At 39.4% G+C, this 57671-nt stretch carries 62 protein-coding genes (1 of these 62 running past the window's edge); 38 read left to right on the top strand and 24 right to left on the bottom strand.

The genetic code is table 11. From position 1 onward, the window contains the following. Together ACIQCO_RS25695 and ACIQCO_RS25690 are read left to right on the top strand one after the other, a co-directional pair. Positions 1-165: the end of an NADH:flavin oxidoreductase/NADH oxidase gene (locus ACIQCO_RS25695; RefSeq protein WP_400434680.1), read on the top strand. The gene continues 882 nt to the left of window position 1, outside the view; 165 of the gene's 1047 nt are visible here — the last part of the coding sequence; the start codon falls outside the window, past its left edge; the stop codon is at positions 163-165. 39 nt (positions 166-204) lie between these two features. Beyond that, complete coding sequence (locus ACIQCO_RS25690; protein ID WP_400434678.1) at positions 205-624, top strand: MarR family winged helix-turn-helix transcriptional regulator; 420 nt, start codon at positions 205-207, stop codon at positions 622-624. A gap of 466 nt (positions 625-1090) precedes the next feature. Here the strand turns inward: ACIQCO_RS25690 and ACIQCO_RS25685 are convergent, their stop codons facing one another. The 3 genes from ACIQCO_RS25685 to ACIQCO_RS25675 form a co-directional block, all read right to left on the bottom strand. Next, a complete protein-coding gene (locus ACIQCO_RS25685; protein ID WP_400434677.1) occupies positions 1091-1198 on the bottom strand; it encodes a YjcZ family sporulation protein in 108 nt (35 codons plus the stop codon). 63 nt (positions 1199-1261) lie between these two features. Continuing rightward, entirely contained in the window at positions 1262-1384 is a 123-nt protein-coding gene (locus tag ACIQCO_RS25680; protein ID WP_400434673.1) for a YjcZ family sporulation protein, read from the bottom strand. A gap of 479 nt (positions 1385-1863) precedes the next feature. Continuing rightward, complete coding sequence (locus tag ACIQCO_RS25675; protein WP_400434670.1) at positions 1864-2211, bottom strand: VOC family protein; 348 nt, start codon at positions 2209-2211, stop codon at positions 1864-1866. Between the two features lie 342 nt (positions 2212-2553). Here ACIQCO_RS25675 and ACIQCO_RS25670 point away from each other — a divergent pair, with 342 nt between their 5' ends. Both ACIQCO_RS25670 and ACIQCO_RS25665 read left to right on the top strand, forming a co-directional pair. Beyond that, positions 2554-3054, top strand: coding sequence for an RNA polymerase sigma factor (locus ACIQCO_RS25670; protein WP_400434666.1), 501 nt, complete (start codon positions 2554-2556; stop codon positions 3052-3054). Next, on the top strand, positions 3054-3821 hold the full coding sequence (locus tag ACIQCO_RS25665; protein WP_400434664.1) for a hypothetical protein: 768 nt from the start codon (positions 3054-3056) through the stop codon (positions 3819-3821). Before ACIQCO_RS25670 ends, ACIQCO_RS25665 begins: the two co-directional genes overlap by 1 nt. 665 nt (positions 3822-4486) lie before the next feature. Here the strand turns inward: ACIQCO_RS25665 and ACIQCO_RS25660 are convergent. The 3 genes from ACIQCO_RS25660 to ACIQCO_RS25650 all read right to left on the bottom strand — a co-directional run bounded on the left by ACIQCO_RS25660 (position 4487) and on the right by ACIQCO_RS25650 (position 6000). Beyond that, positions 4487-4906: a GNAT family N-acetyltransferase gene (locus ACIQCO_RS25660; RefSeq protein ID WP_400434662.1), complete on the bottom strand. Its 420-nt coding sequence runs from the start codon at positions 4904-4906 to the stop codon at positions 4487-4489. 44 nt (positions 4907-4950) lie between these two features. Then, positions 4951-5493, bottom strand: a complete 543-nt coding sequence (locus ACIQCO_RS25655) for a hypothetical protein (protein WP_400434660.1) — start codon at positions 5491-5493, stop codon at positions 4951-4953. A gap of 246 nt (positions 5494-5739) precedes the next feature. Next, positions 5740-6000 carry a hypothetical protein gene (locus ACIQCO_RS25650; RefSeq protein ID WP_400434658.1) on the bottom strand — a complete coding sequence of 87 codons (261 nt, stop codon included), beginning with the start codon at positions 5998-6000 and terminating at the stop codon, positions 5740-5742. Positions 6001-6251: 251 nt separating this feature from the next. Between ACIQCO_RS25650 and ACIQCO_RS25645 the strand changes: the two genes are divergently transcribed. Both ACIQCO_RS25645 and ACIQCO_RS25640 read left to right on the top strand, forming a co-directional pair. Continuing rightward, positions 6252-7052: an alpha/beta fold hydrolase gene (locus ACIQCO_RS25645; protein WP_400434656.1), complete on the top strand. Its 801-nt coding sequence runs from the start codon at positions 6252-6254 to the stop codon at positions 7050-7052. Between the two features lie 21 nt (positions 7053-7073). Further along, complete coding sequence (locus ACIQCO_RS25640; protein WP_400434654.1) at positions 7074-8054, top strand: sensor domain-containing diguanylate cyclase; 981 nt, start codon at positions 7074-7076, stop codon at positions 8052-8054. A 286-nt stretch (positions 8055-8340) separates the two neighbouring features. On the opposite strand, the gene brnQ is transcribed toward ACIQCO_RS25640, so the two are convergent. Further along, positions 8341-9693, bottom strand: coding sequence for a branched-chain amino acid transport system II carrier protein (gene brnQ / locus ACIQCO_RS25635; protein ID WP_400434652.1), 1353 nt, complete (start codon positions 9691-9693; stop codon positions 8341-8343). 328 nt (positions 9694-10021) lie between these two features. Between brnQ and ACIQCO_RS25630 the strand changes: the two genes are divergently transcribed. From ACIQCO_RS25630 to ACIQCO_RS25615, 4 genes are all read left to right on the top strand, one after another. Continuing rightward, entirely contained in the window at positions 10022-11047 is a 1026-nt protein-coding gene (locus ACIQCO_RS25630) for a DUF3231 family protein (protein WP_400434650.1), read from the top strand. 161 nt (positions 11048-11208) lie between these two features. Further along, positions 11209-11787 (top strand): biotin transporter BioY, encoded by a 579-nt coding sequence (locus ACIQCO_RS25625; RefSeq protein ID WP_400434648.1) that lies wholly within the window; start codon positions 11209-11211, stop codon positions 11785-11787. 46 nt (positions 11788-11833) lie between these two features. After that, positions 11834-13300, top strand: coding sequence for an AMP-binding protein (locus tag ACIQCO_RS25620; protein WP_400434646.1), 1467 nt, complete (start codon positions 11834-11836; stop codon positions 13298-13300). Beyond that, positions 13296-14390: an acetyl-CoA C-acyltransferase gene (locus ACIQCO_RS25615; RefSeq protein WP_400434688.1), complete on the top strand. Its 1095-nt coding sequence runs from the start codon at positions 13296-13298 to the stop codon at positions 14388-14390. The genes ACIQCO_RS25620 and ACIQCO_RS25615 overlap by 5 nt, the downstream gene beginning before the upstream one ends. Positions 14391-14436: 46 nt before the next feature. Here ACIQCO_RS25615 and ACIQCO_RS25610 read toward each other — a convergent pair whose 3' ends face one another. From ACIQCO_RS25610 to ACIQCO_RS25600, 3 genes are read right to left on the bottom strand one after another with little or no spacing between them, the layout of a single operon-like run. Beyond that, positions 14437-14751: a DMT family transporter gene (locus ACIQCO_RS25610; RefSeq protein WP_400434644.1), complete on the bottom strand. Its 315-nt coding sequence runs from the start codon at positions 14749-14751 to the stop codon at positions 14437-14439. Then, a complete protein-coding gene (locus tag ACIQCO_RS25605) occupies positions 14752-15093 on the bottom strand; it encodes a DMT family transporter (protein WP_400434642.1) in 342 nt (113 codons plus the stop codon). Between the two features lie 21 nt (positions 15094-15114). After that, positions 15115-15696 carry a TetR/AcrR family transcriptional regulator gene (locus tag ACIQCO_RS25600; protein WP_400434640.1) on the bottom strand — a complete coding sequence of 194 codons (582 nt, stop codon included), beginning with the start codon at positions 15694-15696 and terminating at the stop codon, positions 15115-15117. A gap of 223 nt (positions 15697-15919) precedes the next feature. Here ACIQCO_RS25600 and ACIQCO_RS25595 point away from each other — a divergent pair, with 223 nt between their 5' ends. From ACIQCO_RS25595 to ACIQCO_RS25570, 6 genes are all read left to right on the top strand, one after another. Next, complete coding sequence (locus tag ACIQCO_RS25595; RefSeq protein WP_400434638.1) at positions 15920-17398, top strand: FTR1 family iron permease; 1479 nt, start codon at positions 15920-15922, stop codon at positions 17396-17398. Between the two features lie 21 nt (positions 17399-17419). Beyond that, the gene (locus tag ACIQCO_RS25590; RefSeq protein ID WP_400434636.1) at positions 17420-17794 is read left to right on the top strand and encodes a hypothetical protein; all 375 of its coding nucleotides are present in this window, start codon (positions 17420-17422) and stop codon (positions 17792-17794) included. 333 nt (positions 17795-18127) lie between these two features. Next, complete coding sequence (locus tag ACIQCO_RS25585) at positions 18128-18898, top strand: IclR family transcriptional regulator (protein ID WP_400434634.1); 771 nt, start codon at positions 18128-18130, stop codon at positions 18896-18898. Between the two features lie 38 nt (positions 18899-18936). Continuing rightward, on the top strand, positions 18937-19824 hold the full coding sequence (locus ACIQCO_RS25580) for an acetaldehyde dehydrogenase (acetylating) (protein ID WP_400434632.1): 888 nt from the start codon (positions 18937-18939) through the stop codon (positions 19822-19824). A 23-nt stretch (positions 19825-19847) separates the two neighbouring features. Next, entirely contained in the window at positions 19848-20876 is a 1029-nt protein-coding gene (gene dmpG / locus ACIQCO_RS25575; protein ID WP_400434630.1) for a 4-hydroxy-2-oxovalerate aldolase, read from the top strand. 146 nt (positions 20877-21022) lie between these two features. Further along, the gene (locus ACIQCO_RS25570; protein ID WP_400434628.1) at positions 21023-22432 is read left to right on the top strand and encodes a GntP family permease; all 1410 of its coding nucleotides are present in this window, start codon (positions 21023-21025) and stop codon (positions 22430-22432) included. Between the two features lie 461 nt (positions 22433-22893). Here ACIQCO_RS25570 and abaF read toward each other — a convergent pair whose 3' ends face one another. The 3 genes from abaF to dapA form a co-directional block, all read right to left on the bottom strand. Next, positions 22894-24201, bottom strand: a complete 1308-nt coding sequence (gene abaF / locus ACIQCO_RS25565) for a fosfomycin efflux MFS transporter AbaF (protein ID WP_400434626.1) — start codon at positions 24199-24201, stop codon at positions 22894-22896. A gap of 70 nt (positions 24202-24271) precedes the next feature. Further along, the gene (locus ACIQCO_RS25560; protein ID WP_400434624.1) at positions 24272-25753 is read right to left on the bottom strand and encodes an aldehyde dehydrogenase; all 1482 of its coding nucleotides are present in this window, start codon (positions 25751-25753) and stop codon (positions 24272-24274) included. 271 nt (positions 25754-26024) lie between these two features. Beyond that, positions 26025-26888 carry a 4-hydroxy-tetrahydrodipicolinate synthase gene (gene dapA / locus ACIQCO_RS25555; protein WP_400434622.1) on the bottom strand — a complete coding sequence of 288 codons (864 nt, stop codon included), beginning with the start codon at positions 26886-26888 and terminating at the stop codon, positions 26025-26027. 281 nt (positions 26889-27169) lie between these two features. Here dapA and ACIQCO_RS25550 point away from each other — a divergent pair, with 281 nt between their 5' ends. From ACIQCO_RS25550 to ACIQCO_RS25540, 3 genes are all read left to right on the top strand, one after another. Further along, positions 27170-27715, top strand: a complete 546-nt coding sequence (locus ACIQCO_RS25550; RefSeq protein ID WP_400434620.1) for a helix-turn-helix domain-containing protein — start codon at positions 27170-27172, stop codon at positions 27713-27715. 82 nt (positions 27716-27797) lie between these two features. Further along, entirely contained in the window at positions 27798-28025 is a 228-nt protein-coding gene (locus ACIQCO_RS25545) for a hypothetical protein (RefSeq protein WP_400434618.1), read from the top strand. Between the two features lie 478 nt (positions 28026-28503). Beyond that, complete coding sequence (locus ACIQCO_RS25540) at positions 28504-29391, top strand: hypothetical protein (protein WP_400434616.1); 888 nt, start codon at positions 28504-28506, stop codon at positions 29389-29391. Between the two features lie 409 nt (positions 29392-29800). Here ACIQCO_RS25540 and ACIQCO_RS25535 read toward each other — a convergent pair whose 3' ends face one another. From ACIQCO_RS25535 to ACIQCO_RS25515, 5 genes are read right to left on the bottom strand one after another with little or no spacing between them, the layout of a single operon-like run. After that, positions 29801-30241 carry a DUF5085 family protein gene (locus tag ACIQCO_RS25535; protein WP_400434614.1) on the bottom strand — a complete coding sequence of 147 codons (441 nt, stop codon included), beginning with the start codon at positions 30239-30241 and terminating at the stop codon, positions 29801-29803. Then, positions 30234-30692 carry a DUF5085 domain-containing protein gene (locus tag ACIQCO_RS25530; RefSeq protein WP_400434612.1) on the bottom strand — a complete coding sequence of 153 codons (459 nt, stop codon included), beginning with the start codon at positions 30690-30692 and terminating at the stop codon, positions 30234-30236. The genes ACIQCO_RS25535 and ACIQCO_RS25530 overlap by 8 nt, the downstream gene beginning before the upstream one ends. Further along, entirely contained in the window at positions 30689-31441 is a 753-nt protein-coding gene (locus ACIQCO_RS25525; protein WP_400434610.1) for a hypothetical protein, read from the bottom strand. The genes ACIQCO_RS25530 and ACIQCO_RS25525 overlap by 4 nt, the downstream gene beginning before the upstream one ends. Before the next feature lie 9 nt (positions 31442-31450). Further along, a complete protein-coding gene (locus ACIQCO_RS25520; protein ID WP_400434608.1) occupies positions 31451-32578 on the bottom strand; it encodes a hypothetical protein in 1128 nt (375 codons plus the stop codon). A 28-nt stretch (positions 32579-32606) separates the two neighbouring features. Beyond that, a complete protein-coding gene (locus ACIQCO_RS25515) occupies positions 32607-32981 on the bottom strand; it encodes a hypothetical protein (RefSeq protein WP_400434606.1) in 375 nt (124 codons plus the stop codon). Between the two features lie 378 nt (positions 32982-33359). Between ACIQCO_RS25515 and ACIQCO_RS25510 the strand changes: the two genes are divergently transcribed. Next, entirely contained in the window at positions 33360-33839 is a 480-nt protein-coding gene (locus ACIQCO_RS25510; protein WP_400434604.1) for a hypothetical protein, read from the top strand. Between the two features lie 104 nt (positions 33840-33943). Continuing rightward, positions 33944-34102: a hypothetical protein gene (locus ACIQCO_RS25505; protein WP_400434602.1), complete on the top strand. Its 159-nt coding sequence runs from the start codon at positions 33944-33946 to the stop codon at positions 34100-34102. Positions 34103-34132: 30 nt separating this feature from the next. Here the strand turns inward: ACIQCO_RS25505 and ACIQCO_RS25500 are convergent, their stop codons facing one another. Continuing rightward, the gene (locus ACIQCO_RS25500) at positions 34133-34750 is read right to left on the bottom strand and encodes an FMN-binding negative transcriptional regulator (protein WP_400434686.1); all 618 of its coding nucleotides are present in this window, start codon (positions 34748-34750) and stop codon (positions 34133-34135) included. Between the two features lie 575 nt (positions 34751-35325). Between ACIQCO_RS25500 and ACIQCO_RS25495 the strand changes: the two genes are divergently transcribed. From ACIQCO_RS25495 to ACIQCO_RS25460, 8 genes are all read left to right on the top strand, one after another. Next, positions 35326-36984 (top strand): PucR family transcriptional regulator, encoded by a 1659-nt coding sequence (locus ACIQCO_RS25495; protein ID WP_400434600.1) that lies wholly within the window; start codon positions 35326-35328, stop codon positions 36982-36984. A gap of 199 nt (positions 36985-37183) precedes the next feature. After that, on the top strand, positions 37184-37930 hold the full coding sequence (locus ACIQCO_RS25490) for a hypothetical protein (RefSeq protein WP_400434598.1): 747 nt from the start codon (positions 37184-37186) through the stop codon (positions 37928-37930). Positions 37931-37954: 24 nt separating this feature from the next. After that, entirely contained in the window at positions 37955-38833 is an 879-nt protein-coding gene (locus ACIQCO_RS25485; RefSeq protein WP_400434596.1) for an energy-coupling factor ABC transporter ATP-binding protein, read from the top strand. After that, a complete protein-coding gene (locus tag ACIQCO_RS25480) occupies positions 38830-39693 on the top strand; it encodes an energy-coupling factor ABC transporter ATP-binding protein (RefSeq protein WP_400434594.1) in 864 nt (287 codons plus the stop codon). Before ACIQCO_RS25485 ends, ACIQCO_RS25480 begins: the two co-directional genes overlap by 4 nt. Before the next feature lie 3 nt (positions 39694-39696). After that, entirely contained in the window at positions 39697-40500 is an 804-nt protein-coding gene (locus tag ACIQCO_RS25475) for an energy-coupling factor transporter transmembrane component T family protein (RefSeq protein ID WP_400434592.1), read from the top strand. Positions 40501-40515: 15 nt separating this feature from the next. Continuing rightward, the gene (locus tag ACIQCO_RS25470) at positions 40516-41463 is read left to right on the top strand and encodes a carbohydrate kinase family protein (protein WP_400434590.1); all 948 of its coding nucleotides are present in this window, start codon (positions 40516-40518) and stop codon (positions 41461-41463) included. 16 nt (positions 41464-41479) lie between these two features. After that, complete coding sequence (locus ACIQCO_RS25465) at positions 41480-42634, top strand: SIS domain-containing protein (RefSeq protein ID WP_400434588.1); 1155 nt, start codon at positions 41480-41482, stop codon at positions 42632-42634. A 15-nt stretch (positions 42635-42649) separates the two neighbouring features. Then, positions 42650-43465 (top strand): BtpA/SgcQ family protein, encoded by an 816-nt coding sequence (locus tag ACIQCO_RS25460; protein WP_400434586.1) that lies wholly within the window; start codon positions 42650-42652, stop codon positions 43463-43465. 285 nt (positions 43466-43750) lie between these two features. On the opposite strand, the gene htpX is transcribed toward ACIQCO_RS25460, so the two are convergent. Both htpX and ACIQCO_RS25450 read right to left on the bottom strand, forming a co-directional pair. Continuing rightward, the gene (gene htpX / locus ACIQCO_RS25455; RefSeq protein WP_400434584.1) at positions 43751-44632 is read right to left on the bottom strand and encodes a protease HtpX; all 882 of its coding nucleotides are present in this window, start codon (positions 44630-44632) and stop codon (positions 43751-43753) included. Positions 44633-44784: 152 nt separating this feature from the next. Further along, positions 44785-46830, bottom strand: a complete 2046-nt coding sequence (locus tag ACIQCO_RS25450) for a sigma-54 interaction domain-containing protein (RefSeq protein WP_483874178.1) — start codon at positions 46828-46830, stop codon at positions 44785-44787. 171 nt (positions 46831-47001) lie between these two features. Here ACIQCO_RS25450 and ACIQCO_RS25445 point away from each other — a divergent pair, with 171 nt between their 5' ends. The 3 genes from ACIQCO_RS25445 to ACIQCO_RS25435 are packed head-to-tail and all read left to right on the top strand — an operon-like array spanning position 47002 to position 51012. Beyond that, positions 47002-48420 carry a YfcC family protein gene (locus ACIQCO_RS25445; RefSeq protein WP_400434582.1) on the top strand — a complete coding sequence of 473 codons (1419 nt, stop codon included), beginning with the start codon at positions 47002-47004 and terminating at the stop codon, positions 48418-48420. A gap of 43 nt (positions 48421-48463) precedes the next feature. Next, entirely contained in the window at positions 48464-49636 is a 1173-nt protein-coding gene (gene iadA / locus ACIQCO_RS25440) for a beta-aspartyl-peptidase (RefSeq protein ID WP_400434580.1), read from the top strand. A gap of 59 nt (positions 49637-49695) precedes the next feature. Then, the gene (locus ACIQCO_RS25435) at positions 49696-51012 is read left to right on the top strand and encodes a cyanophycinase (protein WP_400434578.1); all 1317 of its coding nucleotides are present in this window, start codon (positions 49696-49698) and stop codon (positions 51010-51012) included. Between the two features lie 339 nt (positions 51013-51351). Here the strand turns inward: ACIQCO_RS25435 and ACIQCO_RS25430 are convergent, their stop codons facing one another. From ACIQCO_RS25430 to ACIQCO_RS25420, 3 genes are all read right to left on the bottom strand, one after another. Beyond that, positions 51352-51747, bottom strand: a complete 396-nt coding sequence (locus ACIQCO_RS25430; protein ID WP_400434576.1) for a hypothetical protein — start codon at positions 51745-51747, stop codon at positions 51352-51354. 1 nt (position 51748) lies between these two features. Next, the gene (locus ACIQCO_RS25425; RefSeq protein ID WP_400434574.1) at positions 51749-51952 is read right to left on the bottom strand and encodes a helix-turn-helix transcriptional regulator; all 204 of its coding nucleotides are present in this window, start codon (positions 51950-51952) and stop codon (positions 51749-51751) included. A 290-nt stretch (positions 51953-52242) separates the two neighbouring features. Beyond that, entirely contained in the window at positions 52243-52668 is a 426-nt protein-coding gene (locus tag ACIQCO_RS25420) for an SRPBCC family protein (RefSeq protein WP_400434572.1), read from the bottom strand. Between the two features lie 306 nt (positions 52669-52974). Here ACIQCO_RS25420 and ACIQCO_RS25415 point away from each other — a divergent pair, with 306 nt between their 5' ends. The 6 genes from ACIQCO_RS25415 to ACIQCO_RS25390 all read left to right on the top strand — a co-directional run bounded on the left by ACIQCO_RS25415 (position 52975) and on the right by ACIQCO_RS25390 (position 56389). Then, on the top strand, positions 52975-53520 hold the full coding sequence (locus ACIQCO_RS25415) for a DUF1697 domain-containing protein (RefSeq protein ID WP_400434570.1): 546 nt from the start codon (positions 52975-52977) through the stop codon (positions 53518-53520). A gap of 108 nt (positions 53521-53628) precedes the next feature. After that, positions 53629-53955 (top strand): antibiotic biosynthesis monooxygenase family protein, encoded by a 327-nt coding sequence (locus ACIQCO_RS25410; RefSeq protein WP_400434568.1) that lies wholly within the window; start codon positions 53629-53631, stop codon positions 53953-53955. A 118-nt stretch (positions 53956-54073) separates the two neighbouring features. After that, positions 54074-54268, top strand: coding sequence for a cysteine-rich CWC family protein (locus ACIQCO_RS25405; RefSeq protein ID WP_400434566.1), 195 nt, complete (start codon positions 54074-54076; stop codon positions 54266-54268). A gap of 195 nt (positions 54269-54463) precedes the next feature. Next, a complete protein-coding gene (locus tag ACIQCO_RS25400; protein ID WP_400434564.1) occupies positions 54464-54979 on the top strand; it encodes a DinB family protein in 516 nt (171 codons plus the stop codon). Between the two features lie 493 nt (positions 54980-55472). After that, a complete protein-coding gene (locus ACIQCO_RS25395) occupies positions 55473-55673 on the top strand; it encodes a cold-shock protein (RefSeq protein ID WP_400434562.1) in 201 nt (66 codons plus the stop codon). A 239-nt stretch (positions 55674-55912) separates the two neighbouring features. Next, a complete protein-coding gene (locus ACIQCO_RS25390) occupies positions 55913-56389 on the top strand; it encodes a GNAT family N-acetyltransferase (RefSeq protein WP_400434560.1) in 477 nt (158 codons plus the stop codon). The last annotated feature ends 1282 nt before the right edge of the window (positions 56390-57671 follow it).

The raw sequence follows: 57671 nt of genomic DNA, 5'->3' as shown, positions 1-57671 counted from the left end.
TTAGATAATCCGCAAGTAGCTGAGGCAACCTTATCAAATCATGATGCCGATTTAATTGCGGTTGCCAGAGGAATGTTAAATGATCCATATTGGAGTTTACATGCCATTAAAGAAGTCACACGGAATGTATCCCCGCCATTTCAATATAGCAGAGGAATTCGATAACAGGGAATGATATAATTGGGCTAGTATTTTTGAAAGGTGATGGCTATGAATCAACCTGAACAATTAATCCATACTTGGGTAAACTTTTCAAAATTCCATAATAGAATTACGCAATCATTAGATTATTTACTTCAACAAAAATACCATTTGGGTTTGAATGAGTTTTATTTATTGATGTTTCTGAATGAAAACAGCGAAAAGAAACTCCGGTTATCGCAGCTTCAGAATATGATTGGTCTTAGCCAAAGTGCTTTATCCCGTTTGGTTTCAAGACTTGAGCAACACCACCTTCAACCAGTGGAACGAGCTGGTTATGCTGAGGATAAACGTAGTGTTTATGTCGTACTGACTCCGAGTGGCAGGCAGCATATAAGTGATATATTGAGTGAGGTAAATATGATCTTACAACAGTCTCTTTCAGAAAAGGATATTTGCAACATAAGTTTATTTGCTGAATAGAACCCCACACAAAATGCATTACCTAAGTCGCTCCTAAGAAGTGACTTTAGTAATGCGTTTTTTAAAAGACGTTGGTCTCTTGAACGCCGTTAGTTTAATAAAAAAAGGCCGCCAATTATAGCAGCCTAATCTTAAAGTAAAAAATGCCTTATGTTTAATAACTTTCAATTTGTTCAATAAAAACAGCTGCTTATGATGACAACTTTTCTTTTACGCAGGCTCCTGGAAATACTGTTTAAATCTTGTGCTTAAAAGAATCTGCGTCGTCTTCTTTCGAATTCAAACCGTCTTCTTCTCTCAAATTCGATTTCAATGGGAAAAAACCGTCTTCTTCTAAAACCGTCACGAAAAAACATGTCTCTTCGACCAAATCCAAAAAATGGCATTTGCTTATTCCTCCTTTCATTTCAGGAGTCTATATGACAAAGGGACAGATTAACTTAACCTGCCCTTTGTTCCGTAGAAATTAGTAGCCGCCCATCATAAAAGAAGCTCCTACAATGATGAGTAGAATGAACAACACAACGATTAAAGCAAAAGGGTTTTCTCTACGTTCGTGTCTAAATTCTTCCATGTATATCACCTCCATAATAGGATTTTACTTCGCCACAAATCATACCGTTTAGTTTATTAAACATTAAACGAAACTAGCTAGTACGATAATCAACAGAATGAACAATACAACGATTAATACAAAGCTGCTACCCCCATAACCACCGCCGTAGCCATAACCACCATATCCGCCGTATCCATAGCACATATTTGTCACCACCTTTTGAATTGATGCGAAGAGAGAATACATCTTCTATGTATATATATTTTTGGGGGATAAAGGTGGCTTGGACAATCATCATATAGTATGAAAAAATCAGCGATTTTCCTAAAAATTTTTCTTAAAAAGAAATAGAACGTCTGCAATACATGCAAACGTTCCATTGGAGGTGCTACTATGTGTCTGAACGTGTAGCATCGGTGGGTAATAATAACATATGCATTTAGAATAAAAGTGAATGGACAAGTGTTGATTAAAAATAAAATAGGCACGAAGTTGCAACTTTGCAGATTCTAACATTAATAAAGTAATGATTCAAAAAGTATAGGTTAGATTAAGTCTATCTCTGCTTTTTATTATGCAGCTAAAGAACGCCGTTAGTTACATAATAAAAAGCCGCCAATTAAGGCAGCCTGATCTTAAAGTGAAGCACTTCGATAGCGCAATAGCAAATAAATTCCAACCCGCTATTTCTCCCAAAGCTCGACCAGTCGACCATCAGGATCTTCAATCCAAACAAACTGTCCAAACTCACTAACCTCTTTTTCCTTAACAAGAGGTACACCAATTTGTTCGAGATGTGTAATCGTCTCGTCTAGATTATGTACTTGAAAATTTATCATCACTTGTTGTTCTGTAGGAAAATAACTGTCATCCTCGGCAAAGAAAGAAAAGATCGTCTCATTTCCTGATTGGGGTTTAATCATAGTCCCATTCCAATTGTTTATTTCAATCTTCAACACTTCACTGTACCATTTTTTTGTAACATCAAGATTCTTAGTTCTCCAAAATATTCCGCCGAAACCTTTTATCATCGTAAACAACTCCTGACTTCTTTAAATTCTTAGTTTTTCGATTACATTAGATATTCGAGATTTAATGCTAAATTCCTTCTTCAACTGCCAGTTACTTGAAGAAGAAAATGGCATTACCTCATAATTGAAGTAACGCCCATACAAGAAAAAAACGCCAATTAAGGCAGCCTGAAATTAAAGTAGGTCACTTGTTATTTTACCAAGTATTGCTCAACCACATATAAATGATAAAGAGTGGTCAGGCTATCCTCATTTTTATTTTTGCTAAAATGAATAAGAAGTGAAACATATGAGCGAGTTGTTCGACTAATGAGTAGTTATAGAAGTGGGGAGTTTAGAACAATGTCCAACAGCAGGATTAGTGATTGGTTTTATCAATACAGCAATGATGTCTATCAGTTTTTGATTTATTACTTGGGCTCAGTTGATGTGGAGGATTTGGTCCAGGAGGTTTTTATCAGGGCCATAAAAAATGAAGATTCCTTTCAGGAACACTCCACCCCAAAAACTTGGCTTTTTAGTATCGCTAGGAATTTGGCTATTGATGAAATTCGAAGAAAACAAAGAGGAAGAATCAAACATCTGCTTTTAAAAGAAAAACAACGACCGTTTGACGATCAAACTCCCGAAAAGGTTCTCGAACTTAATGAGACAAATCAACAATTGTTCCAAGCTATTCAGAAATTAAATAGAAATTATCGTGATGTGATTGTTCTACGTGGAATAAAAGAACTGTCAATCAAGGAAACAGCTGCGATTTTAAACTGGAAAGAAGAGAAGGTCAGGCTCACCTACCACCGGGCAATAAAGGCTTTACAAAATGATAAAGGGAGGTTTATGTAATGTCGGAGAAAATCCACGCAGTCATCCAACAACAGTTAAAAGAGCTCCCCCAACCCGTCCTGACAGCTGAAAAACAAGAACAAATGCTTGATCACATTCATATAGCCGCAAATAAATACCATAAACGAAAAAAGTGGGAGAATGCGATGAAAAGAGTATATTTAGGTGCAGCAGCCATTGCGGCACTAATCATTCTATCTGTTCTGGGCTTTAATCAATTTGCTAATGAGAATTCTAGGTCTGAGAGTATACCAGAACACAGTACTCCATCAGAACCAGGTACAGTATCTAACTATATCGATCCTCCGGGTTTAACTGTTCACCAGGTGGCTCTAAACGATCTTTATGTGGAGATTCCCTATCAAAAACAAGATGTAAAAATCACGAAGAGAACAACAGACAAGTATATCTTTGTTGACATCAAGGACAAAGAAACCGGGAAAGCACTGTACACTTACGGTGAATCAGTAGGTCACGATAAGGAAAAGCTAGTTTTCCGTGAAATTCAAACAAAAAAGACTAAGGTTCGCCTCCAAATGTTTGTAGAAATTGACCCTATTAAAGGTTTCATTTCCAAAGTCAATAAAACGGAAGCAGGATATGATCCGCAGCCAAATAAAATTGAAGCGGAAGTGATTAATTCCGGTTCGAGGTCAGGGAAGTTTCCAGCTGGAAACGTTGAGCTACTGGCGAGTGTTGGTCTTAATTGGGGAAATGATATTCAACATCTGTATGAAGGCTATGTAATAGGTGTAATCAAAAACTGAGGGTTCAAAGCGGAAGATTGTGCGGTTGTCTTCCGCTATTTTGTTATTCTAATGGGAAGTTATGGGTGTTTTACTGAATGATTTGGACAATAATAATCGACTTTCTGCAAGTGCTCGTCCTTTAATAATCACAGAAACTACACAGTTTTTTTTGCAGAATCGAGAAGTCATTAATGAATATTTTTCCGAGTCAACTCTTGCATATGTTAATTTAGCAAAATCAAATCCACTTAACAAACCAACTTAATTTTAAATCTAAATGATTATTCCACTAGCTCAGAATAAGTTTGCCATTATTTCTCGATCAGATCTCCCTTCATGGCCCGAGCGAGAAGCTTTTTGCCATTTTCGGGCCATGAAACCGACTTTCATGGCTCGAGCGAGCAACATTTTGCCATTTTCGGGCCATGAAACCGACTTTCATGGCTCGAGCGAGCAACATTTTGCCATTTTCGGGTCATGAAACTGACTTTCATGGCCCGGGTGAGCAACATTTTGTCAATTTCGGGTCATGAAACCGACCTTCATGGCCCGGGTGAGCAACTTTTTGTCATTTTCGGGTCATGAAACCGACTTTCATGGCCCGGGTGAGCAACTTTTTGCCATTATCGGTCCATGAGACCTCTATTCTGAGTAAAAGGTATACTCATTTAAATCTATTATGTCTACTTTCTTGAAATTACAGTAAACATCCCTGTCATATTGGGTGAGAAGTCTTTAAAATCATATCTCTCATAGAACGATTCTTTGCCTTGTGATGCAAACAAACCAACAAACGCCTTATCTGGGGCATTTGTATATAAGTATTCAACCAAAAGATTCATTATTTCATTTCCAATACCATTTTTCTGATAATCTGGATGAACCACTATATCTTGGATATAGAAATAAATAGCCCCATCTCCAACAATTCTTCCCATACCCACAATTTGTTCATTATCCTTGACTGTGATGCAGTGAATAGAATTCCTTAGTGATGTTTCCACTACTTCAAAATTCATATAATTGGTCCATCCCACAGACTCACACAAATATTTGTATTCTTCCAATGTGGGAATATTATTTTCAATCTTATATTCTTTCAAAATGTTTCCTCCAATGCTTCAAATTTCACCAATAAATATGTATTCTACATCGTTTTAATTACTCCTCTTCCTTTGCTAACCTGCCCAGTTCTTTTGTTCCAAGGTCTTCTAAACAAATAAAACAATATAGAACCAATAATTGTAATTGTATAAACTAAAGATAAAGACGAGGTGTCAGATGTAAAACCGCCACCATCAATTATTAAAATTATTGTTCCGTAAGTTACACCCAAAAAACCAAACAAAATTACACCTGTTATGATTTTTTTTGATTTTACATATTTGTTATAAAGCAACTCTCCTAATAAGCATCCTGGTATGATTAGGTACGAACCAAAAAAAATAATGGCTGTTAAATCAGAAATAAAACTTTTAACTCCTAAATAGAAGTGCTGTAAGGATTGAGTGTTGTATGAACCTAAGCAATTATTGATAAAAAAATAAATAACTACAGTTAGATATGCTGCCAAACACCCCTTAAAAAACCTCATTCCTTTAACCTCTCTGTCTTTAAAATTATATGTAGTTATGTTTGCACTAACTTGAACTGATAGTTTAATATCCAACGTTTTCATTTCTACAATCATGGCAATAATTCCTCTAATATAATAGATAAATCTTCGACAGGATAAGGATCTAGCTATTTAAGGGGTTCCCTCATCGGCTGCCTTTTTTTGAGCAACCGTTGTTTAAGGAATGCAACCAGTTAGTTGTATAAGAAGGGTATTGAACCGTTTTCGCTGGCTCTTCTTACTGCAGCCTGCCAAAATATAAAAAAATTGCCGAGAAAAATACCCTTTCTCGACAATCTGAGGAGAGTATTTCTCTCCTTGTTACTGATGCTCATGTACGTTAATAGGCGAACCAGTTGAAGTATGTTCATTTACCCAATCAAGAGATACCTTCGAAACGGCTGACCAATTAGGGATTTGGTTGTTATGCTGCTCTACCCAACTCATACAATATTGTGGGTCTATGCTCTTTTCTAGGCATTGTGCTAAGAAAGACTGAATGTTATCCTCCGTACAGTTTTCCCATGAACCACACGTTTCAGCCCAAATACGTTCCATTTCCTGTTTGCTATCGTTTACCATATTTACTTCCTCCTTGATTAAACTACAAAATAAGTTTGTCCAAAGAGAAGAAATATATTTACCCTTTTCCTTTCACTATGAAAACGCCCCTTTAGAAAACAAGAACCAAAAAGGCAAAGCATTTGTAACTAAACATCGATTGCCTAATATGTTAGAGGAAAATGAAATAGTTGATTTTAACTAGATATTTAAGGCGTAATCCAGCAAAATGAGTATAAGTGAAAATAATTAGGAAATGGAGACATTTGTTCATGATTGATGTGATGAAACGAAATAATGTGAAGGTTATGGGACAGGGAGAGCAAACAATTATGTTTGCGCATGGATTTGGTTGTGATCAGAGCATGTGGCAATATATCGCTCCTACATTTGCTGAGAAATATCGAATTATTTTATTTGACTATACAGGGTCAGGAAATTCAGATATCACGGCGTACCAATCTGAAAAATATAGCACGCTTCACGGGTACATGCAGGATGTCTTGGATATTATTGAAGAAATGGATCTTCAACAGATCCTATTCATTGGCCATTCGATAAGTTCGATGATTGGGATGCTTGCTGCCATTGAGCGGCCGGATTACTTTGATAAATTAATTATGATTGGGCCTTCGCCTTGTTATTTAAATGATACTGACGGTTATGTTGGTGGCTTTGAACAGAGTGATATTAAAGAATTACTTGCATTAATGGAGATGAATTTTGCAGGATGGGCAAGCTATATGGCGCCATTTGCTATGGACCAATCTAAGGATCCGAAGCTAACGCAAGAACTAGAGAATAGCTTTGTCTCAACGAACCCGCGTATCGCGAGGGAGTTCGCGGAGGTAACATTCTTTTCGGATTATCGCACGAGCGTACCATCAGTGACGGTACCTACACTGATTATTCAATGCTCGAATGATAGCATTGTTCCAATAGAAGTAGGAGAATATTTACATAAGCATTTACAAAATAGTACGCTTCAAATCATAGATGCAAGAGGGCATTATCCACATATTAGTCAGCCCTTAGAAACTACTGAGATTATTATAGATTATCTAATGAATTAATTTATCAAAGGGAGATTATTTATGGATGAGAGATTAATAGAGGCACCTTGTGGGTTTATATCGATTGACCATAATGGATCTATTATCGAGGTCAATAAAACCTTTCTTAAATGGATGGGCTTCAAGCAAGAAAATTTAGTAGGAAAGCATTTTGAATCGTTATTGACGACAGGAAATAAGCTGATTTTTCATTCTTATTTTTATCCGAATATTAATTTGCATGGGCATGTAGAAGAGCTATTCATTAATCTTAGAAACCAAAATGGTGAATCCGTTCCTTATTTGATGAATGCTAGACGATTTGGGCAGGATGGTCTAGAAATAATTGACTGTATTTTGGTTCAAATGAAGAAGCGGATTGATTATGAATTAGAATTACGTACGACTAAAAAACAAATGGAAGAGGCCTACATTGAAAAGAATCTAGCATTTGCAAAGCTAGAACAGATCTATCTTGAAATAGAAAAGAAACAGATTGAATTAATGGAAATCAATTCAGGATTAGTTGAAATATCAAATACAGATAAGCTCACAGGCATTCCAAACAGAAGATTCTTTCAAGAAAAGCTAGAAGAGCAGATTGAATTGTACCGCAAAGAACAAAAAGCGTTCTCTCTGCTTATTATTGATATTGATCATTTCAAAAAAGTGAATGATACATATGGGCATCAAATAGGTGATCTTGTCCTTGCGAAATTAGCCAATATCCTAAAGACTCAGGCGCGGCCTGAAGATATTCCTGCGCGATTCGGTGGTGAAGAATTTACAATCATTCTTCCGAATACTGATGTGGAAGAGGCAATAGCAATTGCTCAGAATATTAAACAAATGGTTGAAATAGCTGAATGGCAAGAGACTGGCAGTTTAACAATAAGTGTTGGGGCAGCGACATTTACTAAGAAAGATACAGAAGAATCGATCATGAAAAATGCGGATCATGCTCTCTATGCTTCCAAGGAAAATGGACGAAATCGCTCCACACATTTTAGCGAGCTATTTTAAAGATTGAGGGCAATAGACAACATGACGAACCGCAGCATTTTGCTGCGGCTTTTGTTGTTACGGATAATCATGCTGGCAGGTATACTCCGGTACAGGCCTTGGAAGGTAAAACGGTTGAGCAACCATCGGTAGAGGATAAGAAACCGAGGAAGCTAGAGAGTGGGAGCCACAAATCATTGTAAACGCTAATCAATTGTGGCTCTTTTTATGAGGCGGCAATCGACACTTTTTTCAGGCAATTTAAGGAAACCTTTAGCACAAGTCAACTACTGGATCTAGATTACGTTTATTGAACAATAGCTTTTTTAGATCTCGTTGGCCAAAAATAGCCGATCATCGCACCAACTATAGCTGGCAAAATCCAGCCAAGCCCGATATCGTAAAGTGGTAACGTCTCCATGTAGAATGATTTAATCGATTCGAATATAGAGACAGATGCGCCTGGCAGACTAGCGACTAATGTGCTGTAGCCGTCGAAGAAGCTTACACAAAAAGTGAAGAAAATTGCGGCTGCATAAACACTCTGCTTATGGCCAAACAAAGAGGAACAAAGCGCTAATATGATCAGAACAATGGCTAAAGGATACAGTAACATTAATACGGGGACCGCGTATTGAATGATATTGTTTAGGCCGAAGTTGGCGATGGAAAATGACACAAGACATAGTACCAGAACGAAGATTTTATAGCTTACTTTTGGAAATACACGATGAAAAAACTCGCTGCAAGCAGTAATCAGCCCGATGCTTGTTTTTAAACAAGCGAGTACGATAATAATCGCTAATAAAATTGAGCCGAAAGCTCCGAAATAGTGCTGAGCTACTGCCGCAAAGATCAGACCGCCATTATCGTATGCCCCGATTACTGATACGCTCGATGCCCCCATATAGGTAATCAGTCCGTAAATCAGCATCATCAGTACCATGGCGAAAATGCCTGATTTCCAAGTTGTTTTCGCGATTGCCCTCGGATCGGTGATGCCTTGTCCTTTAATTGCCTGGATAACAACAATTCCAAATGCAAGGGAGGCGAGGGCATCCATTGTGTTGTAGCCTTCTTTAAAGCCGGTAATAAAGGCCAATTCACTATAGTCACCCGTTGGTTTACCGAAGTGACCCATCGGTTTGAGAATCGCAATGATAATTAAGAGGAATAAAAACACTAAAAATGCTGGTGTTAAATATTTACCGATATAGTCGATAATTTTTGCTGGATTCAATGAGAAATAATAGACGATTGCAAAAAACACAAAACTAAAGAGCCCGAGATATAAGCTGCCGTGCTCTGGATTCATATACGGTTCAAAACCAACCACGAAAGGAACCGTTGCTGTCCGTGGAATTGCAAAAAACGGTCCAATGGTTAAATAAAGTGCCATGGCAAAGACGACCCCAAAAAGTGGATGGACTCGACCCGCTAAATCACGTAATCCGTTACTCCCGGATAACCCAAATGCTAATATCCCCATAAACGGCAGACCAATGGCGGTTACGAGGAAACCAATTAATGCCGGCCAAAAGTTCGTACCGGCAAGCTGACCCATTTGGATTGGAAAAATTAAATTTCCCGCGCCAAAAAACATGCCGAACAGCATCGTCCCAATGATGGCATAGGTTGAAAATGATATTTTTTGTTGCATGCTGTGCTCCTTCTAAGATGAATTCCATCCATTTTAACACCTTTTTTAGGAGTTAGCCATAGCAATACCAATCAGTTTATCGTGTTTATTAGCAGGAGAATTTTTAGTAATCCTATACAGAAGAATACTTATATTGTTCTCTCTTTAGTTGAATACCGTCACTATAAATTGGGTTCCAATGTGCTTTTAAATAATAACTTCTTTATCTGCCTAACTGTATGAAATCAGTATGCTTTTTTTGTAAGGTGTAATAGCTCCTTTTACATATTTTAATTAATTTTGGAGATATTTCTACTAAAAGGAATGCTTGAAGGTATGGAGGCTAGTTATGGAAAAAGTAAAACAGGTGCAGCTCACATCAGCAGAAATTACAGCTCTATGGGCATCTTATATAAATGATAGTGCCATTGCATGTAAGATTAAGTACTTTTTGTCAAAAGTTGAAGATGAGGAGATTAAACCGTTACTAAAAAAGGCTTTTGATATTACGCAGGGAAATCTTAAAACACTAACGGAAATATTCAATAGGGAAAAGTATCCTATACCTTATGGGTTTAAACTTGATGAGGATGTAGTTCTACATGCTCCTAGGCTGTATTCAGACACCTATTTTTTATATTATCTCCATCAAGCCGTTCAAATTGCTCTGCAAGGCTACAGTATGAACCTGTCACTGGCTGTAAGGGCAGATGTATATAGTCATTTTAGTGAGTGCCTTTCACAATTAACGATTTTTCTGAGAGAGATAAAGGAGCTTTTATTATCCAAAGGTCTATACATACGGTCTCCCTATTTGCCTATACCGGATGATATTGATTTTGTTAAAAGGAAAAGTTTTTTAACCGGATTTTTTGGTGAAAAAAGATCTTTAACTGGTACAGAAATTACAAACCTCTATGCGAATTACCAAAGAAATGCGTTTGGAGTGACAACCTTATTAGGATTTAGTCAGGTTGCACAGTCAAAAGAGGTAGCCGATTTTATGATAAGAGGTAAAGAGATCGCCAAAAAGCATTGTAAGGTGTTTGACTCTATTCTTAAAGAGGATGATCTTCCTGTTCCTGAGACATGGGATACAGGTGTAACAGCTTCTACAACTTATACCTTTTCGGACAAACTGATGATGTTTTATACAACAACACTCATTGCCCTAAGCATAGGTTTCTATGGGACAAGTATGGCAATGAGTCCTAGGAGAGATATAGCTCTACAGTATGTGAGACTATCTGCCGAAATAGCCAAGTATGCTGAGGATGGAGCGAATATAATGATTAAAAATGGATGGCTGGAACAGCCTCCAATGGCACCAAATCGGGATGAGTTAGCTACGAAGAAAAAAAATAAAAATATTTGAAGGCAGGGATAGCTACTCCTGTCTTTTTTTGTTTCTTACCTATTGCGGAGATTCAATTAAATCTAATTGTTAACCAATTTTATTTTTGGTTGACAATTAAAATATAATTAAATATTATCATAATTGAAGTTATTACATATTTATTATGAGGAGATGCAAAAATGAAAATTAAAGATATTACTTTAGTGGCAGTATTTGCTGCTGTAATGGGTGCCCTAGGACTAGTTCCGCCGATCACGCTTTCCTTTACACCAGTTCCTGTTACATTACAAACTCTAGGTGTTCTACTTGTGGGAGGAGTATTAGGAGCAAGATTAGGGGCGATGAGTCAGACGGTCTTTTTACTACTTGTCGCTGCAGGAATGCCGCTTCTATCTGGAGGAAGAGGTGGATTTAGTGTATTTGTCGGCCCAAGTGTTGGTTTTTTAATTTCATGGCCGATTACGGCTTTTTGTATTGGGTATCTATTATCACGTATTCAAAATTTAAAATTACAACATGTTTTATTAATAAATTTGACAGTTGGAATTCTATTAATCTATTTAATTGGTATTCCTACCCAAGCATTTATGATGGATATTCCAGTATTAAAAGCTGTAAAATTAAGTTTAGTATTTATCCCGGGGGATGTATTAAAAGCAATAATAGCTTCTATTTTGGTTTATAGACTAAGGAAACATCCGGTTTTTTCACGATCATTAGCATCAAGTTATTCCAATAAAATATCTAATAATATTTAAATTTTTAGGGACACTTTGAAGTGTCTTTTTTATAGAGGTGAAAACGATGGGCAATATTACAGATTCATATGGAACTTTCGCAAAATTGTCCCCCAACAAAATCGCAATCCATACCCCTCATCAACAAATCAATTATCATAAATGGAATGAATTAATCTATGAAACTGCGAACTGGCTTCACGCTCTTGATCAAGAAAATAAAACAATCGGAATCCTATTACCGAATGGTATTCCATTTCTACAGTTCTTTTCGGGAGCTTCCAAGGCAGGCTGGATTGCTGTTCCATATGATTTGAAATGGAAAATAACAGAATTAGAAAAAAGAGTGAAGCTTTCTAATCCTTCTATCATTATTACGACCAAAGAAATTTACTCTGAGATCAATCAAATGATTCCTAATGTTACGATTTTGGATGATATTTTACAGGAAATCCACCAAAATGATTCTACAACAGGAAGGAAAACGGAAGAAAATCTGCCTTTTTATATTGGATTTACTTCCGGTACCACCGGAAATCCAAAAGCATTTGTTCGATCCCAAGATTCATGGGTGGCAAGCTTTGATTGTAACCGTTTTGATTTTGGGATAGATGAATCTGATCAAGTTCTTATTCCAGGAGCCTTAATTCATTCTCATTTTCTTTATGGAGCCATTAGCACATTGTTTTTAGGTGGAACCGTCTATCTATTAGAAAAGTTTTCTCCATTGGAAGGACTAACATGGATAAATGACTTCCCGATCACAACCATATATGTAGTTCCAACTTTGGTAGATGCATTCATGAAACAAGGCATCAAGATCGAGAAGACTTTAAAAATTCTATCATCTGGTGCGAAATGGTCTGAAAAGTCAAAATTGGAGATCCGTGAAATGTTTCCTAATATGACCATGTACGAATTTTATGGAGCTAGTGAATTGAGCTTCATTACTGTTCTTTCTGACAAAGAGGGTATTCAAAAGGCTACAACTGTCGGAAAGCCATGTTACGGAGTTGAGGTACAGATACGGCGCCCTAATCAGGAATTAACCGAGCCAAATGAGACCGGAAAAATATATGTAAAAAGCAAATTGATCATAAATGGGTATTTTGAACATATTGGAGGACCAATTCATACGATTCAAGATGAGGAAGGATGGGCTTCTGTCCATGATATGGGCTATTTTGACGAAGATGGATTTTTATATATTGTTGGCCGTGAACAAAATATGATTTTATATGGAGGAATAAATATTTTTCCTGAGGAAATAGAGAAAGTGATTTCCTTACATCCAGATGTCGAGGGAGTGGCAGTCATAGGCCTATCTGACTCGTATTGGGGCCAAGTTGTGGCTGCAGTTGTGAAAGGAAAGACTAGTCCATTAGAGTTAAAAAGATTTTGTAAGATGCATTTATCTTCTTTTAAAGTTCCTCGCAGGTGGTTTTTTCTATCTGATATGCCATACACAACGAGTGGCAAGATTGCACGTGCTGAACTAATAAAACGAATCGAAAGCAAGGTGATGAGCGATTAAAAGAGCGGTAATTGTCCAAGCAAAACGTACCCCCATAGGAAAAGCGGGGGGAATCTTACGAGATCTCGAGCCACAAGAGCTTGCAGCTCCCCTCATCCAACATTTAGCATACGGATTGGAAGAAGAGATCGATGACATCATTTTAGGAAATGTGGTTGGGCCAGGTGGAAACGTGGCTCGGGTTGCTGCTTTAGAAGCAGGACTTCCTTTTTCCGTAACGGGACTAACAATAGACCGTCAATGTAGTGCAGGTTTAGAAGCGATTCGATTGGCATGTTACCTTGTGCAAGGTGGTGCAGGCTGTTGTTACATTGCTGGTGGGGTAGAAAGCGCGAGTACTTCTCCATTTCCTTCAAGAGCTAGATTTTCTCCTGAAAAAATTGGTGACCCGGATATGGGTATTGCAGCAGAATATGTGGCTGAAAAATATGCAATAACTAAGGAAATGCAAGATGAATATGCTCTACTTAGTTATGAGCGCAGCTGGGAAGCAAATGAAAAAGGATACTTAAATCAAGAGATTATTCATATTGGGAATTTACATCAGGATGAAGAATTTTTTAGAAAAAGAAAGATGGATATTCTTTTAGATAGGGCGAAACCTATTTTTAAAAAGAACGGTACGGTTACTGCAGCGAACAGTTGTGGGATACATGACGGGGCTTCGGCTGTACTAGTGATGGAAGAAAATATGGCGATAAACTATGGATTCGAGCCTAAATTACGATTCTTGGATGGTGAAGTGTCAGGTGTACATCCTAATTATCCAGGAGCTGCCCCTATTCCGACCATTCAAGCACTATTAAAAAGAAATCAGTTAACTATTGCGGACATTGACCTAATTGAAATAAACGAAGCGTTCGCGTCCAAGATTGTCGCCTGTACAAAAGAACTTTCCATTCCCTATGAGAAGTTAAATGTTTGCGGAGGAGCTTTAACAGTAGGGCATCCTTATGGAGCTTCGGGAAGTATCATGATCACAAGACTTTTCTACGAAGTGCAAAGACGAAAGAATATCAAATATGTATTAGCCGCAATTGGAAGTGGAGGAGGGATCGGAGTGGCGGTCCTATTTGAAGTGGTAACATGAAAACCACGGGGCAGGTTGCAATCATCTGCCCTGTTTAATTTAAAATTTATGATGTCAATTTTAAGCCAATTACTGCTGTTAGGATTAATCCAATAAATGAAATTCGTTTCCAATCTTTAGGTTCTTTATAAAACAACATTCCAATGATTGTTCCCCCTATTGTCCCAATCCCTGTCCAAACTGCATAGGATAGCCCCATAGGGAGGGTTTCCATAGCTAAAGATAATGAACCAAAACTTAATATAAATCCAATAATTAAGAGGATATAGGATTGTAAATTTCCATATTTATTTATGAGGTTCATAGCAGTTACGCCCACCACCTCAAAAGTTCCAGCTAATAGTAGAAATATCCACCCCATTTATACGGCACCTTCTTTCTCGGCTGATTCTGTGGTGACAAGTTTTAAACCTAATACGCCGATTAGGAGCAGAAGGATGAAAAATATTTTTGTCCAACTGAAAGGTTCGCCAAACACGAGCATATCAACCGAAACCGTTCCTGCTGTTCCGATTCCAGTAAAGACAGCATAGGCGGTAGCAACGGGTACTTTTTTTATCGCTTTAAGTAATAAAACAAAGGATAAATAGATAATAAAAATAGTGCCAGCCCATGTAAACAAGTTAGCAGAATGTTTTAACCCCATCGCCCACACGATTTCAATAAGACCTGCAATAATAACAAATGCCCAATTTCGATTCATAATAAACTCCTTCCAAAACGGTTAATCATTCGAGAGTCCACGCCAATACAGATACCAAGAGGCATCTAATCTTTTCTGCAAGCGTTCGGAACCTCCGTATAACATTTCAACGAATACCCCATCTAGAACTCCTAAGAAGGCAGTGGTAGCTAGCTCAGCTCCAATCTTTGAGCTAATTTCCCCTTCCGAGATAGATTTATCTATTACTGGAACAAGAAGTTCTTCCAGCTTATCTAAGTATTCATATACGTATTTCATCACATGTTCATATAGGTGTGCGGGTGGAAAAAAAGAGATACGAAGCCAAAACTTAGTAGAATTATTCTTCTCGTATCGCTCTTTGTACTGCAATAAAAAATCAAATAAAAAATTTTCAATGGGCCGTGTTTTATTACTGTCTATAAAGTTCAGGACGAAACTTAATTCCTCAGCAAATACGTCCTTACATACCTCAAGAAAAAGCTCATCTTTACCCTTGAAATGAGTATAGATGGATTGTTTTTTTATCCCTACATCATCAGCAATCTGTGCCATCGATGTCCCATCGTAGCCATTTTCTGCGAAATAATTCCGTGCCATTTCCTTAATGTGATTTGAAGTCATATAACCATCCTTCCGACCGTTCGTCAGTTAATAGTATCACTGGATTAGTTTCTAGTCAATTATTTATTGCTTATCATCTTAAAAGAAGGTCTGCACATGAATGGCACAAATATTGAAAAAATCTAATTGACAATCGTTATCATTTGAAATACTATAATAAATGAAGTATTGATATTGAAAATCGTTATCAATTAAAATATAAAGTTTCAACAAAGGGGAACTTATGAGAAAAAATCTATTACTTAAGATCACCATCCTTCTAATCATCATCGGATTTGGATTACATAACCCTGCAATGGCAGCTGGAAGTCCTAGTGAAGATATAAAAAAAGCTGAAGTATCAGTTGATCAAGCCATCGATTTTGCTTCAAAAGGCGACCTTTCGGAGGCAGAAAAGGCGTACGATCAATTTAACAAGACCTGGAGGCAAATTGAAGACGGGATTAAAGCTAATTCTGCTACAGCTTATCGGGACATTGAATCAAATATGGGAAAAGTCGTTTATGCCTTTACCTTAAAAAAACAGGATCAAGTTTTACAAGCTTTACAAGATCTAAAAGCTGTAAATGAAAAAGTAGCAAGTGGCGGCTACCCAAAAGAGCCGGGTTTTCAGAAAGAAGATATCACTTTGGATGACTTTATCCTGCTCCTCCAAGAAACTAAGAAGGAAGTCAGTGACCAAAATCAAACTGGGGCATTGGCAAGTATAAAACAGGCGAGTGGCAGCTGGTTAAGCGTCGAAGGAGTAGTGGTTGCACAATCTGCTTCCGTTTATAGTGATACTGAACGGGATTTGGTTACCATCCAAGCCATGCTTGCTGCTAACCCGCCAAATTATAAAGAAGCTAATCAAACAATCGACAACATGGTAAAATACCTAACCCCTTTAGCTAACAAATCAGAGTACACTTATTGGGATGCAGCAATGATTCTCATTCGTGAAGGTTTAGAAGCATTACTTGTCGTAATCGCACTTATGTCTTTTGTTAAAAAATCAGGCGAAACAAAGGGAAAAGGCTGGATCTGGACTGGAGTATTAGCGGGTCTGGGTGTTAGTGTGATCCTCGCTCTTGTTGTGAAATTTGTGATTTCATCTGGTGCCTTTGGAAATAATAATGCACTGATCGCTGGATGGACAGGAGTTTTTGCAGCCGTAATGTTACTGTATATGAGCTATTGGCTGCACAGTCAATCCAATATCGCAGATTGGAATCGGTATATTCGCGAAAAGAGTCAAACCGCATTAACAACGGGTAAGCTGGTTTCGCTTGGGGTCCTTGCCTTTCTAGCGGTATTTCGCGAGGGAACAGAAACGGTATTGTTTTATATCGGAATGGCAAGCCAAATTAAACTCCAGTCCTTATTCATTGGTTTTCTCATCGGCGCTGCTATACTTGGAATCCTTGCATATTTGATGGTATTTGTAGGTTTAAAATTACCGCTGCGACCGTTTTTTATGGTATCGAGTGTGATTGTCTTTTATCTTTGTATTAAGTTTACAGGAATGGGGATTCACAGCCTGCAACTAGCCGGTTTTATTCCAACAACTAACGCTCAAAGTATCCCAAGCATCGATTTTTTCGCACTATACCCTTCTTGGGAAAGCACCATTCCGCAAGTAATACTGGTCCTTGGTGCAGTGATTATTATTTTATCGAAGAAAATAAAAAGTAAAAAACTGATAGCAGCAAACAATAATTAATAGAGAAAGTAGGAACTTTTCATGAAAAAGATTACCTCAATGGTTTTAGCAATTGGTCTTGTAAGTGCACTCGTATTAGCCGGTTGTAGTTCAAATAATAGTAAGGTTTCTGATGGAGTCAATAAAATGTTGGATACAACAGAGCAATTATCCAAAGCAATTGATAGCGGCGACCAGGCAAAGGTAAAAGAAGTGGGACCAAAATTAGAGGATCAATGGGCAACCTTCGAAGACGATGTAAAGAAGGATAACAAAGACCTTTATGGAAAAATCGAACAATATCTTGACCCAACCATTGCCGGCTCAGAAGCAGCTACACTCGATAAAGAAGCTTTAAGTTCCTTAAATGATAAACTTACAGATGCCTTGAAAGAATTAGCTAATAAGACAAAATAGTGGGAGGTCGGAACAGGCACCTTGTCCCAATTATTTAGAGCCCCTGTCTCTCTTGACATTCTTGTTTCACATTAAATCCTGTATTATTTCAGGCATAAAACACTTGACTTTGTCCCAGATCATACCGGATTTAAACAATTCGAGGTTCTATAACATGTACCTGTTTCCTATTGGAGACAGGTTTTTTATTTTATTAAAAACACAAAAATTTTGAATTGAAAGTTTCATTAACAAAATATATTGACATATTAAATTTTGAGAATTAAAATGAAATCGTTACCAAAACAAATTTACGAACGGCATTCGATAATGTCGAACGATTGGGGGATACCAATGACTGAGCGCTTAATTCAATCAGTAGAAAGGGCGGCAGATATCCTTGAACTGTTTGTGGCGACTTACCCTGAGTTAAGTATTAAAGAGATTAGCGATCACCTAGGACTTTCAAAAAGCACTGTTCACGGAATCATTAAAACTCTTGAGCATAGAGGCTATCTTCAGCAAAATTCTGATAATCAAAAATACCGGCTGGGGGTCAGGCTTTTTGAACTGGGTAATTTCGTAGGCAAACATCTTGATATTGGAAATATTGCCAAGCCAATAATCCGCAAGCTTGTTGAAGAGTTAAACGAAACTGTGCACCTAACCCTTTTCGAACGTGACGATGTGATTTATATTGAAAAATTGGAAGGCTCACGAGCATTAACAATATATTCCCATATTGGAAAACGGGCCCCAATCTATTGTACAGGCGTTGGGAAGGCCATTCTTGCACACCAGAATGAAGAGGAAGTAGATCGTCTCTTATCAAAGTCAGAATTGAAATCGTTTACAGATTTTACATTGACCAATATTGAAGACATTAAGAATCACCTGGCTGCCGTTCGGGGGCAGGGCTATGCCATAGATGATGAAGAGATAGAGTTGGGGCTGAAATGTATTGCAGCACCGATTTTCAACCATCAAGGCAAAGTTGTTTCTTCAATCAGTTGTGCGGCTCCAAAGATGAGACTTGATGAAGAGAAACTTCCAAAAGTAATTGCCGGTATTAAAGCTGCCGCAGCTGAAATATCAAGGCAATTGGGTTATAAGGATATACATTAAATTCAGATAAACAAATATCCACGGAGAGGAGAATTATTTTGTCAAAAGTAAAAGTTGCTGTTCTCGGTTCAGGGAACATTGGTACAGATTTAATGATTAAACTTGGTCGCTCAGAGTTGTTGGAGCTAACGGCTGTAATTGGAATTGATCCACAATCGGACGGATTGCGCCGTGCGAGGGAAATGGGGTATGCGGCTGTTTCGACTGGAATTGATGGATTTCTGGCCGACCCAAACCTTGAAGCAGACATTATATTTGATGCAACATCAGCTAAGGCTCATCTCTACAACGCAAAGGTGTTGAAGGAAGCAGGAATCAAAGTAATTGATATGACTCCTGCGGCGGTTGGCCCATATGTATGTGCAGCTGTAAACATTAATGAACATCTCGAGAAGGATAACATCAATTTGATTACATGCGGTGGACAGGCTACCATCCCCATGGTTCATGCTGTTAACCGTGTAAGTCCGGTTGAATATGCAGAAATCGTTGCGACAATTTCAAGCCGAAGCGCAGGTCCTGGAACCCGGGCAAACATTGATGAATTCACAGAAACCACTTCCCGTGCGATTGAGGTTGTCGGCGGTGCGAAAAAAGGGAAAGCCATTATGATTTTGAATCCGGCTGAGCCGCCAATCATGATGCGTGATACCGTCTACACACTCGTTGAAGAAGGCACGATGGATGAGGAAGCAATCTTGAAGTCAATTAATGAGATGGCGAAGGTTGTCCAATCGTATGTTCCTGGCTACAGGCTCCGAACCGAACCAATCTTTGAAGGCAATAAAGTCACAATCTTCCTTCAAGTTGAAGGCGCTGGCGATTACCTGCCTAAGTACTCAGGCAACCTCGATATCATGACGGCTGCCGGAGTCAAGATTGCTGAAGAGTTTGCGAAAAATTTATTAGCCAAAGAAACAGTGTGAGCTAAGGAAGGGGTTAACGAATCATGATAAATGAACAAGATATTCTAATTACCGAAGTAGCATTGCGTGACGGCAGTCATGCAATTGCCCACCAATATACAGTCGACCAGGTGTTGAAAATTGCTAAGGCCCTTAATGACGCGAACGTTCCTTACATTGAAGTTTCCCATGGGGACGGCCTGGCTGGATCTTCCCTGCAATACGGGCTTTCCCGTACAAATGAAATGGAATTGATAGAAGCAGCTGTTTCTGTAGCTGATAAGTCAAAGATTGCTGTCCTGCTTTTGCCAGGGATTGGAACACTTCATGAACTAAAGGAAGCTGCCAATCTTGGGGCGAAAATGGCGCGGATTGCAACACATGTAACAGAAGCTGATGTTTCACCGCAGCATATTGCGTATGCGAAGGAACTTGGTATGGAAACGGTTGGTTTCCTAATGATGAACCATATGGCCCCAGTTGAGAAGTTGGTCGAGCAGGCAAAATTGATGGAAACCTATGGCGCAGATACAGTGTACGTGGTTGATTCTGCTGGTTACTTGCTCCCGCAACAGGTTCGTGAACGTATTCGCGCTTTGAAACAATCGGTTGGCATCAATGTCGGATTCCATGGCCACAACAACCTGTCTTTGGCAATGGCCAATACACTTGTTGCCATTGAGGAAGGTGCTACAAGGATTGATGGAAGTGTACGCTGCCTTGGTGCAGGTGCCGGTAACACACAAACAGAAGTGCTCATCGCTGTTCTCGAACGTATGGGAGTAAAAACTGGGATTGATTTGTATAAAATGATGGATTTGGCTGAGGATATCGTGGCGCCAATCCTTCAGGTTCCACAGGAAATCACCAGGGACAGCCTGACGCTAGGCTATGCCGGGGTATACTCAAGCTTCGCCCTTCATGCCAAGCGCGCAGCTGAAAAATTCGGCGTGGATTCACGAGATATTTTAATAGAGTTGGGTAAGCGCAAGGTTGTGGGAGGACAAGAGGATATGATCGTCGAAGTCGCAGCCGAAATTGCGAAAAATAAGAAAAACCCTGTTTTGGGATAAGCCAGATAGGAGTAGGGAAGGAAACACCTTCGTTTCCTTTTCCTATCCCAACCTGGGAAGATATTTGCCTATTATGAAAGCGTTTCCTGATTGCTTAATAGGTTTATAGAGTTATAGACATCAAGTCATACTTTAAAGGGGATTTTATGGAACTGGTCATTATTCTTTTAGCACTCAGTCTGCTAATGTTCATTGCCTACCGCGGTTTCTCGGTCATTATTTTTGCGCCAATCTGCGCATTGTTTGCTGTATTATTAACAGAACCAGGCTGGTTATTGCCATGGTACTCCAATGTATTCATGGGCAAAATGGTTGAATACATTCAATTATACTTCCCGATTTTCCTGCTGGGTGCATTGTTTGGGAAAGTCGTCGAAATGTCAGGACTTGCAAAGAGTATTGCTTCTACATTGATTAAAGTTGTTGGTGAAAAACGGGCAATGCTCGTCATTGTATTGCTTGCGGCTATTCTGACATACAGCGGCATCAGCTTAGTTGTAGTTGCATTTGCTGTCTATCCATTTGCAAGGCACTTGTTCAGGGATTCCAATATCCCGAAACGTTTGATTCCTGGTACCATTGCACTCGGTTCATTCACATTCACGATGGATGCACTTCCAGGGTCACCCCAAGTGCAAAACGTTATCCCTACTACATTCTTTAAAACAAATCTATACTCAGCACCAACTCTAGGCATCATCGGCGCAATCTTTATTTTTACTATAGGCATGTTGTATTTGGAATCACGTCGCAAGAAAGCCCAAAAGGCTGGGGAAGGCTATGATTCTTTCGGAACAATTAAAGAGGAAAATGAAAAAGAGATTGATTTAAATGAGCATGAAAGCATCGGGCGCCGAGTTTTTGCATTCGTACCAGTTGTCCTGGTTGCTGTCTTGAATAAAGTCTTTTCAACTGTTATTCCACAATGGTATCCAAAAGGATTTGACTTTGAGGCTATTGGTCTTGCTTTTCCTAGCATTGAAACATCAAAGGTTGTTGGTATCTGGTCAGTTGAAATCGCTTTAATCGTAGGGATAATTGCAACCATTCTCTACAACCGTAAACCAGTTGTTATGAACTTTAAAGAAGGCTCAAAAATCGGTGTTGCCGGAGCTCTTCTTGCCATCATGAACTCTGCAACAGAATATGGATTTGGTGCAGTCATTTCAAACCTGCCTGGCTTTAAAATTGCAAGGGACGGAATCGCGGCTGTGTTCTCCCACCCACTGATTAATGGGGCGGTAACAACAAACGTTCTATCCGCGATTTCCGGTTCAGCTTCTGCCGGTATCGCAATTACATTGGGCATGATGAGTGATACCTATATTAAACTCGCAAATCAATTCGATATCCCGCTTGAGGTTATGCACCGGGTCATTTCGATGGCATCAGGTGGAATGGATACACTACCGCACAACGGAGCTGTCATCACTTTGTTGGCAATTACCGGTCTGACCCATAAGCAATCCTATAGGGATATCTTTGCAATCACCATCATCAAAACAATCGCGGCATTCTTCATCATTGCAGTTTACCTACTGACAGGTATTATATAATAAAATGTATTTAAGGCATTCCTTCTTCTGGCCAGGGATGCCTTTCTTTGTTCAATTTATCGTCCGTTCATTAAACGAAAAAATTCAATTTGTCTCGACCAAGGGCAATGAGAGGATCCGCTCTTATCGGTTGGGGGATCAGGTTAAGCATCCGATCTGATAAATAGACGGAAAAATTTCGCTTAATTAGTAAATAGCATTAAAAATAACCCTAATAGACGGAGAGATTCCGCCTATTGACTCGAAAATCGTGAAAATGGGGGGTTTTGCTTTGCATAATCGGAAAACTTCCCCCTATATACCCCGAAACGAGCTCTATTCTGCATCTAACCGAAAAATCTCCGTTTATTTTACTTTCGCTGGTTACTCAATTGAGGATAAGACTTCTTGTTTGTAAAATGTTTAATAGAAAAATTGCCATCAGCCTTACACAAACGAACGTGTAAGGCTGATGAAAATAGTTACTGTGCTTTCTTAAAAGTGAGTTCTTTTCCTTTTGTTTCTTTTACTAACATTATACTTATAATAGAAATGATACTTGCTACTACTAAATACATCGAAATTGGGATCGAGCTATTAAATCTTTTTAGGAGACTTAATGAAATTAATGGCGCCAATGAGCCTGCTAAAATGGGTGCTACTTGATAGCAAAAGGACAAAGCTGTATACCTGATATGAGTAGGGAATAACTCTGTCATTAATGCTGAGTATGGTGAATACGTCATCGATTCAATAAATAAACCAAGCGTAATGGCGGCCATGATGATCCAATTGTTTCCGGTATCCATCATTGGAAACCCGATAAATCCCCAAAATGCCGTTAAAATGGCTCCTGTCATATAGATTGGTTTGCGTCCCCAAACATCACTTAAGTGGCCCATGATTGGAATAAAGAAAAAGTGAAGAGCATGGGCCCCAAACATTAATAATAAAATTTGTGAAGTATCTTTATGGACCACCAGTTTTAAATATGTAATGGAGAACGTTACAACCATATAATATAAGATGTTTTCTGCAAAACGAGCTCCAATACCAGCAATAATCGCTTTTTTATGGTATTTAAACACTTCTACAATCCCTAATTGTTGTTTTTCTAATTGAGCTTGTTTTTTTTGTGCGTCTTTGAAAATTGGGGCATCATCAACACTTTTACGAATCCAAAGACCAATTAGGACAACAACTGCAGAGAACCAAAATGCTACGCGCCAACCCCAGCCCATAAACTGCTCGGTGCTTAAGTTTTTAGATAAAATTAACAGGATAATGGTTGCTATTAAATTACCCAGCGGCACGCCAGCCTGCGGCCAACTTGCCCAATAACCGCGTCGATCACTAGGACTGTGCTCAGATACTAAAATCACCGCTCCTCCCCATTCTCCGCCAAAAGCAAAACCTTGAACTAAACGTAACGTAACGAGTAAGATAGGAGCCCAATAACCAATACTACTGAATGTTGGAATACATCCCATTAAGAAGGTCGTAATTCCAACGATGATTAAACTAAGCTGTAATAATTTTTTTCGCCCAATTTTATCACCGTAATGACCAAAAACAAGCCCGCCGATCGGTCTGGCTAAAAAGCCTACCGCATAGAGAGCAAATGCGGCTAGGATGCCGTCGATAGCGTTTCCAGTTTGTTGGAAAAATAATTCTCCAAAAACTAGCGCAGAAGCGGTACCATATAAGAAAAACTCATACCATTCAGCCACGGATCCAATCATCGATGCCGCAACAACTTTTTTTAGCACTTTATTATTTGTTTTCACCATATTTTCGCCTCCATAAATGGGACAGTGTCCTTTGTCCCAATTGGGACAAGGAGCCTGTACCTGTGTCCCTTTAGTTCATGTACCAAATCACTTTTGTATGCACATATTGTTCAAAAGCTTCTAAACCATTGTCTTGGCCTCCGAAGCCAGATTGCTTATAGCCGCCAAATGGGGTGGTGATATCGCCCTCGCTAAAGCCATTCACAGAAATCGTTCCAGCTTTAATGGCACGTGCCACTCGCATCGTACGCTGGACATTTTGGCTATAAAAAGAAGCAGCCAGACCATAAGAGGTGTTGTTGGCAAGGGCAATCGCTTCTTCTTCGGTTTTAAACGTGCTAACCGCCAAAATCGGACCAAAGACTTCGTTTTGGAACAAGGTCATGTTGGCAGTTACATTGTCAAAAATAGTCGGTTCGATGTACCAGCCACTGCCCACATCACTGTGAATGTTGCCCCCAGTCACTAAGCGGCCGCCTTCTTGAGGTGTGATGTCCAAGAACGATTTCACTTTCATAAAGTGTGCTTCTTCTACCATCGGCCCAATGGCAACCGACTCATCCATGGGGTTGCCCACTTTCCAGTCGGTTAAGCCGGACGTTAATTTTTCCAATAGGCTGTCTTTGATGGATTCGTGAACGATTAACCGTGACCCGCAGCTGCAGTTTTCACTCATGTTCCAGAAGGCGGCAGATAGAATATGGGGAACAGCGGCATCCAAATCAGCGTCTTCAAACACCACTTGTGGGCTTTTGCCACCGCACTCTAGGACAATTTCTTTAAGGTTACTTTCTGCTGAGTACTTTAAGAAATAGCGGCCCACCTCCGTTGAACCCGTGAATGAGACCATGTCTACATCCATGTGGCGGCCCAATGGTTCGCCTACTTTTTCGCCTAAACCACATACCAAGCTTAAAGCGCCTTTAGGCACACCTGCTTCATAAGCGAGTTCAATCATCCGGAAAGCGCTAAGTGAAGTTAATTCAGCAGGTTTCACAATCACAGAGTTACCTGCAGCTAAAGCGGGTGCCACTTTCCAAGCAAACATTTGCGCAGGGAAGTTCCATGGTAACACCGCGCCGACCACGCCAATCGGTTCAGTGATAATCAAGCCTAGAGCATCGTTACCCGTAGGAGCGATTTTGCCAAAGAGTTTATCAATGGCTTCGGCATACCAATAAAAGGTATCGATGGTCGCGGGCATGTCGGTATTCAAACATTCGGTAATAGGTTTACCAGCATCGACGCAATCCAAGGCAGCCAACTCTTCGCTGTGTTCCTCTAGCAATTGTGCCCAGCGAATCATCACTTTTTTGCGCGCGCTAGGGGATAATTGACTCCAAATTCCTGATTCAAATGTGTCTCTGGCTACCTTAACAGCAGCATCAATATCTCGTACATCACCATCGGCAATATAGCCAATTAAACTGTTGTCGATGGGGGTGCGATTTTCTAATTTGCCAGCTGCGCTCGTAAAACCATCAATTAAGTTGCCTGCCCAAAGTTTGCCTTCTTTGGCGCGGGCAAAGATTTGCTCTTTTTTAACGGTCATTTGTCTCTCCTCCAGAATATTATTTAAGGCTATTTTCGTAAAACTGGTTGTTATCCCTCAACGTATCCACTTAAAAAGTCATAAAAAAGTGTAAAATCATCATTTACCATTGAATAATTGAGTATTTTAATCGGTCTCAAATGATTTATCGGCGAATTTTATGGGTTTATCGGCGAATCTAAGCAATTTATCGGCGAATTTTTCATTTTATCGGCGAATCTAGGCAATTTATCAGCGAATCAAAAAAGCAATGATCATTTAGAAGTAAGCCTTATTTAAAGAAAGCCAGGAAATCTGCTTTTTCTTCTTCTGATAAATCAGATAAAGGCAGGCGTACCGTACCGACGTTGATTTCACCTTTCAAGCAGCCTAGTTTGGCTTTTTGGTTGTAGTTGCCGGACTCCATTGAGTAAATAGCAGGGTAGATTTCGCGCATAATCTGGCGGGCTTTGTCCCAGTCACCAGCCTGGGCAGCATCGAACAAGGCAACTTGCTCTTCTGGGAACACATTCCCTGCACCAGCAATCCAGCTTTTCGCACCCCAGAAGAAAAAGTCCACGGGTTGATCATCACAGCCACAAATCACTTCAAAGTTCTCAAATGGGGTTTGCAGCAAGCGTAACGCGCGGCTAAAGTCACCGCTGCTTTCTTTAATCGCAACGATATTCGGATTTTTTGCCAAATGGACGACGGTTTCGTATTCAATTTCAATGCCAATGCGAGCAGGAAAGTTGTACATGATAATCGGTAAATCGGTTGCCGCGGCCACCGTTTCGTAATGGGCAATGACACCAGTTTGGTCAGGCAGGCTGTAAGGAGTTGGTGCTAACATTAAGCCTTCGTAGCCCAAAGCTTTGGCTTGTTTGGCACGGTTAACCGCCCCTTCAGTTGATAAATCATTAATACCGGCAATCAAAGTGACACGGCCTTTGGCGACATCTGCCACAGTTTTTAAAACGCTTTCACGTTCTGCCTCGTTTAAGGCGTAATATTCGCCAGTGGTGCCACATACTACCAAGCCAGTTACGCCTTTATCGATAAAGGCTTTCGTCAATTGTTGTAAGGTTTCTACATCCAAGCTTTTATCGCTTTTAAAAGGGGTGACCAAAGGAACCAAAATGCCATGAAAATTCATCTTCATTCTCCTCATATGTGTAATTTTTTTTACTAGATTACTTGATAAAAAAGCCGAAATTGAAGTGGTGGTTCAATTATTTTGATAGTAACACACAGAATTTTCACTGTAAATATAATTTTCTAACTATTTTTTGAAAAAACTCTCCCCTTTCTTGCTTTGTTTTTGTATACTATTTAAGTATCACTTCATTTTGAAGTGTAATGGGACTAATTTCTGTTCATCGATTACTTTTAAAAGTTCATATATTGTGATTTGTGTAATAAAGGGAGTGGGGAAAAGTGGACGATTTAATTGGAGTAAAAATAAAGAGTTTACGAAAAGAGCGAAAGTTAACATTAAAACAAATAGCCGATCATACGAATCTTTCCATCAGTTTTTTATCTCAAGTGGAACGTTCAAAATCATCGGTAACGCTTGAATCACTAAAAAAAATTTCTGATGCACTTGGAGTCAATCCAAGCTATTTCTTTTCAGAATCCGATAGGAAAGAAGAAACAACTATTATGAGAAACGTCGTTAGTATAACGAACACCCTTGAAAACCAATTTTTTTATAAGGATTTAACGGGTAACATTGAAAATCCACTATTTAATCCTATATTAGTCTTGCTTAATCCAGGCGCTAAACGAGAGGATTCTTATTCCCATTCGGGGCAAGAATTTCTTTACGTTCTAGAAGGGAAACTGACAATCCTTATTGATAAAGAGGAACATGAGTTGAATCCCTTTGACTGTATCTACCTAGATTCAACAACCCCCCACAATTGGAGTAATAAAACAGATTCGATTGTAAAGTTCCTTTGCATTTCGAGTATACCTGTTTAGTGGGACGAGGGGACGGGCACCCCGTGCCGGTGGATTTTCGGAATAACTACGAATCTCCAATATTTATTGGCTGGGCAATGAAATGGACCAGACATCTCTGTCCATTGTCGAAAAGGAAATGCTTCGGCTAGCGATTCGAAAAGAGGATGCCATATCCCCTATAGAAGTCGAGAAGTATTTGAAGCTAAGTGACAAGACGGTAAAAAAAGTACTTACTCAACTAGCCGATAAAAAGATGTTGATTCCTGCATCTGGGGTCAAGAGAATCCGCTCTTATCGGTTGGGGGATCAGGTTAAGCACCCGGTCTGATCAATAGAAGGAAAAATTCCGCTTAATTAGTAAATAGCAATGAAAATAGCCCTAATAGACGGAGAGATTCCGCCTATTGACTCGAAAATCGTGAAAATGGGCGATTTTGCTTTGCATAATCGGAATACCTCCGCTTATATACCGAAACGAGCTCTATTCTGCATCTAACCGAAAAATCTCCGCTTATTTTACTTTCAATGATTCCTTAATTAAGGACAAGAATTCTTATTTAAAAGGATGTGAGGTGGACGGGGGTTTGAATATTTGAAAGTGGCTTTAATTTTTGTTGAAATAATACTATGTTATTTTTTTGTGTTTAGTGGCTCCTATTTAGGGGTCTTTTTGATTTGCAGCCATGAGAGCAGTTGCCTGCATGATACTTTTCAGATGCCATATATTGTTAATATAGAGGAATTCTTTTCTTGTTTGTCGAAATAAACCTAAGATCCACTATTTAAGAATGGAAGCGGGAATATTTATGCAGAAAAAATGGACTATCGCCTTATTATTGCTAGGAATTGGTTTCCTCTGTATTGGATACATAACTGCACAGCAAAAACAAACGATTGGTTATGGTGGCAAAATATTCGATATTGGCTATGATAGCAATATATCTGAGTTTTCCGGGACCAATTCTAATATTCAATATTTTATTCTTAACCAATCCGAGGGTGCATTCGCGCTTGGCCCGTTAGGAGTTGATTATTATAAAAGCAGTGTGGATAATATGATTCTAAACTTGCAAAGGTTCACCGATGAGATGGAACAAACGTCCGTTCCAAAGCCGTACAAACAGGCACATGATGACTTGTTGCGAGCCTATCAAAATTTCATCGATGCAGTAACTGTTTACCGACAGGCTATAAACAAAGACGGCATTACCACATCAAATATAGATGGTTTATTCGCCGCTTATCCACAAATTACACTAGCTTCGGAAAAGTGGTATACCATTTATAAAAAAAGAGTAGCAACACCGAAGGTTCCGGATAGATTTAGAGTTATAGGAAACTTGCAGGACCGGATGTTGTATATAAACAGCACACAATCCCAAATAGGAGGGACCTTGGATAAGATTAAGTCCAGTCTACTTCCGTGGGTTGATACAAAAGATTATAATGGCGTGCATAAAATGCAGGGTAACTTGGGCCTTCCAAGTGTGATTTTCTATATGAAGAACATAAAAGTTCCGGAATCTTATTCGACCGCACACCAGCACCTTCTTAGTGCCTGCGAAAATTTTTATAACTTTATAAAAGATACTCAATATCAACAAATTAACGATGACTATCTAGAAAAATTAAAAGGTTATTATGAGAATATTGAGAAAGCTTGGGAAGAGTGGACGTTAGTAGAAGGGTCATAACCCCCGCTCAGCCAGGTATGCGGTGTATGTAACGTATTTTTTAGTGAAAGGCTTTGTTATAACTGAATATTCATTTCACTGTGTTTAAAAAATAAACGGTAAATTTTTAAAAGTTCTAAATAATTCGTAAATATGGTAAAATGTCCCTAGGCTATTAATAATGGAGGGGTATAAATGAGCGATATCGTTTGGGGGAGTCCAGCTAGTTTATTTTGTTTAGGTTTTTTCTTTGCAGGGTTGGGAGTTTTTATTAAGCTTTCTAGAATGCCTAAACAATAACAGCAAAACTAATGAGCTATCAAAACGAAATCCACCATCCTAAAGGAAAATAAAAAATCCACTCCCAAAGCCGGGAGTGGATTTTCGCTATAGTCTCTTGCAAGGGCAAAGGCAAGTGCAAGTGCATTCCTTACTCGCTTACCCCAATCTTAATAAACGAATACTGAAAATTTTCATCACCAGAAACAATATGAAAGATCGGTGTTGCCTGCTCCAGTTTATGCTCCTCGATGTAATCGAATAGCAGCTTATAGGCCGCTTCTGTCTTGGCCTCGACGTTTTCTGCGAGGCAAAGTGAGACCATGTTTTCAATGCTGAAATAGCTGTGGAAGCGTAGGTCGTCCACAGGTTCAATCCAGTCATCCTCGATTGGCATGTAAAACTCAGCATTCACTATCTCATCCAGCGGGACATTGTGGATGGAGTAGAAGAGCGGGCCGCGCACTGCTGCTTTCAGAGAACCGACATCGTTTAAAAAATCTTCAAGAGCCTCATTCATATCTAAATAATGGAAGCGGTATTTACGCGAAAGTACATTGGCGAAGCGGATGGAATCGTTTGGGTTAATCATCAAACCGCCCCTTTGTGATCGGTGCATAAATATCAATAATCCCGCCGCCATAGACATCTAAGTAGATATGGTAAAAAGGTTCCTGTAACTCATAATGAAACTCGTCGGCACATGCCCGCAGGACTTCATAAGATTCCTCGAGGTCTTCCTCTAAATCTGCATGGCGGAGTACTAGACCATCCTCGAACTTCCATTCAGGAAAAAACTGATATTTATCATTTTCCCCAAGCTCAATCGGGGCACTGACAGGCAAATAAAACGTATAATCAGCCGTATCCGTATTTGGATTATAACCGGCAAATTGATAGATGACCGGGCCTGTCCCATATAGGCCGCTTTTGATGACAGCATTTCTTAATTCAACAGCACTCACAAACCACTCATCCGATTTACATGTGGATCTCGCGCTTAATACATTATGAAACACGACCGGTTTACGTTTAATATTCATCGTTTTAGTCCTCTTTCTGCTAGTTTTTTAGGAGGCTTTTTCAAAAAGGAATCGAACCTGCATTTACAGTAGGCTAATAGAAAAAACTCCGGCCAGGCAATGGCAAGAAGGTACTGCATCAGGGCAAAGGCCCCTAGCAGGATGTAGATTTCGGTGAAACCACTACTATTGCTTGACAGCGTTTTGATAATTGATCCCCCAATAATCGTAGCTCCGATGACAAACGATAGACTTATATGACCTTTGGATGTTTGAAAATCGTAGAGTAATTTCCCGCCTTTTTGGAAGGCCCCTTTTTTAACTCGAATAATAGCCCGCCAAGTCGAAAGGAATAGATAGACCAGACCGCCGCCGATCAGAACATAGCCTGTGGTCCACATATAGTCTGGAGCCAGGCGGTCTTCAAGAGCGAGAAAATAGACTTTATAAAAATCAAGTGAAAATTTTAAACCGATGAAGGCAAGTAAAATGGATTGGATCTTTTGAAATTTATATGTATTTTTTGAAAATGTGAAAAAAATCGCAATCACGAGCTGTGCCAGTAATAAATAAATATCGATTCTCATAAATTGAATCCAGGCATCACGAATAAACATCATGGAGTCGACTCCCACAGTCACTACGATGGTAGAAACCGCGCTGATTAAAAAAGTGACCCAAAAAAAGGCAGAGATGCGATCGGGACTTAAACGTCCGTTCGCCACGGACTTCAGTTCATAGAAATCTGTTTCGTTACTATTTTTTAACATAGAATGCTCCTACCAGAAGATTTTTTTAATTGAATTGGAAATCTTGTTTCCGATTGCTTGTGCTGTCTTAATCGGGTGATTGGCAATCTCCTTTACCCGGTCCGTGACACTTTCCGCCGGCGGCCCTCCAAATTTGAAATTAGCAGCAGCATTGATTGAAAATCCGACAAGACCCCCGACAACGGTACCAACAGGAGGGAGGAAGAAGGAACCTGCAGCTGCGCCTAACGCCGTTGCACCGCCTGCCATCCCGATATCAACGCCAAGGTTGACGCCAAACTCTTTTACCTTCGTTGAGTTATAGTTCCATTGTCCGGTATGCTTATCTTGGAAACTGTCCTGAAAATCACTCCACACCGTGAGGCCTGTTCCGAGAACCCCCAGGGCTTTTCCTGTGTTCGCCAGGCCTTGGGTAGTTTTCCAGCCTTTTAAATCGTCCCAGACCTTCACTCCGCCGATAAGCCCGTCTTTTGCCGCTCTTCCCACTAGCTTCACTTGATCTTGACCAATGTTTCGGACCGCTTTATTTAAGTCATCAAACTGGGTGTTCATAAATTTATTGCGGTTGTTAAAAAAACGGCCGCGATTTTCGTCATAAAGCGGCACACCCTCATTCGCTAATTTTGTTACGAAAGTCCGGCTCCATTTAGCTGTTCCGCTGAGGTTTTGCTTCATTAAATTATAGTACTTTGAAAAATCCTGGTGGCTGCCTACTTTTCCTCTTATGACCTTAATGAGGACTTTTCCATCTTTACGAAACAGCCTGAAGGAAAGGCCCTTACCTGCCCGAAGAAGGGTTTTCGGGTTAATGGCCATAGCAGTAGCGCCCAGCATGAAATTGCGGACTAGCACTTTCCAGTCATTTGAGCCGGTGATTTTTTTCTCGGCTTCATCATAATAATTGGCTGATTGTTTTAAAAAGCTGTCTAATTCCCTTACCTGTTTCGTTAGTTTATCGAGGGAAGTGTTAACAGCCAGGAGTCTGCCACTGATATTTTTTCGTGCTAAGATGCGGCTATCGATTTGATGGGTGGTGGATTGCAGGCTGGTTTTGGCCGTTGTTAATTTCTGCGCTTGATGCCGGACAAGACTGCTGTTTTGCTCAACGCTGTCAGTATGGATTTTGATTTGAGACATGTTTTTACCTCCAGAGTCGACATGTTCCTTATGGATTTGCCTTCGCTTTAGCACCGGCTTCGGCCTTTGCTTTTGCCTCTGCCTCCGCCTCCGCCTTTGCTTTCGCTTCGGCTTCGGCCTTTGCCTTCGCTTCTGCTGCTTTTTTCTCTTCTATTTCTCTATGTACTTCATTTGCTGTACTTTGAATATCGTGTCCAATGGATTCTAATTCGGTTGCCAACCGGGATAGCTCTGTTGTCAAGTGGTCAAAATGATCATTAATGTAGGTCATTTCAGTGGCCTTCCAACTGCTTCCCAGGCCGCCTTTCACAACATTCAAACTGTTTTTACTGCTTCTTATATCTGCAGCAATATCATTGACCCGTCTGCCTTGATTAAGGGCATTACTTAGATTAAATTCCATCATTTCATCACCTCATCCTATTGTATTATTTCTACCTAGATTTTTTTGGAAAAATGTGAAAAATGAATCGTTTTTCCTATGAGTAAAGGAGAAAGGTCCTATTCGGTGCCTGTCACCACCCGAATTTTGTCGAAGATTGGTAGAATCTTTGAAAGACAGATAATGATAGAATTTAGTTGCAAACGAATTAGTCCTTTATAGGCTTGATGAAGGACAAATCGAGTTCTTTCTATTAGGGATTAGTCTATTCTGGTTAAACAAAATTCATAATAATTTCATTTTTTGTGTAAGATCTAGTTGTTTGAAAAATGGTAATATAAGGTTAAATAGTTGATTGAATTTTGAAGGTTGGGATTTAATTTTATTAGGAGGGATTATATGTTAGGTCATTTAGGATTTTCATATGTTGGTCTGATATATTTATTAATGTTGTGGATTCCAAACGCCATATGGAGTAAGAATAAGCCAATTGACTATAACCCTTCCCAAGAAAACAAAATATTATTATTATTTGAGCGTGCTGGGCAAGTATGTTGTACTTGCAGCATACTGTTTTTTAGCGATTTTAACATTGCTCCCTTTTCAGTATGGAGCTGGTGGTTAATAGCATCATTTTTTCTGATGATTCTATATGAGATTAGTTGGATAAGATATTTTATAAATGAGCATACGGAAGAAAATTTTTATCGAAGTTTTTGTGGAATTCCCGTACCTGGTGCTAGTCTGCCTGTGATGGCGTTTTTGTTATTAGGTATTTACGGTAAAGTTATTTGGCTGATTGCATCTGCTCTCATAATTGGCTTTGGACATATTGGCATACACATTCAGCATTTAAAAGCAATGAAACGGGTTTTATAACTTCATGAATAATATCGGGATATTATCCTTTAAATCCTCGGGGCATATCGAGTGTCTTTTTGTAAATAATAAGATTGTTAAATATTAAATAGAGGAGGATTTGTATGCAGCAGGATCAACAAGCTAAAAAGGATTTGGGTTCTACTATGAATCCGCAATTTGCCGGAACTGATGCACAAAAAGTAAAACAAGAAATTCAAAAAGATGTTAGCCAAGGACAAGGTGCAATGACTTCCCGAGAGGCAGGAGCCATGCGTGATTAAAAAACCACTTTTGAGTGGTTTTTTATTTTTCTATTTCAATTTTTGAAGATTTTTTTTCATAAGAGATGCAATCTGTTTATTATTTTGTTCGGAAGTGTTTTCTAGCTGCTTAATCACTAACTCTTGTCGTTCAACAGAATGATTTTGACTTAATTTAGCTTTCGCTTCAATTTTTTCGATTTTTATTTTGAACGCCACAATCCCTTTACTCATTCCTTCGATAAAACTGGATTCTACCTCATTTAAATTGTATGAGCTATCTGGGCTTTCATATTTATTTACCAAGTCATTTAAAGAATTGTATATTTCATTTTGATCATCGACAATCTCCATTTTTCCATATAAATGAATAGACACATAATTCCAGGTAGGTACTGCTTTGGATGTTTCGTACCATGAAGGTGAAATATAACAATGGGGACCTTGGAAAACTACAAGAACCTGTTGGTTTTCTATATCCTTCCATTGCTCGTTCGGACGTGCAAAATGACCATATAAAGCCCTTTCGCCTTTATCTACTATCAGTGGAAGATGAGTAGCATACGGTTCACCGTTATGCTGTGAAAATAAAGTGGCAAAGCTGTATTTTTCGATAAAGTCATAAACAATTTCTTCATCATCAATTTTAAAATATTTAGGTATATACATAATCAATTCGCCTCGTTTCAACTGATCTACTTCCGTTTTTTTATTAGAGATTCTTTTTTAGACCAATGTTCATCATATTAAGAAGTTGAAGTGACGCTTTTTTAACTTTATCAATACCGTTAAGATCGAAACCGTTCTATGTTGCTAGAGTAAAATTATTAATATAAAAGGCAACTATTTATCTATAATTTTACTATATTGCAAATATTTACGAAAGGTAAAGTTGAATCTTTATAATGGGGAGGGAATTTGACTTTTGGGACAGGCTTTTTGTCCCAATATTTAGGTCCGAAATCCCCTATAAAATACCCATAAGCTAAATAGGTGATGAATTGTTGAAAGATTCAAAGTGTTCAAATATAATGAGGGTACTCAAATGTAAACAACTGCATAGTCCAAGGGTCATAGTTAGTGATATCAGCACTCCACCTATTTTTATAAGTATCCTACATTAGCACACTCACTCATACATACATGAAGAAAATCCCATTTTTTGTAGACAGAAACAACCAAGCAAATTGATTCTGTCTAGAATGAAGGGGATTCTTATTTTTTTAAAAAAAGGGAGGAACGATATGCGATATACAAAGAAAGAAAAGGGGGTTTCTGTCAGGGAAGCCTTATCCTTACCAGCCTTGTCAGGCGTTAATGTGTTGGGTGGAGAGTCGGGGTTGGACCGGATGATCAGGAGTATTGATATTATGGAGGAACCGAATATTTTTCCATTTGTTCAAGAAGGACAATTCCTTATGACGACTGCATATGGAATCAAGGATGATTATCAGACACAACGACGACTTATTCCGAAACTGGTAGAGAAGAACTTGGCCGGATTAATGATTAAATTATCTAAAGGATATGTCATTAAAGAAATTCAAACAATGATTGATGAAGCCAATCGATTGGATTTTCCCCTTTTGGAAATGCCGGAAAACTTCACACATACAACCGTAATCGATGCTATTTATTCCTTCTTTTCACTCGAGGAGGGTAAGAATTATAAAACAGTAGAAGATGCCCATCAAAAGTTGATGCAGGCTGTATTGAATGGCGGCGGTATTAATGAGATTTGCCGGACACTCTATCAGATTATCCAAAACCCGGTGGCGATTGTCGGTTCTGATGATGCGATTTTGGGCTCTTATCCAAATTCGTCCTGGACAAGCCACGATGTTTCCACACTATTAAAAAATAAAGATGATCAAATGATTGTCGGCGGGCGTTTATTTGCGGTAAAGCACGTACCGATTATTATTAAGGATTATCATTATGGGACGATTTGTGTGTTAGAGGTGGGACACAAACTTAATGCCTTAGATATTGCCATCATTGAAAGCTCTGCTGCTGTAGCCTCGATTAATATTATGAATCAGATGCTTGTGAGAGAAATGGAAATAAGGCATAAAAATGAATTTATTTTTCAATGGATGCAGGAGCGGATTCATTCTAGCACTGTATTAGTGGAACGGGCAAAAATTCTAGGATTAAACTTGGAATCGTACAAGAATATGCTTGTATTGGAGATCGACCAATTTGAAGATGTAAAAACACTGGACACAGACGGAATCTATACGGCTGCCCACCTAAAAAGCGTTATTCGTTTTACGATAGAAAAGACATTGAAGGATCATCACCTTAGGTCGATTATTGGCGATAAAGGGGAGACCATGGTCATTTTAATTGAACAACATCGATCAATTGAAAATAAGGTGGAATCCTTAAAACAACTCGCCCACCTAATTTGTGACCGAATAGCCGAGCAAACGAAATATACGTGTACGATAGGCATTGGCCGCCCGCGTGAGCAGTTAACCGAATTACCTTCTACGTATGAGGAAGCAAAAAAGGCAATTAAAATGTCGAAAAGCTTTAACCAGCAGCAAAAGGTCATCCATTTTGACGATTTAGGTTTATTCCGGCTATTTATCCATTCCAACCAAGAAGAAACACAACAATTTATCTCCGAATTAATCTCTCCGCTCATCGAATATGATTCGAAAAATAATACGGAGCTAATGAAAACACTAGAAGCGTATTTTCAATGTAATGGGAATATGAGCAAAATAGCTAAATTTCTTTATACCCATTACAATACCATTTCCTATAGAATCGAACGAATTCAACAGATTACCAAAATGAATTTAGAGAATGAGGAGAATCGCTTATACCTCCACCTTGCGCTCAAGCTTAGTAATTCCGACATCTATAAAAAATTTATTGCCGCGCATTTGTGATATTTCCACAAACGCAAGATGACAAGATTATGAAATCTTTCAATTGTGGATAAATAAAAAATGCCATAAGATTAGGATATAACATTAATTATCTGAATTTATGAAAAATTCACTAGTTAATGTTTATTTTTACACCTAAGATGGCAGCGCTTTCACCGAGGGTTTTGAAAAACAAAATAATAGGAGGAGGTTTTTTGTAATGTCGCTTAAGTGGTTAGGAGATCTTGTTACAGCAAACGGCTTTACACACACGTTGTTTATCTCATTGGCTGTCGTTGGCATGGTGTTAGCAGCTATCATTTGGATTATTGAGTTTTCGGGCCATACCATTTCACGAAAAGGGATTGTGAAGAACAATGTGAAATGGAATGCCACAACCATCGCCATTATTGCCATTAGCGCCGCCGTTTATATTGTCGGACGTCCTGTTCAATTTCAGTTCATTCCAGGAATTGGCGGCTTTAATCCTACGCTTGCACTGGCACCAATCCTGTCGATCCTCTTAGGGTTACCGGGTGCAATTGGTGTGACCTTCTCGATGCCAATCGGGGATGCCATTTCCGGTTCATTAACGGTTGGTTCTTTAGCTGGATGGCTGAGCCATACGTATGTCACTTGGTTGGCTTATAAGATGGTAAGAGGAGCAAATTTCAAAAAATTTGCGAATGTTGCCAGCTACTATCTCTGGGCCATTATTATTGGACCGATTATCCATGCGATCATTATTCCGGGATTTTTAGATCTAACACATGTAGTCCCGCCAGCCGTTGCTTGGGCAGGGGTTACATCCAGTATTTTAATCAATCATATGCTTACAGCTGCTGTGGTTTCCGCAATCCTTGTTCCGATTCTCTATCCTATTGTAAAGAATCGCGGACTTTATTGGAAGGATCGATATCAGGCAAATCAGGATTTAGATGCGGATGACTTCAGTGCTGAAGTGTAAATATGGGTAAAAGGGGAGGGCACCTTGAACGAAACGATAGTAGATATCCAGAATCTTAGATTTAAATACATGTCGAGTAAGGAATTAGTCTTGAAAGGTATCGACCTTCAAGTTAAACGTGGAGAATTCATTGGCATTATTGGTCCGTCAGGGGCCGGGAAAACGACGCTGGTTTCTTGTATAAAAGGGCTGATTCCACACACCATTAACGGAAAAATTGGCGGGAAGATTGACGTATTCAATATGGATATGAAAAAACATTCTCCCGATCAAATTGCCGAAAAAGTCGGCATGGTCATGCAGGATCCAGAAGGACAAATCATTGGGTTGACGGTTCAAGAGGATTTAGCTTTTGGACCGGAAAACTTCCAATGGCCAGTTGAAAAAATATTAGAAATCATCCCTGAGAATTTGAAAAGAGTCCGCCTTGATGGGTTGGCGGAAACGGAGACCTATAGTCTGTCAGGGGGTCAAAAGCAGCGCTTGTCGATTGCAGGGGCCTTAATGACGGAACCAGAGCTGCTCATTCTGGATGAACCGACGTCAGAGCTTGATCCGATCGGACGGGAAGAGGTATTTGCCACCATTAAACGATTGAAGGAAGAAAAAGACATTACCGTCATTGTTGTCGAACAAACCGTAGAGGAATTAATCGGAATGTGCGACCGGATTGTCGTGATGAAGGATGGATTAATTCTAGCCGATGACCATCCAAAGAATATTTTCAAAAATAAAGATATATTTTGGGGAGAGAATCGCGGGGAAATTCCGATTCCGCAGACAGTTGAATTGTCCTATATGTTGTCAGATGGCGGCTATATCCGTGACGAGCAAATTTCACCTTATGAACAGGAGATCGCGCAGACCGTACAAATGTTAGTGCAAGGCGGGTGTTTTAAATGAATGATCAAAGCCCTCAACTACAGGTAACCGATTTAGTGTATAAATATCCAAGCTCGAAGAAGAACATCTTGAACAAGGTGAATCTGACCATCAATCAAGGTGACTTTATCGCCATTATCGGCCAAAACGGAGCAGGAAAAACGACTCTGACCAAACATTTTAATGGGCTTCATTTATCGATAGACGGTCAAGTGCTGATTAATGGTAAAAATACAAAGCAAATGAAAACAAATGAAATCATTCAATTAGTTGGCTATTGCTATCAGAATCCGGATCATCAGTTGTTTTGCCGGACCGTCTATGATGAGGTTGCCTATGGGCCGAAAAACCTCGGCTTTTCCCAGCAAAAATTAAAGGACAGTGTGATGGAAGCCTTGGAGGTTACCAAGCTTGCTGAAAAGAAAGACCAATACCCTTTCACATTGGGCCGCGGAGAAAGGCAAAGACTGGCGATTGCCTCCGTTATTTCGATGGGTTCTCCTATTCTCATTGTCGATGAACCGACCACTGGACTTGACACAAAAGGGATGGAGCACATCATGAACTTTTTAACAAGGTGGAATGAATTGGGGCATACGATTTTGGTTGTGACCCATGATATCGAAATGGTGGCTAAATATGTGCCGCAAACAATCGTGATGGCGCAGGGAGAAATCATTGCCAATGGCGATACAAGAACCGTTCTCAATAATAAGGAAGTGTTAGAGCGGGCATTTGTAAAGCAGCCGCAAATTATGCGGCTTGCCCAGGATTTATCTCCAATTGGGATCCAAAAGGATTGTTTGACGGTAAATGAAATGTATGATCAGATCGTCAAGTTAACGAGTAGTGTAGAACAAAAAACGAAAGGAGTGGGGTGACGTATGGCAGTCGGCTATAGCATTTATGTCGAGAAGGACTCCAAGCTCCATCGCGAAATTGATCCGCGAACGAAATTTCTATGGCTTGGCACTATTTTTGCCGTCAGTTTGCTGTTTAATCACCCGCTCCCACTAGGAATTCTCGTGATTGCGGTTATTGCTGTCGGGCTTTCTTCAAAATTAGATTTAAAAACCTTAAAACCTTTTTTACTAGCGTCGATTTGGTTTTTAGTCTTAGGGGTATTAATTTGGCCCTTTTATATTTCGCAAGGAAGGCCAGTCGTGACCGTTTTTGGGACTACGATTACTACGACGGGCTTACTGTTTGGCTTTGCGATGGGCCTCAGAGTAGCGCTCATGGTAACGACTGCCTCCATCGTGATGATGAGCACGTCTCCTCAAAAAATGATGATGGGCCTATTGAAAATGGGGATTCCTTATAAAGCAGGAATGGCGCTTTCGGTTGCAATTCGCTTTGTTCCGCTTATCAATGCGGAACGGCTAACCATTACAGAAGCGCAACGGACGCGTGGGTTGAATTTGGATCAAGGGAATTCTTTTACAAAGTCAATTAAATATGTCGGCGTTATTGGCCCTTTGATGCTGAGGGTTCTCGATTTAACCAGCACCTTAGCAGTGGCAATGGACTGCCGTGGCTTTGGAGCCCGAAATGGACGGAGCAGTATTACCAGAATTGAAATTACCAGGCTCGATATTCTCTTGATTGTTGCCGCGCTTGTCGCCGTAGTTCTTGCCGTGATATCAAGAATATTGGGATTTGGGATATTACTTCAAGGTTATTTGTAAAAAGGAGGGATATCCTTGGATAACAAGGCAGTCGATCTGGTTTTTATTGGCCACTTGACGTTAGATGATACGGTATTGCCCAGTGGGAAAACGAATTACGATTCATTGGGTGGTGCTGCTTTATATAGTGCTGCAGGGGCAAATCTATGGTCCAATCGTGTCGGCTTAGTATCTCGAGTCGGCCATGATTACAGCCCCTCGTATCTCAAGCAATTAGAGAATTTCGGTATCGATACGACCGGGATTTCTCGGAATGATCAGCCCAACATCCATATTTGGGCTCTCTATGATCGGGATGGCCATCGTTATTTTATCCCCCAACAGGGAGGGGGCAATTACTTAGACATGGCCCCTGTTTCGAGTGAAATTCCAATGACATACCTTCAAAGTGCAAAAGGATTCCATATTGCCCCGATGCCACTTCCATGCCAGGAAGAGATTGTTGAAAAATTATCCATGCTCCAAGCGCTGGTTACGCTTGACCCGCATCATGAATGGCTGGATCCGGAATACCATGAACGTTGGAAACGGTTGTTAGAAAGAGTGGATATCTTTTTACCAAGTGAGGATGAATTTATTACTTTTTGGGGGATTGCCAAAGAAAATGATCCCGACAGGTACAAAGAGTGGATTCGAAAGACCGCGGCAATGGGTCCTGGAATTGTAGTCTTAAAACTTGGGGGAAAAGGAGTCCTTCTCTATCACTCTATTAATGATACTTTTCACCACGTCCCGTCAGCGGCGGAAAAGGTTGTCGATGTAACAGGCGGAGGGGATGCCTTCTGTGGAGGATTTCTATGTGGGTATATTCAGACATCTGATACGATGAGAGCTGCTATGTATGGGGCTGTTTCCGCATCCTTTGTCATTGAGGATTTTGGCCCCTTACATATGTTTGAAATAGGGGAACTGCAAATTTTGGATAGACTTTCTAAACTAAGACTATTAAAGACTATTATCTAAAAATGGAGGGATTTACGTGTCTAGAATTACACATATGTTTGAAGAAGTGAAAGAGCAAGCCGATTTGTTAACCCAGGGTGCGAAGGATATTGAACAGCAAGTGAAAGATTTGGTAGCAAAGTATCCGACTTTAAAAAAGACAAATAAGATTTTTATCGTCGGCTGTGGAGACTCTTATTATGCTGGAATCGCCTGCCAACAACTCCTCTATAAATATCTTGGAATTTCGGTTGAAGTCTATCAAGCACTTGAATTTTCTCGCTATGCCTATGAAACCTGTGACGAAAATAGTGTAGTTTTGGCTGTGTCCAATTCTGGTATGGTGGCACGGACAGTGGAATGTGCACTTCGTGCGAAGGAAATGGGGGCCCTTGCATTAGGGATTACCAGTAATAAGCAATCACCGCTAGCGCAAATGTCACGGGATATTATCGAAATAAAAATTCCGCCGGTAGTTGGCTTGGTCCCGGGAACACGGTCCTATGCCGGTTCCATGGTATCCTTAGCTATTTTTGGATTTGTGCTTGCGGAGGCGCTGGGAAGAATTTCAGAGGCAGGAAAGGAAGAAGCCTTGGCCTATCTAGGTAAAGTTGGAACGATCATGCGAGATACGGTAGAAAATAACTTTGATCAGATTTCAAAATATGTCAATGAATATGTTGGCCCTGGGAAGGAAGTTTCAATTTACCATGTGCTCGGAAGCGGACCAAACTACGCCACTGCTCAATTTGGAACAATGAAACTATTAGAAGCAGCTGGATTTGAAAGTATTCCACAAGGGATTGAGGAGTGGGCGCACAGTCAATACTTTGTGACACATAAGGGTTCACATGTGATTTTTATTTTACCAAAAGGAAGAGCCTATGACCGTGCCCTTGAAGTAATGCAGGCGGTGAAGGTTGTCGATGGAAAGGTCATTGTCATCGCAGAGGAAGATGATGAGGAAGTTAAGAAATACGCGAACTTTGTCTGGACGATTAAGGGTGAATCGATTCGTGAAGAATTCACACCGTTTGTTTATGCCGTTCCATTAGAAATTCTCTCGTTTTTAATGGCCAAAGCCTTGAATAAAAATCCAATGGACTTTGACGAAAAGCCATGGAAGAAGGCCGAAAACTTTAGACAGATCTTTAAATCCAACATTGTCTCAATGGAAAAGCTGGAACAATAGGAAGGACTAAGGGGAATGAGCGAAAAAGAATTAGTCGCCATGATTGCTTTACGACCGCTGCCTGGGACATATGAATATAATGGGGAATCATTAAAGGAAATTGAACGGCAAGCTGTGGAGGAAGCCATTCAATTAAAAGAGGCCGGCATCAACTCGATCATGATTCAAAACGTCAATGACCTTCCGAGCAAGCGGGAGGTGGGTCATGAAATTATTGCCTATATGACAAACATCGGGCGCGCCGTAAAGGAAGCGGTCGGTGACCAATGCAAAATTGGAATTAGCATCTTGAAAAATGAAGGTGCGGGCAGCGTTGCCGTGGCTGATGCAATTGGTGCCGATTACGTTCGACTTAAGGTGTACGTCGGGGCGATGATTAGTTCAGAAGGCATAACAGAAGGCTGCATTGAGGAAGTACTAGAAATGAAAAAACGAATTGGTTCCTCTGTTGAGCTGTGGGCCGACATCTACGACCGTTCTGGCGTCCCGTTAGGAACCATGACGTTAGAAGAAGCGAGCCAGCAAGGAATCAGTAAAGGAAAACTGGACCGCCTCATTATTACCGGTAAAACCTTTGATGAATCCATTGAATGGATAAAGCGGGTCAAAAGCGCCCTGCCGACTGCAAAGGTCTTACTAGGCGGTTCAGCAACACCAGAAAATATCGCAACAGTTCTCGAAGCATGCGATGGAGTCATCATCGGCAGCTATTTAAAGAAAGATGGGGTCATGACAAATCCACTTGATCCGGGGCGATTGGCAACGTTTATGAATGCTTATCATAGTGGGACGTGGGCTCCTTTTCCTAGTTCACACTTGGGTAGGGCGTGAGGTTTCGGGGTGGGGGACAGGGGTCACCCGCCCCGAATTAATTTTTTGTGCCCATGCCGGAGGAATTTCAGAGGAAACGGTCACAATTTTCCTTATAATCTAACTTAAGAACTCCGTTTAGCGTGAACAGGACAGAGGGACAGTACTACCCCAAACTACTTACTATAGCTGTCCCAGTGTTCCTCTGCCTCCTCTGCGATCTGGAACATAAAAAAAATAGCCAAATAAAACAGGCATCATCCAAAAAATCGGATGATGCCTGCCTCTATCGATGGAAGTTTCACTTTATCTCATATTCAATCGATTAATTCTTTCGTCAAGATCCGGATGTGTTGAAAATAGCATTGATTTACGTTTACCGTTAATTTTTAAGGTAGAAATCGCCGTTTGCTCTTCATCTTTCATCTGATTTGAATAAGCTTTTAGACATTGTAATGCGTGAGTCATTTTATCCCGGCCGGCTAGGTCTGCCCCGCCTCTGTCTGCGTGAAATTCACGATGTCTTGAATAAGCAAATACTACAAGGCTTCCTAAAATCGAGAAGGCAATTTGGAAGACGATAACGGCAATGAAATGAACAATTGGCGCTATGTCTTCTTTTACAAAGCGTGACACTGCCCAAGCTGCAATTCGCGCAAGGAAAACAACAAATGTATTTACTACACCTTGCAGAAGGGTCATGGTTACCATATCACCATTGGCAATATGTGCTACTTCATGGGCAATTACTCCCTCAATAGCTGCATCGTCCATTTCATGAAGCAGCCCGGTCGAGACCGCAACAAGTGATCGTTTTTTCGAAGGACCAGTGGCAAACGCATTCACTTCTGGTGAATTGTAAATTCCCACTTCAGGCATATGAGTTAACCCAGCTGCACTAGAAAGGCGATGGACTTTTTCGACAATGGTTCTTTCCAAAGGAGATAAGGAGCCTTGAGGATCTAACACCTTAACTTTCATCATCATTTTTGCCATCCAGCGTGACATCGCCAAGGATATGAGAGCCCCTGTGAAACCAACTATAGCACTAAATATTAAAAGCGAAATCAGATCAATACCGCCTCGGGCATTCATATAATTTCCGGCACCTGTAAGCGATAGCACAATACTAATGGTGACTAATACTAAAACATTCGTTAATAGAAAAAAGAAAATTCGTTTACCCATCATCTCACCCTTTGATAAAAATTTTTGAGTTCAAATGAGCTAATCATATGAGTCTATTATAACCAATTCTGTAGATAATACAATCAAGGGACGATGGGACAGGCTCCTTGTTTCAATTATTTAGGTAAGATTGCCACGTATTTGAGCGAAAATTATTGTGCATGTAATTTAAGTATCTGTAAATACTCCGCACCGGTAGAGGTAATTTTTGTGCCGGTTCTCCCTCGGCCTTTTGTGATGAAACCATGGATTTCGAGGGTATCTAACCTGCGTCGAACTTGTTGTGGCGAGAGATAATGACCATTTTCCCTGCTAGCCATTGAAATAAATTGACGACTGGCGGGCTTGCCGTTATCATTGCAGTCCTTGATGGCCTCTAACATAAATAGATATTCATTTATTTCTAATAAACTCTCAGGAATTGGATAGTCCTGCTCATTAGATAAGCTGTTTTTTTGAAAGCGGTCCTGCGGAATGTCTTTCCATTCGATTTTGTTCCCGTCACAGATCGTGAGCATATAGTCAATGGTACTTTTTAATTCACGAACATTGCCTAACCATTCCTGTTTTTGAAGCTGTTCTGGCAGGTCTTGTCCAACTTTTACCCATTTCCCACTTTTGGTAATAAAGTGTTTTACTAATAAAGGGATGTCCGTTATTCGTGCTCGAAGTGGCGGAAGAGAAAGGGTAAGAACATTCAAACGGTAAAACAAATCAGACCGGAACGTGCCTTCTTGTGATTTCAGTTGAATATTTTTATTCGTGGCCGCGATGACCCGGACATTTATCGGAATTACCTTTCTCCCGCCGATTCGGCGCAATTCCTTTTCCTGAAGAACCCTTAATAAATGGGATTGGACGGTTAAACTAATATCGCCAATTTCATCTAAAAATATCGTTCCATTATCAGCTAATTCAAATAAACCTTTTTTTCCACCTTTTTGTGCCCCTGTAAAAGTCCCCTCCTCGTACCCGAATAATTCACTTTCAAGCAAATTTTCTGTTAAAGCACTGCAGTTTATCGCGATAAAGGGTCCGTTTTTTCTCATTGAATGAAGATGGATAGAATGTGCGAATAATTCTTTACCCGTACCCGTTTCCCCTTGAATTAAGATAGGATGCTCGGAAAGAGCAAGTTTTTTGGCAATTTGTTTACTTTCATTGAGTAAAGGGTGTTCACCAACAATATCATCAAAATCATACTTTGCATAAAATCCCTTGTTTCTTAGTTCCCGCTGTGCCATTTTTTCGACTTCAAACGCTTGATTAGTGCTTTTAAATGTCGCTACGATCGTATTTTCTGTTTCCATATGATGACGGAAAATAACAAGATCGACACCGTATATCGTAAAAAATTTACTTTCTTCATTACTACTAAGGATAAAATCGATAATTTCCTGTTGAACGATGACCTCAGCTAATGGTTTATTAATGGCATCAATTACAGGAAAATGAAATAGAGCCTCTAAGCCACGGTTAAAAACGGTGACCTTCTGGTGTTGATTAATGGCTAAAATACCGTCATCGACAGTGTCGACAACATTTTGAATATGTTGATTCAACTGTTTTGCATTTTGTTCCGCAATTGATAGTTTCCGTTGTAAATCAATGATGTTACGAATATACCTTTCTGAAATCAATGACGAGACTTTCTCGCCCAAACAGAAATATTCGACTACTTTTAATATAGTTGCCATATCAAACAAGCGAACGCCAATGTCGATAATCCTTTTAATGGACGGAGGACAAAGATGGGGCTCACCGGGAGATATAGCGATATCAATATTTTTATAAAAAATCTGTTCCTTCTTAAACGGGACGAACTGTAAGTGATCAATACCCAGCTGATAAAGAGATTCTATTAGTTCAACCGTAGCAAAATCATCATCATTGACGACAAGAACGTCGGAATCTATCGGGATTTTTAACAGCTGATCAATAAATTGGTGATGGACTGTACGTTTTCCGACAAACAGTTCATTACTATGTATGTTACACAATTCATGAGCTTCAACCCTCGTAACCTCCGATGAAAACAGGATAAAATCAACGTTCAATTGAGTTGGCAGTGCTTCTTCTGTTGCAAAACTTTCAATATGGACGTAATCGCCCAATAATTGTTGAAGCTGCTCATGCAGGACTTGTTTTGTTTGGCTGCTTCCCGTTATTAACGTAATGGATTGTTTTATCCTAAACACCCCTTTTGGTTCAATTGGGTTCTATTATATTACAAAAAAGAACCAAAAAGAGCCGATAAAGGAGAATTAACGATAGATTTTTTCGAATTAATAGACTTCTTTGCGATTGGCATAGAACTTGCATATTAATTAGGGGAATTGCATGAAAAAACAAAATAAGGAGAGGGTATGATGAGTCAATTGGGTAAAAAGGTGGAATCGGTTCCACCAACAAAAAAACCGATGCAAATAAATGTGTTTGCTTTATTATTATGTGTTGTTGTAGCGGCAATGATATTAACCTATATTTTGCCGGCAGGGGAATACAATCGTGTAGAAGTGGATGGACGGACAATCGTAGAGGCCGATTCGTTTAAATGGACGGAATCCACACCTGTCAACCCATTTGATATGGTGCAAGCCCTCCATAAAGGGATGGTTGAAGCCGGTGGTATTATTTTCTTTGTCTTAATTATTGGCGGTTTTTTTGGTGTTTTCAGTGCGACAGGTACGATTGATGTATTAATTGCGACAATGGCAAGAAAGTTAGCGAAGCGAGAAAAGCTATTAATACCGATCATGATGCTGTTCTTTGCCGCAGGGGGATCGTTAATGGGAATGGCGGAAGAGGGACTAGCCTATATTCCACTATTAATTCCGCTTGCATTGGCCCTCGGTTTTGATACGATTACGGGCATGGCGATTGTGTTGCTTGGCGCCGCCGCAGGTTTTACGACGGCCGTTATGAATCCATTTACAGTGGGGATTGCTCAGGGGATTGCTGAACTGCCGCTATTCTCTGGGATAGGGCTGCGCCTTATCTTGTTTGTGGTTGTTTACCTTGTGTCTGTAATTTTCGTCTATCGTTATGCGATGAAAGTAAAACGAAATCCTGCCCTAGGTTTCTATGGAAATTACAACAGGGAACATGCAGATAAGCTGCTTCAATCGAAGGTCAATCTAACAACAAAGCACAAGCTCATTCTTGGAGCTTTTCTATTAAACTATGTTGTTCTAGCATTTGGTGTTATTAAATTTGAATGGTATCTTTCAGAGATTGCTGCCTTGTTTATTATTTTAACAATTGTCGTCGGGATTATTGGAAAACTTTCTGTAGACAATATCGTGAAAAATTTTACGAGCGGCTCTGCTGCTTTAATTAGCGGTGCTTTAATTATCGGTGTATCGAGAGCGACATTGGTTGTATTGAACCAAGGGCATATTGTCGATCCGATGTTGCACGGCGTATCTGAAGCCATTAAACATGTTCCAGGAACGATTAGTGTTATAGGGATGTATGGCTTCCAATCAGTTATTCATTTTATCTTAGCGTCAGGAAGCGGGCATGCGATGTTAACGATGCCAATTATGGCGCCGCTCGCTGATTTACTTGATATTACGAGACAGACAGCTGTATTATCTTTCTCATTTGCTGACGGGATTGGAAATATAATTTTTCCAACTGCCGGTACATTAATGGCCGGTTTAGCGATTGCTGGAATTCCGTGGACGAAATGGGCGAAATGGGTCCTGCCGTTAGTCATCATTCAATTTGTAATCGGATTAATTGCGGTTGTTATCGCGCATGCGATTAATTACGGTCCATTTTAAAGGTAAAAGTCATCTGAGGTGAAACTAAGGAGGAGAATGGTAGTTGCTTACGTTGATTAAAGATGGGGAAGTGTATGCCCCGCATTATCTAGGGAAGAAAGATATTTTACTAGTCGATAGCAAAATTGGCTATGTAAACGAGTTGATTGAAAATCCGGAACATTTTGTTCCGATTACGGTGATTGATGCATCGAATCAAGTGGTTGTACCAGGATTTATCGATGCCCATGTTCATATCATTGGCGGTGGAGGGGAAGGAGGATTCAAGACACGGACACCGGAATTGAACTTAACTAGTTTAACCACTTCGGGCATTACTACGGTTGTGGGTGTCCTTGGAACAGATGGGACAACACGCCGAATGGAAAGCTTGCTTGCTAAAGCGCGGGGGTTAGAAGAAGAGGGCGTAACGAGTTATATTCATTCAGGTTCGTACCAGCTGCCGGTTAATACGTTAACGGACAAAATAGAGAAAGATATTATTTTTATTGACAAAATAATCGGGGTCGGGGAAATAGCCATTTCCGACCATCGGTCATCTGAGCCGACGTTTGATGAAATTGCAAAAGTTGCTACAGCCGCACGAAATGGCGGAATTTTATCGGGCAAAGCTGGTGTATTAGAAATTCATGTCGGGGATGGTGAAGAAAAGCTTTCTTTGCTTGAGGAAGTAGTTAGTAAGACCAATATTCCGATTTCTCAGTTTCATCCAACCCATATTAACCGAACGGAAGAATTATTTAGGGCCGGGATTCAGTATGCTAAAAATGGCGGCTATGTGGATTTAACGACAAGTACGATACCGCAGTTTTTAGAAGAAGGGGAAGTGAAGTGCAGCAAAGGCTTGAAGATCATGCTGAATGAAGGGGTTCCGATTGAAAATATAACATTTTCTTCTGATGGACAAGGCAGCCTGCCGTCTTTTAACCGGAAAGGAGAGTTAACAGGACTTCAGGTTGGCAAAGTTTCTTCCTTATTTAAAGAGGCAAGAGATTCAGTTCTAGAAGAAGGGATTTCATTAGAACAGGCATTACAAGTCATTACGTTAAACCCTGCTACTGTGCTAAAGCTGGCACACAAGGGCAGGATCGAGGAAGGAACGGACGCTGACATTGTTTTACTAGATAAAGAGACACTAGAAATTGATACTGTTATCGCCAAAGGAAAAGTGATGGTAAAAAATAAAGTGCCGATTGTAAAAGGTACATTTGAGTAAGAGGCAGCGATTCTAAAGTAAGATCTGATTTCATTTTTGCAAAAATTGGAGGGATAAAGTTGAGAAAGTTACCGATTATTTTTGTCCTAGTTTTAACGATGTTTTCCATTACCATGTATTCATTTCATGCGGGGGCGACTGAGAATAAGAATAGTTTATCAAAGACATCCGGCAAAGGTTCTCTAGTTATTGTAGGTGGCGCATTAAGTTCAGATAATGAGGCGGTTTATAAAAAATACGTAACACTTGCTCAACAATACAAAGGCAAATCATTAAAGGATGTAAAGATTGCAATTATTCCGGCTGCCAGCGCGGCACCAATTGAAAGTGCTGATTCGTATAAAGACGATTTCGTTCGCTACGGCGTACTTGAAAAAAATATCTATACTGCCCCAATAGCATTAATGGATGACCCTTCGACAAAAGACGTGGACGAATCTACTTGGAAGAATAATGGAAACAATGCTGAAATAGCAAAAAAAATAGAAGAGTTTGATGCGATTTGGTTTGTCGGCGGTGATCAATTACGTCATATTAAAACGTTAGTGACTGCAGACGGGAAGGATACAGTCGTGTTACAAGCCATTAGAAAAATATATGACAACGGGGCAGTCCTTGGTGGATCAAGTGCGGGTGCTGCGGTTATGAGTAATCCTATGATAGCTTCAGGAACGAGCGTAGGGGCATTAAATGAAGGGGTTCACATTCTAAAGAACTTTGATCAGGATACGGGTGACGATCAACTTTTTCTTACAACCGGTTTAGGGTTTTTCACACATGGGATAGTCGACCAGCATTTTCTAGAACGTGGCCGTTTTGGCCGATTGCTTGTCGCATCACAATATAACAAAACACGTTATGGTTTTGGTGTGGATGAAAATTCCGCTATGGTTTATACAGCAAAAGACAATAGTATTGAAATTGTTGGGGCAAGTGGTTTATTAATAGTAGATTTACAGGGGGCGTCAACACCAAAAGGAAAACGCTTTGCGATGAACAATGTAACGATGCACTATTTGGAAAAAGGGGACCGTTTTAATTTAAATGATGGGACGTTCACGCTTAATAAGCTGCACGAAACGACAAAAGGAATTGAATATTACAGTAAAAATCCAATTGCAAAGGATATTTTTGGACCGCAAGTATTAAAAAAGGTGCTAACTGAAGATTTAATAGATAATGAGGCAACAACTGCCGAGGCCCTTTGGTTTGGCATGGAGGATGAGAAAAAAGGTACTGGGTTCCGTTTTACTTTTAGAAAGACAGATAAAACGGAAGGGTTTTGGGGAAGAATTGATAAGGTCGGATCTTATTCTGCCTTAAATGTTCAGATGGATGTTGAACCGATTTCGATTAAAATTTCAATAGATAAATAGCATACTTGAAAGCAGAGGTCAGACCACTGTCACCACCCGGATTTTGTCGAATTCATCGATATTATTCGGGGCGTGACTAGGCACTGTTCTTATGGGCATTATAAGCGACCGTAGCCAAGAGGATAGCAATTAAAGCATGCCGATGCATTAATTGCAGCAACAGCACTCATTGATATAGTAATAATGATCGAGGTTGTACCTATGCAAGAGAGCATTTCGGCTAAAACTACCAAAACCCAATTACTAGCCAAGTAGATTTGCTAAATCACATTAATTCTTTAGAAGAATAATAAATTTCAGTGCTGTGTACATCTCATGTTCCTGCCCCCATGTCCCGGTTTACTTTCTTTTCACAACAAATGTTCCAACAACTAGTAACATAAATAGCACGATTAAATAAATACTCAATGCGCCTATTTCAATTGTTTCTACACCCATTGCAAATAGCACACAGACTAGTAACATGCTGCCAAATAACACGATGTACAATGAAAGTGCATAGAAATTTTTAATATTTACCCATGTCCTTTCATCTACATCAGGTACATTATGGCTCTTTCGCTTTTCACGAAGTTTTATGTTTCCGAATACAATTCCAACACCTACAACAGAACCAATAATCCCTGCTGCAACCGTTCCAACAGGTAAATCAGGAACGATTAATTTCCCCAGGTACAAACCAATACTCATGGAACAAACAACCGTAATTGCTATAATGATGGGCCACTTTTTCATGCTATTCTTCCTCCAAGGTAAATATTTCATCAAGCGTTACATTAAAATATTTAATCAGCTTTAGTGCCAGTTCTAAGCTAGGGTTATACTTGTGATTCTCGACGGCGTTAATCGTTTGTCTTGTAATTTGCAGAGCTTCCGCCATATCAATCTGACTAATTCCTTTTGCTAAACGTATTTCTTTAATTCTGTTTCTCACTTTCAAAAGTAGCTCACTTCTCTTCCTGCTAACGATGTAAAGATATCTTTACATCGAGTATAAAATAAGAAACCACAAATGTAAAGATATCTTTACATAAGCGGTTTTTTCAAACGAACGGTAGGTCCCATCTATGGACAGGTGCCCATGAAGGGTGCCTGACACCACGACATCTTAAGATAATCATAAAAATAAAAATGGCAGTATCCATGGTTATTGAATAATCACGGATACTGCCATTGATTTAATTTAGTGCCTTATAAAAAAGATAACTAGTGCATCTCTTCTTATCTTTTTTAAATGGTGGTTTGCTCTGCATATTTTTTGAAATTATCTAGGATCGCTTGCCATCCTTGTTGTTGAAACTCAACTGGATTCGTAGTTTCAGCATCAAAAGTTTCAATTACTTCAGTTTTGTTATCTTGACCTTTAAACGTGATGTTAACTTTTCTTCCATCACCCAGAGTATAAGCAATAACCTCATGTAATTTCACTTCATCATAAGTTCCGCCAAAATCGAAACCAAAACTGCCATCTTTGGCTTCCATTCTTGAAAGGAATTTCCCGCCTGCTCTTAAATCATTCTCAGCAATTGGTGTGTGCCAGTCATCTGAAGCGCTGTTCCATTTTTTTATATGAGTTGGCTCTGTCCAATATTCCCATACCTTTTCTACTGGTGCTTGAACTGTTGTTTCTACAGTGACTTTATTAGATGTTTCCATTTCATTTCCCGCCTCTCTTAATACAAATATTTTTGTGATTTTGTCCGCAATAGGTGCCTGACTATATTGTAGATGATTTCGAAAAGTTACGCTACTTCTTCATTGTTTCCTTTTTCCGCCCTTGTCATCCATTTCTTCCCTTTCACGAACCTTGGGGAATTTGAAACGGAATATGAAGATAGTTTTATATTTTTCAGGAATAATTGTTAGCCTATTTCTTATTGAACTACAGGGAAGGTTGGTTTAGCAGATATAGTCAATAAGATATAATGGATTAATAAGTAAAAAGTCGAAAGGAAGATGGTTATGGTTTATATCGCTCTTCTTCGTGGGATTAATGTCGGTGGAAAAAATAAAATTGACATGAAGTTGCTTAAACAAACGTTTGTACAAGTCGGGATGAATGATGTGGTGACATACATCAATACTGGTAATATTATTTTTTCATACATAGGCCCATCAAAGACTGAACTATCACGTATTTTGGAAGAAGCGATACATCATGATTTCGGATTACAAATTAAAGTAGTAGTTCGTAGTGTCGATGATGTCAGGGGAATCATTAACGCTATTCCGGACACATGGAAAAATGACAAAGACATGAAAAGTGATGTCTTGTTTTTATGGGATGAAATTGATGATGAATCTGTACTTAGGGATTTGATCATCAAACCAAATATTGACAATGTGAAGTATGTCCCCGGTGCGATTCTATGGTCCGTTGACAAGAAAAATGTAACCAAAAGCGGAATGGTAAAGATAATTGGATCAAGGTTATACAAACAAGTTACGGTTAGAAATGTCAACACCGCTCGTAAGATATATGAACTAATGCAAGCTCAAAATAGTTAGTTCGTTTTTCCTTGTTCAAGTTCCACATCGTTGAACAAGGAGAAGATGAATTGTGCTAAAATTAATAATATTATTACAACGTGAAAGTTTTTAAAGGGGGAACTAAATATGAGTGGTATTGTCATAACTCCTGAACCACCTTATTACGCCGTAATTTTTGTTTCACAGAGAACGGAGGGAGACAAGGGATACGGAAGAATGGCGGACAAAATGGTAGAGTTAGCTTCTCAGCAGAAGGGATTCTTAGGTGTAGAAAGTGCTCGGGATGAAGGGTTGGGTATTACAGTTTCCTATTGGGATTCTTTAGAAGCGATAAAAAACTGGAAGGAAAATTCAGCCCATCGGGTAGCACAAGATAGAGGGAAAACAGATTGGTACAAAAATTTTTCTCTTAGGGTGTGCAAAGTGGAGCGGGACAAATTCTTTGAAATGTAACCAAAATATATACGTATAAGGGGAACTGCTATGAAAATTCGCTCAGTGGAAAGTTCAGATTATTATGCAGTCTCAGTCAAAGTTGATCCATGTTGTGGTGGATGAAGGAGAGAGTGAATTGTCCAATAAAAATTGTCCTATATGTGGAAAAGAAAACGAATGTATGACAGGTGCTGGAGAAGCGAATACCTGCTGGTGTTCGATAGAAGAATTTCCTAATGGAATCTTTGAATTAGTTCCTCTAGAAAGTCGAAGAAAGCATTGTATATGTAAAAATTGTTTAAATAAATTTAAGGAAGAGCAGAAAAGGTAGATGTTCAAGGATTGGCTAAGGAATGGCATGAACAGTTGGCAGCACCTTTTTTCTACTTCAACTTGAGCTCGGATCATTCTAAATGAAGGAGTTCAATAAGTTTTTAAACTTATAATCAAGAGAATACTTTTCATCATAGAGAATATATACAGAATAGGAATCTAAGTACCCACTTTCTGGTGAAGGAGAAATCTCATGAATAATTTAGTAAATGACAATCTGGATGAAACGAGAACTAACCTAGTAAAGGAGATTACTTTATTAAGTGATGCCCAATTTAATAGTAAGCCTGATAGGAATATGTGGAGTATAGCACAAGTGTGTCATCACTTAGTTTTAGTGGAAGAGGCAACTATAAAGGCGATTGCATGGGGATTAAAAGAGGTTGATCGTTCTCAAAAGGAACGTAAAAACGTTCAGCTTATCATATTGGATAGAACGAAAAAGATTAAAGCTCCAAAAATGGTTGAACCAGGTGTAGAACCATTTGAAGTGCAGCAAATAATTGATTTGTTAAATGATTCGAGAAAAAAATTGATGACTTTTCTTAGTACTATAGAAGATCAATCAATATTGGCGGAAAAATCAGTGAAACATCCTGCTCTTGGTGAATTACCGCTTGATCAATGGATTGAACAGATCTATTTGCATGAACAGCGACACATAGAACAAATTAAAGAGATAAAAATTCTTTTAGATATGCGGCACTAAACGTTGGTTATAAACGGATTCTTGTTTAAAAAGGTGAATGATGTATGAAGGATTTCCATTGCTGTGCAACATGCCGGCATTTTAAAGCAGAGAAAAAGGCAGAAGGAATGCAATATTATTGCAGCCGGTTAGGTTATGAAACAAAACCGAACTATAAATTTAATTGCTGGAGCCCCAAGGAGCAAGTGATACAGTTAATGAATAAAGGAAACACGCCCCAAACGGACAATTAAAAGAAAATAGTAACCCTTAATTCTCAATATAAGGATTAAAACGTATTAAGTAGTGATGCAAATACAACTATACATGGGACAATTAATGTGAGTCAGGGATGGTAAACTTGCAAATACTTTCGAAAAGTGGTATTCTAAGGAAGAATTATTTTTGTTCGGCGGTTTAGGATAGTATTAGTAGAACTTTTCGTCTTAATGATCACTGATAGCAAGGATAGTAACATATTGTGTGCAAAAGCACACAGCAGGAGGAAACACACATGGAACAAGGTAAAGTAAAATGGTTTAACGCAGAAAAAGGTTTTGGATTCATCGAACGCGAAGCTGGAGACGATGTATTCGTACACTTCTCAGCAATCCAAAGCGAAGGCTTCAAATCATTAGACGAAGGTCAAGATGTTACTTTTGAAGTAGAACAAGGTCAACGTGGACCCCAAGCTACTAACGTTCGTAAAGCTTAATAATAAATGTCTAATGTAAGACAGGCTCTATTTTAGAGTCTGTTTTTTTATTTGTCTTAAAACCTTAAAAACAAGGAACCCCACTCACGAATGAGTGGGGAACATGTGAACAGTAAATCAAATGGTAAATAAAGTGTATCACATAAACACGAAATCTCCTAATTATCATAGGATAAAAGTTTACGAATGTATGTTCCTGTGGTAATGTATAGTAAAAAAACTAAGGAGCAACCACTTCTATGGAAACAGTTGAATTAAAACATTTTTCGAATGACTATGTAGATGTATTAAATTCTTTCGAACTCCCTGAAGAACAGGTACAGTTCACGGCATTACCTAGAAAGATTTTAGAGGTGGCAGAAGGCCAACATCGAATTGTTATTTTAAGCGAGAATGAACCTGTAGGATTCTTTTTATTACATGCAACTGAACGAGTCAAGGAGTATTCGGATAATCCGAAAGCTATGTTGTTAACTGCGTTGTCTATTAATCATGTGAAGCAAGGGAAAGGTTATGCGAAACAAGGTATGCTCTTACTAAGTGATTTTGTAAAAGCTGAATTTCCTAATTGTGATGAGATCGTTTTAGTTGTTAATCATAAAAATATTCCTGCTCAGCGACTGTACTCAAGAGTAGGTTTTGAAGATACAGGTAAGAGAAGAATGGGGCCAATTGGTGAACAGTTTGTCATGAATTTATTGCTGCAAAATACTTAACTCATCTTTAACTACAGGGTGCTATTCTTCAATAAGGATGGTCGCATTCTTCTTATTCAAGTAACGGGCAGGTGTGCGGCCGAGCCTAGGTCGTATCATATAGCGGGTGGGATTCCCGTCGAGTAAGAACTAGCCATTCGCTCGTAGCGAGTCTTGGAGGGCTAAAGGTAACTTTAGTCTTTAAGCGTAGACAGTTAGGTGGCGGGCCGAAAGCCAAATGGTTGAAGGGATTGAGCTCCATAATGTTAGTAAATCGAGAGGGCTGATGCTTTACCTGCAGCAGAAAGCTACATTTTATCCTTCGTTAAAGGCAAGATGGATAAAACCTCTCTGGAGTCAGAGACCTTGGCACGTTACACATTGATATGATACGGCAACTCGGGAGACCCTACCGGTCTTTTCTTGTTAGAAGAGTATGGTGTACAAGCGATAAAAAGTAAGGAAACCAAATGCCGGTGTAGGGAGTCGGATAGCAGCGTAGTACCAATGAAGTTGGGTAATGCCGATGGAGGAAAGGCTAGCTACCAGTTATCACCCTTGCTAGGGACACATTTACTACACACAGAGGTAGGAATAATAAATGGAGACAAAACTAGTAAGGATAGCAGAATTAGTAAAATCTGATCCTTAGAAATTACAAGGTTTTGTGAATGGTAACTAGGAGGAGCCGTGTGCGTTAATAGCGCAAGCACGGTTCTGTGAGGGGGAGGAACACAATCTACCGTAAGGTAGAAAGGTTCCTTTCTACTCGACTTGTTCAAGAAGATATAAAAATTAAATAAGGAGAATGGTGGGAATTAATGTAAAATAATATTATATCTTGAAGTAAAGGAAATTGATTTTATGAAGTCATTACCAGGTTTTCTTCAATTTATTTTTCCGATTTTAGCAATCCTTTGTTTAACAACTAGCCTTTTTGGTTCTTACACTATCCAGTTTTCACTTGGTTTTTTATTAATTGGCTTTCTTTTTTCAATTTACTTAGTAATTTCAAAGAAATTAATATTATGGGGTTTGATTAATTTATTTCTAACCATTTTTATTATTATTGGAGGAGTAATTATCTTCTTTGGTATAATTTCATCAGGTGTTTAAAGTTATATATTAATAACACCCTACTTTTTTCACCTATGGGAACGATTTTTAAATACAATCGTCCCCTTGTTCGCACAAGAAGATTGTGAAACATTGTACTGTGCGAAACGTTTCCTTATAAGTGCGAAAGCACGAAAAAGGAGGATTGCTGAAAGGCAATTATAACTGATTAATCGAAACTCGGAAT

Origin of the sequence: Neobacillus sp. NPDC093127 (assembly GCF_044754175.1) — a bacterium.
Taxonomy (GTDB): Bacteria; Bacillota; Bacilli; order Bacillales; family Cytobacillaceae; genus Neobacillus.
This window is presented reverse-complemented; position numbering and strand designations above follow the sequence as displayed.

What these genes read in the sequence shown, in the direction of transcription:
- ACIQCO_RS25690 (WP_400434678.1), top strand. Translation starts at nt 205, where the DNA reads ATGGCTATGAATCAACCTGAACAATTAATCCATACTTGGGTAAACTTT.
- ACIQCO_RS25685 (WP_400434677.1), bottom strand. Translation starts at nt 1,198, where the DNA reads ATGGAAGAATTTAGACACGAACGTAGAGAAAACCCTTTTGCTTTAATC.
- ACIQCO_RS25680 (WP_400434673.1), bottom strand. Translation starts at nt 1,384, where the DNA reads ATGTGCTATGGATACGGCGGATATGGTGGTTATGGCTACGGCGGTGGT.
- ACIQCO_RS25675 (WP_400434670.1), bottom strand. Translation starts at nt 2,211, where the DNA reads ATGATAAAAGGTTTCGGCGGAATATTTTGGAGAACTAAGAATCTTGAT.
- ACIQCO_RS25670 (WP_400434666.1), top strand. Translation starts at nt 2,554, where the DNA reads ATGTCCAACAGCAGGATTAGTGATTGGTTTTATCAATACAGCAATGAT.
- ACIQCO_RS25665 (WP_400434664.1), top strand. Translation starts at nt 3,054, where the DNA reads ATGTCGGAGAAAATCCACGCAGTCATCCAACAACAGTTAAAAGAGCTC.
- ACIQCO_RS25655 (WP_400434660.1), bottom strand. Translation starts at nt 5,493, where the DNA reads ATGATTGTAGAAATGAAAACGTTGGATATTAAACTATCAGTTCAAGTT.
- ACIQCO_RS25650 (WP_400434658.1), bottom strand. Translation starts at nt 6,000, where the DNA reads ATGGTAAACGATAGCAAACAGGAAATGGAACGTATTTGGGCTGAAACG.
- ACIQCO_RS25645 (WP_400434656.1), top strand. Translation starts at nt 6,252, where the DNA reads ATGATTGATGTGATGAAACGAAATAATGTGAAGGTTATGGGACAGGGA.
- ACIQCO_RS25640 (WP_400434654.1), top strand. Translation starts at nt 7,074, where the DNA reads ATGGATGAGAGATTAATAGAGGCACCTTGTGGGTTTATATCGATTGAC.
- brnQ (WP_400434652.1), bottom strand. Translation starts at nt 9,693, where the DNA reads ATGCAACAAAAAATATCATTTTCAACCTATGCCATCATTGGGACGATG.
- ACIQCO_RS25630 (WP_400434650.1), top strand. Translation starts at nt 10,022, where the DNA reads ATGGAAAAAGTAAAACAGGTGCAGCTCACATCAGCAGAAATTACAGCT.
- ACIQCO_RS25625 (WP_400434648.1), top strand. Translation starts at nt 11,209, where the DNA reads ATGAAAATTAAAGATATTACTTTAGTGGCAGTATTTGCTGCTGTAATG.
- ACIQCO_RS25620 (WP_400434646.1), top strand. Translation starts at nt 11,834, where the DNA reads ATGGGCAATATTACAGATTCATATGGAACTTTCGCAAAATTGTCCCCC.
- ACIQCO_RS25610 (WP_400434644.1), bottom strand. Translation starts at nt 14,751, where the DNA reads ATGGGGTGGATATTTCTACTATTAGCTGGAACTTTTGAGGTGGTGGGC.
- ACIQCO_RS25605 (WP_400434642.1), bottom strand. Translation starts at nt 15,093, where the DNA reads ATGAATCGAAATTGGGCATTTGTTATTATTGCAGGTCTTATTGAAATC.
- ACIQCO_RS25600 (WP_400434640.1), bottom strand. Translation starts at nt 15,696, where the DNA reads ATGACTTCAAATCACATTAAGGAAATGGCACGGAATTATTTCGCAGAA.
- ACIQCO_RS25595 (WP_400434638.1), top strand. Translation starts at nt 15,920, where the DNA reads ATGAGAAAAAATCTATTACTTAAGATCACCATCCTTCTAATCATCATC.
- ACIQCO_RS25590 (WP_400434636.1), top strand. Translation starts at nt 17,420, where the DNA reads ATGAAAAAGATTACCTCAATGGTTTTAGCAATTGGTCTTGTAAGTGCA.
- ACIQCO_RS25585 (WP_400434634.1), top strand. Translation starts at nt 18,128, where the DNA reads ATGACTGAGCGCTTAATTCAATCAGTAGAAAGGGCGGCAGATATCCTT.
- dmpG (WP_400434630.1), top strand. Translation starts at nt 19,848, where the DNA reads ATGATAAATGAACAAGATATTCTAATTACCGAAGTAGCATTGCGTGAC.
- ACIQCO_RS25570 (WP_400434628.1), top strand. Translation starts at nt 21,023, where the DNA reads ATGGAACTGGTCATTATTCTTTTAGCACTCAGTCTGCTAATGTTCATT.
- abaF (WP_400434626.1), bottom strand. Translation starts at nt 24,201, where the DNA reads ATGGTGAAAACAAATAATAAAGTGCTAAAAAAAGTTGTTGCGGCATCG.
- ACIQCO_RS25560 (WP_400434624.1), bottom strand. Translation starts at nt 25,753, where the DNA reads ATGACCGTTAAAAAAGAGCAAATCTTTGCCCGCGCCAAAGAAGGCAAA.
- dapA (WP_400434622.1), bottom strand. Translation starts at nt 26,888, where the DNA reads ATGAATTTTCATGGCATTTTGGTTCCTTTGGTCACCCCTTTTAAAAGC.
- ACIQCO_RS25545 (WP_400434618.1), top strand. Translation starts at nt 27,798, where the DNA reads ATGGACCAGACATCTCTGTCCATTGTCGAAAAGGAAATGCTTCGGCTA.
- ACIQCO_RS25540 (WP_400434616.1), top strand. Translation starts at nt 28,504, where the DNA reads ATGCAGAAAAAATGGACTATCGCCTTATTATTGCTAGGAATTGGTTTC.
- ACIQCO_RS25535 (WP_400434614.1), bottom strand. Translation starts at nt 30,241, where the DNA reads ATGATTAACCCAAACGATTCCATCCGCTTCGCCAATGTACTTTCGCGT.
- ACIQCO_RS25530 (WP_400434612.1), bottom strand. Translation starts at nt 30,692, where the DNA reads ATGAATATTAAACGTAAACCGGTCGTGTTTCATAATGTATTAAGCGCG.
- ACIQCO_RS25525 (WP_400434610.1), bottom strand. Translation starts at nt 31,441, where the DNA reads ATGTTAAAAAATAGTAACGAAACAGATTTCTATGAACTGAAGTCCGTG.
- ACIQCO_RS25520 (WP_400434608.1), bottom strand. Translation starts at nt 32,578, where the DNA reads ATGTCTCAAATCAAAATCCATACTGACAGCGTTGAGCAAAACAGCAGT.
- ACIQCO_RS25515 (WP_400434606.1), bottom strand. Translation starts at nt 32,981, where the DNA reads ATGGAATTTAATCTAAGTAATGCCCTTAATCAAGGCAGACGGGTCAAT.
- ACIQCO_RS25510 (WP_400434604.1), top strand. Translation starts at nt 33,360, where the DNA reads ATGTTAGGTCATTTAGGATTTTCATATGTTGGTCTGATATATTTATTA.
- ACIQCO_RS25505 (WP_400434602.1), top strand. Translation starts at nt 33,944, where the DNA reads ATGCAGCAGGATCAACAAGCTAAAAAGGATTTGGGTTCTACTATGAAT.
- ACIQCO_RS25500 (WP_400434686.1), bottom strand. Translation starts at nt 34,750, where the DNA reads ATGTATATACCTAAATATTTTAAAATTGATGATGAAGAAATTGTTTAT.
- ACIQCO_RS25495 (WP_400434600.1), top strand. Translation starts at nt 35,326, where the DNA reads ATGCGATATACAAAGAAAGAAAAGGGGGTTTCTGTCAGGGAAGCCTTA.
- ACIQCO_RS25490 (WP_400434598.1), top strand. Translation starts at nt 37,184, where the DNA reads ATGTCGCTTAAGTGGTTAGGAGATCTTGTTACAGCAAACGGCTTTACA.
- ACIQCO_RS25480 (WP_400434594.1), top strand. Translation starts at nt 38,830, where the DNA reads ATGAATGATCAAAGCCCTCAACTACAGGTAACCGATTTAGTGTATAAA.
- ACIQCO_RS25475 (WP_400434592.1), top strand. Translation starts at nt 39,697, where the DNA reads ATGGCAGTCGGCTATAGCATTTATGTCGAGAAGGACTCCAAGCTCCAT.
- ACIQCO_RS25460 (WP_400434586.1), top strand. Translation starts at nt 42,650, where the DNA reads ATGAGCGAAAAAGAATTAGTCGCCATGATTGCTTTACGACCGCTGCCT.
- htpX (WP_400434584.1), bottom strand. Translation starts at nt 44,632, where the DNA reads ATGGGTAAACGAATTTTCTTTTTTCTATTAACGAATGTTTTAGTATTA.
- ACIQCO_RS25445 (WP_400434582.1), top strand. Translation starts at nt 47,002, where the DNA reads ATGAGTCAATTGGGTAAAAAGGTGGAATCGGTTCCACCAACAAAAAAA.
- ACIQCO_RS25430 (WP_400434576.1), bottom strand. Translation starts at nt 51,747, where the DNA reads ATGAAAAAGTGGCCCATCATTATAGCAATTACGGTTGTTTGTTCCATG.
- ACIQCO_RS25420 (WP_400434572.1), bottom strand. Translation starts at nt 52,668, where the DNA reads ATGGAAACATCTAATAAAGTCACTGTAGAAACAACAGTTCAAGCACCA.
- ACIQCO_RS25415 (WP_400434570.1), top strand. Translation starts at nt 52,975, where the DNA reads ATGGTTTATATCGCTCTTCTTCGTGGGATTAATGTCGGTGGAAAAAAT.
- ACIQCO_RS25410 (WP_400434568.1), top strand. Translation starts at nt 53,629, where the DNA reads ATGAGTGGTATTGTCATAACTCCTGAACCACCTTATTACGCCGTAATT.
- ACIQCO_RS25400 (WP_400434564.1), top strand. Translation starts at nt 54,464, where the DNA reads ATGAATAATTTAGTAAATGACAATCTGGATGAAACGAGAACTAACCTA.
- ACIQCO_RS25395 (WP_400434562.1), top strand. Translation starts at nt 55,473, where the DNA reads ATGGAACAAGGTAAAGTAAAATGGTTTAACGCAGAAAAAGGTTTTGGA.
- ACIQCO_RS25390 (WP_400434560.1), top strand. Translation starts at nt 55,913, where the DNA reads ATGGAAACAGTTGAATTAAAACATTTTTCGAATGACTATGTAGATGTA.